We start from the raw sequence: 44,984 nt of genomic DNA, 5'->3' as shown, positions 1-44,984 counted from the left end.
CGCTGCCCCCCGAGGGGGTGCGATCCCCGCTTGGGGCGGCCTGGCGCCGGGATCGTGGCCCCCACGCTCTGCCGCTGCGCAGCAGGGGTTTCTTCAGTCTCTCGCGCCGCATGAGTGCGCGGGCGGCGGACGAACCGGCCTTCGTCCTGCATCGGTACGACTGGAGCGAGTCCAGCCTGGTGCTGGAGGTCTTCACCCGACGCCACGGGCGGATCGCGCTGGTGGCCAAGGGCGTGAAGCGGCCGACCTCGCAGTTCCGTCCGGTGTTGTTGCCGTTGCAGCCCTTGCACATCGGCTGGGGTGGTGATGCCGAGGTCCGGACGCTGAAGTCGGCCCATTGGGTGGGCGGGCACGTCATGCCCACCGGCGACGCGCTGCTGGCCGGCAGCTATCTCAACGAGTTGTTGCTGCGTCTGTTGGCGAGGGACGACCCGCATCCCGCCCTGTTTGACCAGTTCGCGCTGGCGGTGCGCCTGCTGGCCGAGCAGGGTGACACGACCCAGCATCTGGTCGTGCGGGCGGTTGAGTTGCTGCTGTTGCGCGCGGTGGGTTTCCTCCCGGACCTGGCGGTCGAAGGCGCGAGCCTGCAGCCGATCGACCCGGCCGGGCGCTACGTGCTGATTCCCGAGGCGGGCCTGCGAGCCGCGCCCGACGACGAACCGCACGCGCTGCCCGGCGCGCACTGGCAGGCCCTGCAAGCCGCTCTCGACGACCCGGCGCCGCTGGTGTCGGCGCTGCGGGCCATCGACCCGGTGGCGCAGGCCCTGCGCATCCCGTTGCGCCAGCTGCTGCACTACCATGGCGGCGTGCGGGTGTTCCGGACCCGCCAGCTGATGCTCGACGTGCAGGCGCTGCTGCGCCACCGTTCTTCACCTCCCCCCTCGCCATGACCGATTCCGCTCCGCGCACCGCGCTGTCGGTGAACCTCAACAAAGTGGCCCTGGTGCGCAACACCCGCCACCTTGGCATCCCCTCGGTCACGCGCGCGGCCACGCTGTGCCTGCAGGCCGGCGCCGCTGGCATCACCGTGCACCCCCGGCCCGACCAGCGCCACATCCGCACCCACGATGTCCACGACCTCGCCGCGCTGCTGCGCGACTGGCCGGACCGCGAATACAACATCGAGGGCAACCCCTTCCATAACCTCATGGACTTCGTGCGCGCGCTGCGGCCGCACCAGGCCACCTTCGTGCCCGACGCCGAAGGCCAGTTCACCAGCGACCACGGCTGGCGCTTCCCCGACGACGCCGCGCGCCTGCGCCCGTTGATTGACGAGTGCCGGGCGCTGGGCGTGCGCGTGAGCCTGTTCATGGACGCCGAGGCCAGCGCCATGGCCGCGGCCCGGGCGGTGGGGGCCGATCGCGTGGAGCTCTACACCGAGCCCTACGCCGCCGCCTGGAGCGATCCGGCGGCCCGCGCCGCGCAGCTGGCGCGGTTTGCCGCCGCGGCCCAGGCCGCGCTGGATGCGGGGCTGGCCGTCAACGCCGGCCACGACCTCAACCGCGACAACCTCACCGCCTTCGTGCGCGGCGTGCCGCGGGTGAGCGAGGTGTCCATCGGCCACGCGCTCATCGCCGACGCCCTGGAAGTCGGCTACGCCGAGACCGTCCGCGCCTACCGCGCCTGCATCGACCGCGCTTTCATCGACGCCGGGTTCGATGGCACGGACGACCCGACATGAGCATCCACGGCATCGGCACCGACGTCTGTGACGTCCGGCGCATCGCCGCGGTGCTGCAGCGGCAGGGCGACCGCTTCGCCCACAAGGTGCTGGGCGAGGCCGAGCTGGCGGTCTGGCGGCAGCGCTCGGCGCGCTGGCCGGAGCGGGGTGTGCGTTTCCTGGCCACGCGCTTTTCAGCCAAGGAATCCTTTTCCAAGGCGATCGGCCTGGGCATGCGCTTGCCCATGACCTGGCGCCACTGCGAAATCCTCAACCACCCCAGCGGCGCGCCCCGCCTGGTGTTGCACGGCGCCTTGCGCGACTGGTTCGACGCCCAGGGCCTGCGCGCCCACGTCACCGTGACCGACGAGTCCGACTACGCCGCGAGCTTCGTGGTCGTCGAACGCGCCCTGCCAGATCTGCCATGAACCACCCCGCGCCCTTGCTCATCGACGTCGCCGGCCTGACGCTCAGCCCCGCCGACCGCGCCCGTCTCGCCCACCCGCTGGTCGGTGGCGTGATCCTGTTTGGCCGCAACTGGCGCGACCGCGCGCAGCTCACCCGCCTGTGCCGGCAGATCAAGGCGGTGCGGTCCGATCTGCTGATCGCGGTGGACCACGAGGGCGGTCGCGTCCAGCGGTTTCGCACCGACGGCTTCACCCACCTGCCGCCGATGGCGGCGCTGGGCGAGCGCTGGGGGCCGTCGCCCGAGGCAGCCCTGGCCGCCACGCGCGCCGCCACCGCCGCGGGCTATGTGCTCGGCGCCGAGCTGCGCGCCTGTGGCGTGGATCTCAGCTTCACGCCGGTGCTCGACCTCAACCACGGCCACAGCAGCGTCATCGGCGACCGTGCCTTCGGCCGCGATCCCCGCGTGGTCACCGTCCTGGCGCAGTCCCTCCTGCTCGGCCTGCGCACCGCAGGCATGGCCCACTGCGCCAAACACTTCCCCGGCCACGGCTTCGCCCAGGCCGATTCGCACCACGCCATGGCGGTGGACCGCCGCCCGCTGCGCACGCTGCTCGCCGACGACGCAGCCCCCTACGGCTGGCTGGCGCCGGGGCTGGCGGCGGTGATGCCCGCCCACGTGATCTACCCCCGCGTCGACAGCCGGCCGGCCGGTTTTTCCGCGCGCTGGCTGCGCGACATCCTGCGCGGCCAGCTCGGTTTCACCGGCGCCATCGTCAGCGACGACCTCGGCATGGCGGCCGCGCGCCAGATCGATGGCCGCGAGGTGCCGTTTGGTGACGCGGCTCTCGCGGCCCTGGGTGCTGGCGCTGACCTGGTGTTGTTGTGCAACCAGTCGGTGGTCGATGGGGGCGCACCGATTGACGATGCGATTGAAGCGCTGGCGCGGGCCGTGGTGCAGGGCGATTGGGTGCCCGATCCCGAGAGTGACGCGCGCCGCCGTGGCTTGTTGGGCACCGCCGGCGCCCCGGCCTGGGACGACCTGATGCGCAGCGAGCGCTACCAGCAGGCCCTCGCCTGGCTGGCGGCTTGAATCACGGTCTGGAGACGGCCTGAAGACGGCCTGAAGAAGCCGGGGGGCGCCGGGAGGTGTCGCGCCGCCGAAGGCGGATCAGGCGGCGTCCGGGGCGTCCAGACCCAGCCGCTCCAGCAAGTCGGCCACCAGTTCCAGCCGCACCAGGGGATTGTCCAGCGCCATCAGACGCTGCTTGAGCTCCGCGGGCGCCGGCAGCAGTTCGGCCCAGCGGTTGGCCAGCCAGCCGGCGTCGTCCCAGTGGTAAGGCGGCTGCAGCGGCAAACCCGGCAGCGCTTCGGGCTGACGCTCTGTCAGGCTGGCCAGCAGGCGCTGCAAGCCGTCGCGCGCGCCCAGCAGGTGCGCGGGCACCGGCACCACCGGCTCCGCCGCGTCCAGCACCACGTCGGCCACCCACAAGCCGTGCGGCAACTGCTGCCGCCGGGTGATCTGGAAACGCTGCAAGCCACGGCAGCGGATCATGAACAAGCCGGGCTGCGGTTTCTCCAGCGATTCGATCTGCGCCAGCACGCCGGTGCCGTGAAACGCCTCGCGGGCGAATCCCGGCGCGTCGCCGGCCGCCGGACCCGGGCGTCGTACCTCGCTGCCTTCGCTCAGGCAGACCACACCAAACGGCGCCCCCGCCTTGTGACAGCGGCCGATCATGTCGAGGTAACGGACCTCAAAAATCCGCAACGGCAGCCAACCGCCTGGAAACAGGACGGTCTGCAGCGGAAAGAGGGGCAGCTGGGTCAGCGCGAGCGGCTCAGCCGGTGGCGCGGCGGCGGTCAATCGTCGACCACCGCGTCGGCACTTTGCCGCTGCAGCATGGCCAGCACGTGGGCCACGGTGTCACGCAGTTCGCGGCGGTCGCAGATGAAGTCGACCGCGCCCTTGGTCTGCAGGAACTCGGCGCGCTGGAAGCCTTCGGGCAGCTTCACGCGCACGGTGTTTTCAATGACCCGCGGGCCGGCGAAGCCGATCAGCGCCTTCGGTTCGGCAATGACGACGTCGCCCATGAATGCAAAACCCGCGCTGACGCCGCCCATCGTGGGGTCGGTCAGCACGCTGACGTAGGGCAGGCCCTTCTTGGCCAGACGGGTGAGCGCGGCGTTGGTCTTGGCCATCTGCATCAGCGACAGCAGGCCTTCCTGCATGCGGGCGCCGCCCGTGGCGGTGAAGCAGAGGAAGGGCACCTTTTGCGCGATGGCTTCCTCGACGCCGCGCACAAAGCGCTCGCCGACCACCGAACCCATGGAGCCGCCCATGAAATCGAACTCGAAGCAGGCCGCCACCAGGCTCACGCCCTTGACCGCACCGCCCATGACGATCAGCGCGTCGGTTTCCCCGGTGTTGTCCATCGCCTCCTTGAGGCGCTCGGGGTACTTGCGGCTGTCCTTGAACTTCAGCGCGTCGACCGGCAACACCTCTTGCGCGACCTCGTAGCGGCCCTCGGCGTCGAGGAAGGCGTTGAGGCGGGCGCGCGCGCCGATGCGGTGGTGGTGGGCGCAGTGGGGGCAGACGTTCTGGTTCTTTTCCAGATCCGTCTTGTAGAGCACCGCCTCGCAGCTCGGGCACTTGATCCACAGCCCTTCAGGCACGCTGCGGCGCTCGGTCGGGTCGGTCGGGGTGATCTTGGGCGGCAGCAGTTTTTCAAGCCAGGACATGCGCGATCTCCTTCAGCGGCGGGATTAGAACATGGCCGGCGGGGGCTGCCCGCCGGCGCGGCGCCGGACGGCGTTCAGGCGTCGAGCGCGGTGCGGATGCCGCGCAGGAAGTCGGCCGCGGTGGCCGGCGCCTGGGCGGGCGGCACGCCGTCGATCAGCTGGATCAGCCGGCTGCCGATGACCACCGCGTCGGCGCTGCGGCCGATGGCGCGGGCGGTCTCGGCGTCGCGGATGCCGAAGCCCACGCCCACCGGGATCTGCACGTGCTGGCGGATGCGCGGCAGCATGGCCTCGACCTGACCGACGTCGAGCGTGCCCGCGCCGGTCACGCCCTTGAGCGAGACGTAGTACACGTAGCCGCTGGCCACCCGCGCCACCTGCGCCATGCGCTCGTCGGTCGACGTGGGCGCGAGCAGGAAGATCAGGTCCATGTCCCGCGCGCGCAACGCGCGGGCGAAGTCCTCACACTCCTCCGGCGGGTAGTCCACCACCAGCACGCCGTCCACCCCGGCGGCGGCCGCATCGTTCACGAACGCGCCATCGCCGTGCTTCTGGTCGTAGCGCTCGATCGGATTGGCGTAGCCCATCAGCACCACCGGGGTGGTCGTGTTGGCGGCGCGGAAATCGCGCACCATGCCCAGCACCTGCACCAGCCCGACGCCGGCGGCCAGGGCGCGGTCACCCGCGGCCTGGATCACCGGCCCGTCGGCCGATGGGTCGGAGAACGGCACGCCCAGCTCGATCACGTCGGCGCCCGCGTCGGCCATGGCGTGGAGCAGTTCGACGGTGACGCCCGGCGCGGGAAAGCCGGCGGTGACGAACGGAATGAGCGCCTTGCGGCCCTGGGCCTTGAGCGTGGCCAGCGACGCGTCAATCCGGCTCATCGCACCACCTCCACCGGCGCCACGCCGCCTTTGACCGATTGCCCGCGGCAGCTCGGCCGGCAATAAAAATCCGCCTGCGCCAGGTCGGCCACGGTGCCGATGTCCTTGTCGCCGCGGCCGGACAGGTTGACCAGGATGGACTGCGTGGGCGCCATGGTCTTGGCCAGCTTCATCGCGTGGGCGATGGCATGGCTCGACTCCAGCGCCGGGATGATGCCCTCGGTGCGGCACAGGTAGTGGAACGCCGACAGCGCCTCCGTGTCGGTCACGCCGACGTATTCCGCGCGGCCGATGTCCTTCAGGAAGGCGTGTTCCGGCCCGACGCCGGGGTAGTCCAGGCCAGCGCTGACGCTGTGCGTTTCGGTCACCTGACCGTTGTCGTCCTGCAGCACGTAGGTGCGGTTGCCGTGCAGCACGCCCGGCGTGCCCATCTGCAGGGAGGCCGAGTGCTTGCCGCTGTCCAGGCCCTCGCCGGCGGCTTCTACGCCGATCAGCCGCGTGCCGGTGTGGTTGATGTAGGGGTAGAAGATGCCCATGGCGTTGCTCCCGCCGCCCACGCAGGCAACCACCGCATCGGGCTGCTCGCCCAGGCAATGGGCTTCACGCAGCATCTCGGGCATCTGCTTGAGGCATTCCTCGCCGATCACGCTCTGGAAGTCGCGCACCATCATCGGGTACGGGTGCGGGCCGGCCACGGTGCCGATGATGTAGAAGGTGTTGTCGACGTTGGCCACCCAGTCGCGCAGGGCCTCGTTGAGCGCGTCTTTCAGCGTCTTGCTGCCGCTTTCCACCGGCACCACCGTGGCGCCCAGCAGCTTCATGCGGTACACGTTGGGGCTCTGGCGCTTGACGTCCTCGCTGCCCATGTACACCACGCACTCGAGGCCATAGCGCGCGCAGATCGTGGCGGTGGCCACGCCGTGCTGGCCCGCGCCGGTCTCGGCAATGATGCGCGGCTTGCCCATCCGCTTGGCCAGCATGGCCTGGCCGATGGTGTTGTTGACCTTGTGGGCGCCGGTGTGGTTGAGGTCTTCGCGCTTGAGGAAGATCTGAGCACCGCCCTGCTCGCGGCTCATGCGCGCGGCGTGGTACACGGGGCTGGGCCGGCCGACAAAGTGGGCCAGTTCGCGCTTGAACTCGGCCAGAAAGTCGGGGTCGTGCTGGTAGCGCGCGTAGGCGGCCTTGAGTTCGTTGATGGCGTGGGTGAGCGTTTCGCTCACGAAGCTGCCGCCGTAGATGCCGAAACGGCCACGGGCGTCGGGTTGCTGATAGGGCGTCTGCATGGGGAAATCCTGTCGGAGAGCGACGGTCCCGCGGCAGGCGCGGGGGTCCGTCAGGACGGGGGAATGGCGGTTGACGCGTCGGCGGCACGCACGGCGGCCGCAAAGGCCTGCATTTTCTCGGCGCTCTTGATGCCTTTGGACACCTCGATGCCCGAACTCACGTCAACGGCCCAGGGCCGCACGAGCCGGATGCCATCGGTCACGTTTGCAGGCGTGAGTCCACCAGACAAAACGAGGCGAGAGCTGGCGTTTAGTCGCGGGTGTGACCACGGGAATGCTGTCCAGTCGAAGGATTGACCGCCACCGCCGAAACCCTCGACGTGAGCGTCGAGCAGGATGCCTTGGGCGGCGGCAAACAGGTTCGCGAATTGTAGGAGATCGAAGCCATGCCCGGCCGGCCCGGTCGGGATCCGCGCGGCGCGCAGGAATGGCCGGCCCGCGGCGGCACAAGCTGCCGGGGTCTCATCGCCGTGGAACTGAAGCAGCGCGTTCGGCACGGCCCGCAGGCCCGCTTCCACCTCGGCTTCGCTGGCATTGACGAACAGCAGCACCGGCGTGACGAACGCCGGCAGGCGGCGCGCCAGCGCGCCCGCCCGCTCGGGCGACACCGCGCGGGCGCTGGGCGGGTACAACACAAAGCCCACCGCGTCGGCGCCTGCCAACACCGCCGCGTCCACGTCGGCTTCGCGGGTGAACCCGCAGAACTTGATGCGCGTGCGCCCGGGCGCCGGGTGGGTCGGGGGTGGGGCGGAGGGGGTCTTCATGGCAGCCAGTCGAACGCGGGCGTGCGCGCCGGCAAACCCCAGGCGGCATCGTAGACCGGCCCCAGAAAGTACAGGCCATCGGGGGAAAAGGTGGGTGCGGCCGCGTCGCGCGAACGCGCCGCCAGGACCTCGGCCATCCAGTCGGCCGGTCGGTTGCCAGTGCCCACGGCGATCAGGCAGCCCATGATGTTGCGGATCATGTGGTGCAGGAACGCGTTCGCCTCAAACTCAAAACGCCAGTAGGCGCCGCGCCGCGCGATTTCCAGCCGCCGCAGCGTCTTGACGGGTGTATGCGCCTGGCATTGGGCGGCGCGAAACGAGCTGAAGTCGTGTTCGCCAAGCAGGTGTGTGGCCGCCGCCTGCATGGCGGTCTGCGACAGGGGGCGAAAAACCCACCCGACACGCCCGGCGTCCACGCTGGGCCGCACCGGCGACTCCAGCAGCACGTAGGCATAACGCCGCGCCAGCGCGCTGGCGCGCGCATGAAACGCGTCGGGCACCGGTTGGGCCCACTGGACGGCGATGTCAGGGGGCAGAAAGCGGTTGGTGCCGCGCACCCAGGCATTGTCCGGACGCTGCAAAGGGGTGTCGAAATGCACCACCTGCATCAGCCCGTGCACGCCGGCGTCGGTCCGGCCCGCGCACAGGGTGCTCACCGCGGGCAGGTCGCTGAAGGCCGACAGCGCGCGCTCCAGGTGGTCCTGCACCGTGTTGCCGGAGGGCTGACTCTGCCAGCCGTCGTAAGCGGTGCCCGAAAAGCTCACGCCCAGCGCGATCCGCTGACGCGGCGTGGCACTGGGCGTGAAGTCGGGGGTGGGCGTGTCGGGGGGCAAGCGCGGGGCGTCAGGCCAGATCGGCAAGGAAGGCCGACGCTTTGGACTTGAGCGCGCCGTTCGCCTCGGCCATCACCTCTTCGGCCAGCGACCGGGCGCCCTCAAGATCACCGATCGCTCGGAACTCTTCGGCCAGGGACAGCTTGGTTTCCAGCGGGTTTTCCTCGGTCAGCTCACCCGCGCCGGGCATGGCGGTGTCGGCGCCGGCGGCGGGCGCGTCGAGGTCGAGGTTGAGCCCGTTGAGGTCGAAGTTCAGCGGGGCCGCTGCGGCGGCGGTGGCCGGTGCGGGCGCCGGCACATCCAGGTCCAGGTCCGGCAGCGTTGGCACCGGGTCGTTGGCCGGCGCCGGCGCAGACGCCAGCTTCGCCGGCTCGGAGGGAAAGTCGAGGTCGAACTCGAGTCCCAGGTCGGCCGACGGCGCTTCGCTGGCGGGAATCAGCGACTCCGGTGCACCTGGGGTCGTGAGTGACTCGGTGGCGCTGAGGTCGTCCATGGCCGAGGCCGGCGTCTCACCGCGGGGGGCGGTCGGGGCGTCGTCGACCGGCAGGTCGAGGTCCAGGTCCAGGGCGCCCAGGTCGAGCGCCGGCGCGGGGGCCGCGGTGCTGTCGATCAGGCTCGCGTCAAAAGGCATGGTGTTGGCGCCGCCCATGGCCGCGCCGGCCGCCGCCACCGCCGCCTTGCCCACCGGTTTGCCGCCGGGCTGGTACAGGGGGTTGTTGGCGTCGAGCTCGCGGCCCAGCTCGCAGGCACGCTCCCAGTCGGGGCCCTCGCCCTGGGTCAGTCCGTAGGCTTCGGAGGCGACCACCTCGAACGCCCGCGCATCGCGGCGCTTGGCATAGATTTCGAGCAGCTTGACGTGGATCGCCACCCGGGTGGGCGACGTCCGCATGGCTTCCTTGAGGATTTCCTCGGCCTGAAGGTCGCGGCCGTAGGCCAGATACACATCGGCCTCGGCCACCGGATCCACGTCGCCGGCGGCGTCCAGTTGGCTTGGCGAATACACCATCGACGATCCGGACGCCGCAGCTTCCGCCGTGTCGATGCGCTGACCACCGCTGGATCCGAAGAACGAATCCGGTTGCAGTCGGCTCTCGAGGTAGGAGCTGTCGACGCTGGCGCTGGCCTTTCGCTGGCGCAGGCGGTACAGCCCCAGACCGGCCAAGAGCGCCAGCAAGCCCCCCACAGCCGGCAGCACCAGGGGGTTCTCCATCAGCTGGCTGACCAGCGAGGGTTCCTCCATTGGGACCGGGGCGGGCGCTGCCGGCGGCGCGGGCGGCTTCGGGGCCGCCACGGTGGGCGCGGGCGCCGGCGTTGGGGCTGGCGCCGGCGCGGCAGCAGCCGGTGCGGGTGCCGGGGACGCTTCGGCCGCCGGTGCGGCCGCGGCGGGTGGGGTGGCGGCCGGGGATGCCGGTGCGGGTGCGGGTGCGGGTGCGGGCGTTGGGGCCGCGGCAGCGGGCGCAGCGGCTGGCGCGGGCGCCGGTGCGGCGGCGGGCGCCGGCGCTGCCGCGGGCGGCGTCAGCTTGGACAGCTCGGTGATGTTGCGCTTGAGTTCGGCCTCGCGTTGGGCGGCTTCCGCGGCCGCGCGTTGCTTGGCGATCTGCTCTTCCGACGCGCCGCCCGGGGCCACGCTTCCCTTGGACAGGGTCAGCTTGTCGGCGGCCGGCGCCGCGGGTTTGGTTTCCTTGACCTCGGTCTGCACACGACCCGCGGCCTGCCGGTCGGCGGATTCAACCGCCGCCTGCGGGGCGGCGCCCGCGAGCCGGCGACGGAACTCATTGAAATCGCGGCTTTGTGCCGCGATCGTCTGACGCGCTTCCGAGGGCGAGGTCTCACCGGCTTGGGCGGCGTCGGGCAGGGCAATGACGGCCCCGGCCTTGATCCGGTTCACGTTGCCGCCGATGAAGGCATTGGGGTTGTTGCGCAGCATGGCGACCAACATCTGGTCGAGCGACACGCTGGGCGGGCGGTGGGCCTCGGCGATGGCGCCGGCGGTTTGGCCTGGGCGCACCGTCACGGATTTGGCGCCGGCGTCGGCGGGCGCTGCGGCAGGCGCCTGTGCCTTGATCGCCGGGGCCGGCGCGGTCGCGGCAGGGGCGGGCGCTGGCGCCGGAGCGGCGGGTGGGCGCACCGACGGCGCGACGGGTCGTGGTGCGGCGGCCACCGCGGGCGGCAGCGGTGCCGGGGCCGTCGAGCGCAGCGACGGCGGATCGAACAGCAGCGTGTAATCGCGCACGATGCGGCCGGTGGACCAGTTCGCCTCGATGATCAGGTCGACAAAGGGCTCATTGACCGATCGGTTCCCGATCAGGCGGAGGTAGCTGCGGCCGTCAGGCCGTTTTTGCAGGCTGATCTGCAGTCCGTTGAGGGCCGCGCTGGCGTCCACACCGGCCGCGCGGAAGGCCTCGGACGAGGCCAGGCCCACCCGCAGGCTGGCGGCTTCCTCGGCGCTGATGTCCGGCACGTCGATTTCGGCCCGCAAGGGTTCGCCCAGCGCGGACTGGACCGTGACTTTGCCGAGGGCCAGTGCGAGCGCATCGGGCGATTGCCCCAGACCCAGCGCCAGCACGGCCGCCGCGGCCACCGCGTGAAGCCGGGACATGCCGTGACGGGCTGTGGAATTCGACACGGAAGACGCGGACGTGGCGGTGGTGTGGCGGGGGTGGGATGGCACGGGGACCTCGACGTGAAAAACCGAGAATTGACCTTAACATCAACGGATTACGTCCACAAGCTAACAATCCGCTTGAGTTTGTAAGGCCACCGCCTGTCCGAAAAACGCGGGGCGCCGGCGTTGCGTCACGGCAACGCGGGCGCCCCGTTGGCCCGGGAGCCGGTGGTCAGGCGTCGAGCAGGATGCGCAGCATGCGGCGCAGCGGTTCCGCCGCTCCCCAGAGCAGCTGGTCGCCGATGGTGAAGGCGCCGAGGTACTCCGGTCCCATCGCCAGCTTGCGCAGGCGTCCGACCGGGATGGTCATGGTGCCGGTCACGGCCACCGGCGTAAGGTCCTTGATCGTGGCTTCGCGCGTATTCGGGACGACCTTCACCCACGCGTTGTCCGCCGCGATCATGGCTTCGATGTCGGCCAGCGGCACGTCTTTCTTCAGCTTGAAGGTCAGGGCCTGCGAATGGCAGCGCATGGCGCCCACGCGCACGCAAAAGCCGTCGACCGGCACGGCCGGTTGGGCGTTCGGGCCGAAGCCCTCACCCTGGCCGAGGATCTTGTTGGTCTCGGCCATGCCCTTCCATTCTTCTTTGGACATGCCATTGCCCAGGTCCTTGTCGATCCAGGGAATCAGCGAGCCGCCCAGCGGCACGCCAAAGTTGGCGGTTTCGGCCGCGCTCAGGGCGCGCTGCTTGGCGATCACCTTGCGGTCGATTTCCAGGATGGCGCTCTTGGGATCGTCCAGCAGGGCCTTGACCTCGGCGTTGAGCGTGCCGTACTGGGTCAGCAGTTCGCGCATGTGCTGCGCGCCGCCGCCGGATGCCGCCTGATAGGTCTGGGTGGACATCCACTCCACCAGTCCGGCCTTGTAGAGCGCGCCCACGCCCATGAGCATGCAACTCACGGTGCAGTTGCCGCCGATCCAGTTCTTGCCGCCGTGGGCCAGGGCGTTCTGGATCACCGGCAGGTTGACCGGGTCCAGGATGATGACCGCGTCGTCCTTCATGCGCAGGGTCGAGGCGGCATCGATCCAGTGACCGTTCCAGCCCGCGGCGCGCAGCTTGGGAAACACCTCGGTGGTGTAGTCGCCGCCCTGGGCGGTGATCACGATGTCGCAGCGCTTGAGCGCGTCGATGTCGTACGCGTCCTGCAGCCGGGTTTCATTCTTGGCCATCGCCGGGGCAGCGCCGCCGGCGTTGGAGGTGGAGAAGAACAGCGGCTCGATGAGGTCGAAGTCTTTTTCTTCGACCATGCGGTCCATCAGCACGGAGCCGACCATGCCGCGCCAGCCCACGAGTCCCACGAGTTTCGTCATGACAATTGCCCTCAGCGTTAAAAAATCTTCTTTCCCCGGCTCGTCAGGCCGGGGGAGGGCGTGACGAACCGGAGCTGGATCAGCCCTTGATGGTGGTTTTGGTGATGGCCTGGACGACCGCGTCGCCCATCTCGCGGGTGCTTACCCGCCGGGTGCCTTCCGACCAGATGTCCGCCGTGCGCAGGCCCGACGCGAGCACGGACGACACCGCCGCTTCAATGCGGTCGGCGGCGGCGGGCTGGTTGAGCGAGAAACGGAGCATCATGGCGGCAGACAGGATTGTAGCCAGCGGGTTTGCAATTCCCTGACCAGCGATGTCTGGCGCGCTGCCGTGGCTGGGCTCGTAGAGGCCCTGGTTCTTGGTGTTCAGCGAGGCCGAGGGCAGCATGCCGATCGAGCCGGTGAGCATGGACGCCTCGTCGGAGAGGATGTCGCCGAACATGTTGCCCGTGACCACGACGTCGAACTTTTTCGGGGCTTTGACCAGTTGCATCGCCGCGTTGTCGACGTACATGTGCTCCAGTTCCACGTCGGGGTACTGGGCGTGCACCTCGGTGACCACGTCTTTCCAGAACTGAAAGGTTTCCAGCACGTTGGCCTTGTCGACGGACGTGACCTTCTTGTGGCGCTTGCGCGCGGCCTGGAACGCGACGTGGGCGATGCGTTCGATCTCCGGTTTGGAATAACGCATCGTGTCAAACGCTTCCTCGGCCCCGGGAAAGTGGCCGTCGACAGCGGTGCGGCGGCCGCGCGGTTGGCCGAAGTAAATGTCGCCGGTGAGCTCGCGGATGATGAGGATGTCGAGTCCGGCGATGAGTTCGGGCTTCAGGCTCGACGCACCCACCAGCTCGGGGTAGCAGATCGCGGGGCGGAAGTTCGCGAAAAGCCCCAGGTGCTTGCGCAGACCCAGGATGGCCTGTTCGGGGCGCAGCGGTCGGTCGAGTTTGTCGTACTTCCAGTCGCCCACGGCGCCGAACAGCACGGCATCGGCGGCCATCGCCAGTTTCAGCGTCGACTCGGGCAGCGGGTGGCCGTGGACTTCGTAAGCGGCGCCGCCCACCAGGGCGGTCTCCATCTGGAAGCGCAGGTCCAGCGCCTGCAGGACCTTGACCGCTTCGGCCACGATTTCGGTGCCGATGCCGTCACCCGGGAGAACTGCGATTTTCATGAGCGTTGGTGTTGATGCCGGCTCACTGGCCGGCGAAGGTGCGGGCAAGCCAGGGCTTGGTGGTCAGGCGCTCGGCCTCAAAGGCGGCGATCTTGTCCTTGTGGCGCAGGGTCAGGCCGATGTCGTCCAGTCCGTGGAGCAGGCAATAGCGGCGGAAGGCCTGGACCTCAAACGCAATCTCCTGCCCTTGCGGCTCCACGATGACCTGCCGCTCGAGATCGATCGTCAGCTCATAGCCGGGAAACGCGGCGACCGCATCAAACAGGCGTGAGACCGTGGCCTCGGGCAGCACGATGGGCAGCAAGCCGTTTTTGAAGCAGTTGTTGAAGAAGATGTCGGCGAAGCTCGGTGCAATCAGCGCCCGGAAGCCGTATTGCTCGATCGCCCAGGGCGCGTGCTCGCGGCTGGAGCCGCAGCCAAAGTTCTGGCGGGCCAGCAGGATCGACGCACCGGCGTAGCGCGACTGGTTCAGCACGAAGTCGGGGTTCGGCCGGCGGCTGGCCGGATCCTGGCCCGGTTCACCCCGGTCCAGGTAGCGCCACTCATCGAACAGGTTCGGCCCGAAGCCGGTCTTGCGGATCGATTTCAGGAACTGCTTCGGGATGATGGCGTCGGTGTCGACGTTGTCCCGATCCATGGGGGCCACAAGGCCCCGGTGCACGGTGAAGGCTTTCATCACTTTCTCGCGGCGTCTTCCAGCACCTGGCCACCGCGCTGGATGTCCTGACCGATGCCCTTGACCGTGTTGCAACCCGCCAGCGCGAAAACCACGCCCAGCACACCCAGCGTCAGCAGCTTTTTCATGTCCCAGTCCTTTCAGGCGAATTGACGAACGTCCACGAAGTGGCCATGCACGGCCGCGGCGGCCGCCATGGCGGGAGAAACCAAGTGGGTGCGGCCACCGGCGCCCTGGCGCCCTTCGAAATTGCGGTTGCTGGTCGATGCGCAGCGCTCGCCGGGCTCGAGGCGGTCGGCGTTCATGGCCAGACACATGCTGCATCCCGGTTCGCGCCACTCGAACCCGGCGGCCTTGAAGATGTCGTGCAGGCCTTCGCGCTCGGCCTGTTCCTTCACCAGACCGGAGCCGGGCACCACCATCGCCAGCTTGATGTTGCGCGCCACCTTGCGGCCCAGCTTTTTCACCACCGCGGCCGCTTCGCGCATGTCTTCGATGCGGCTGTTGGTGCACGAGCCGATGAACACCTTGTCGACCACGATGTCGTTCAGTGGCTTGCCCGGCTCGAGGCCCATGTAGGTGAGCGCCCGCTCAATGGCGCCGCGTTTGACGGCGTCTTTCTCCTTGTCGGGGTCGGGCACGGCGGCATCGATGCCGAGCACCATCTCCGGGGAGGTGCCCCAGGTGACTTGCGGCACGATGCGGCTGGCATCGAGTTCCACCACGGCGTCGAAGTGGGCGTCGGGGTCGGATTGCAGCGTGCGCCAGTAGGCCACGGCCTGGTCCCATTCCACGCCGGTGGGCGCCATCGGGCGTCCCTTGATGTACTCGATGGTCTTCTCGTCCACGGCGACCAGACCGGCGCGCGCGCCGGCTTCGATGGCCATGTTGCAGACCGTCATGCGGCCCTCCATGCTCAGGGCGCGGATCGCCGAGCCGCCGAACTCGATGGTGTAGCCCGTGCCGCCAGCCGTGCCGATGCGGCCAATGATGGCCAGCACGATGTCCTTGGCGGTCACGCCGCGGGCCACCGTGCCCTCGACCTTGATGAGCAGGTTCTTCGCTTTTTTGGCCAGCAGCGTTTGCGTGGCCAGCACGTGTTCGACTTCGCTGGTGCCGATGCCATGGGCCAGCGCGCCGAAGGCGCCGTGCGTGCTGGTGTGGCTGTCGCCGCACACCACCGTCATGCCGGGCAGCGTCGCCCCGTTTTCGGGGCCAATGACATGGACGATACCCTGGCGCTTGGACATGAACGGGAAGAAGGCCGCCGCACCAAACTCGGCGATGTTCTTGTCCAGGGTGGTGATCTGCTCTTTGCTGATCGGGTCGACGATGCCGTCGTAGCCGCGTTCCCAGCCGGTGGTGGGCGTGTTGTGGTCGGCCGTGGCCACGACCGAACTGACGCGCCAGACCTTGCGACCTTGTTCGCGCAGGCCTTCAAAGGCCTGGGGGCTGGTGACCTCGTGCACCAGATGGCGGTCGATGTAGAGAACGGCGGTGCCGTCTTCTTCGGTGTGGACGACGTGCTCGTCCCAGATCTTGTCGTACAGCGTGCGGGGCATGGCAGGGCTCGGCGGGACCCGGGGCGGGCCGGGTCGTGATTTTACGGTTTGCCGAAAGACAACGCCCGCCGGACCGGGGTCGCGGCGGGCGCGCGCAGGTTCAGGCGGGCCGATCAGGCCTTCTGCGCGGCGGCCGGCACGTCGCGGCGGGCGGCGCCGGTGAACAGCTGCCGCGGGCGGCCGATCTTGTACTCGGGGTCGCCGATCATTTCATTGAGCTGGGCGATCCAGCCGACGGTGCGGGCCAGCGCGAAGATGCCGGTGAACAGGTTCACCGGAATGCCGATGGCGCGCTGCACGATGCCGGAATAGAAGTCGACGTTCGGGTAGAGCTTGCGCTGCACGAAGTAGTCGTCTTCCAGCGCGATCTTTTCCAGTTCCTTGGCCAGCTTGAACAACGGGTCGTTCTCCAGGCCCAGCTCGGCCAGCACCTCGTTGCAGGTTTCCTGCATCAGTTTGGCGCGCGGGTCGTAGTTCTTGTAGACGCGGTGGCCAAAGCCCATGAGCTTGACGCCGCTGTTCTTGTCCTTCACCTGCGCCATGAATTCGCCCACCTTGGCGATGCCGCCGTTGCGCTGGATGTCTTCCAGCATGTTCAGGCAGGCTTCGTTGGCACCGCCGTGGGCGGGGCCCCAGAGGCAGGCCACGCCGGCGGCGATTGCCGCGAACGGGTTGGTGCCGGAGGAGCCGCACAGACGCACGGTGGACGTGGAGGCGTTCTGCTCGTGGTCGGCGTGCAGGATGAAGATGCGGTCCAGCGCGCGCTCCAGCACCGGGTTGACCTTGTACTCCTCGCAGGGCGTGCCGAACATCATGCGCAGGAAGTTGCCGGCGTAGCTCAGGTTGTTCTGCGGGTACATGTACGGCTGACCGATGCCGTACTTGTAGGACATGGCCACCAGCGTGGGCATCTTGGCGATCAGGCGGATCGCGGCGATGCGGCGGTGCTCCGGGTTGTTGATGTCGGTGCTGTCGTGATAGAAGGCCGACAGGGCGCCCACCAGACCGGTCAACACGGCCATCGGGTGGGCGTCACGGCGGAAGCCGCGCAGGAAGAACTGCATCTGCTCGTTGACCATCGTGTGGTTGGTGACGAGCTTGTGGAAGTCGGTGCGCTCCTGCTCATTCGGGAGTTCGCCGTTGAGCAGCAGGAAGCAGGTGTCGAGGTAGTCGCAGTGCGTGGCCAGCTGCTCGATCGGATAGCCGCGGTACAGGAGCTCGCCCTTGTCACCGTCGATGTAGGTGATGCCCGACTGGCACGAAGCCGTCGACAGGAAACCGGGGTCGTAGGTGAACATGCCGGTCTGCGCGTACAGCTTGCGGATGTCGATCACGTCCGGGCCGATGTTGCCGGCGTACACCGGCAGCTCGACGCTGGGTGCGCCGTTGCTGAACGACAGGGTGGCTTTGTTGTCAACGAGTTTCATGCGGTTTCCCTCGGGGTGGCGGTCTTGGAGGTGGTCAGGTTGCGCGCAGCAGGCCCAACACGGCGGTCACGTCATCGCGGTCGAGATCGCCTTGCGGCGCCTTCCGGCCCAGCAGTAGGTCCAGCAGATCGTTGTCTGACAGGTCCATCAGGGCGGACAGCGCCTGCGCCTGACCGACGGTCAGGTGGGTGGCGTATCGGGCGAAGAAGCGCTCGATGAACAGGTCGTTCTCGAGCAGGCCGCGACGGCACCGCCAGCGGAGCTTGCTCAGGGAGCGCTCGTCCAGCAGGTCGTCGGCGGCCGCGTGGTTCATGGCAGGGTGAGGTGGGCGCTCAGACCGAGCGCAGCACCATCATTTCCTTGATCTTGCCGATGGCCTTCGTCGGGTTCAGGCCCTTGGGGCACACGTCCACGCAGTTCATGATCGTGTGGCACCGGAACAGGCGGTACGGGTCCTCGAGGTTGTCGAGGCGCTCGCTGGTGGCCTGGTCGCGGCTGTCGGCGATGAACCGGTAGGCCTGGAGCAGACCGGCCGGACCGACGAATTTGTCGGGGTTCCACCAGAAGCTCGGGCAGCTGGTCGAGCAGCTCGCGCACAGGATGCACTCGTACAGCCCGTTGAGCTCTTCACGCTCTTCGGGGGACTGCAGGCGCTCTTTCTCGGGCGGGATGCTGTCGTTGACCAGGTAGGGTTTGATGCTGTGGTACTGCTTGAAGAACAGCGTCATGTCGACGATCAGGTCGCGGACCACCGGCAGGCCGGGCAGCGGCTTGAGCACGATGTCGCCCTTGAGCGTGTTCATGTTGGTCAGGCAGGCCAGGCCGTTCTTGCCGTTGATGTTCATCGCGTCCGAGCCGCAAACGCCTTCGCGGCAGGAGCGGCGGAAGCTGATCGACGGATCGACCGCCTTGAGCTTCATCAGCGCGTCCAGCAGCATGCGCTCGTGGCCGTCGAGCTCGACCTGGATGGTCTGCATGTACGGCTTGGCGTCTTTCTCGGGGTCGTAACGGTAGATCTTGAAGGTGCGAAGTGCCATGTCGATGCTCCGGGTCGGGATCAGAACGTGCGAACCTTGGGCGGGATGGATTCCACCGTCAGCGGCTTGAGGTTCACCGGCTTGTAGGTCAGGCTGTTGTCGGCGCTGTGCCAGAGGGTGTGCTTCATCCACTCGGCGTCGTTGCGGCCCAGCGGGAACTGGGCGTCGTCGGCCGGACGCTCGTAGTCGTACACCGTGTGCGCACCGCGGCACTCCTTGCGGGCGGCGGCCGAGGTCATGGTGGCCTGCGCGGACTCGATCAGGTTCTCCACCTCCAGCGCCTCGATGCGGGCGGTGTTGAACACCTTGGACTTGTCCTTGAGGTGGATGTGGCCCACGCGATCGCGAATGGCGTTGATCTTCTGGACGCCCTCGTCCATGCCGGCCTGCGTGCGGAACACGCCGGCGTGCTTCTGCATGGTCTGGCGGATGTCGTTGGCCACGTCCTGGGCATATTCGCCGGCCGACGAACCGTCCAGCCGCGCCAGGCGCGACAGGGTGCGATCGGCGGCGTCCTTGGGCAGGGCCTTGTGGGTCTTGTTCTTGTCGTTGTACTGGACGATGTGGTTACCGGCCGCGCGACCAAACACCAGCAGGTCGAGCAGGGAGTTCGTGCCCAGGCGGTTGGCGCCGTGCACGCTCACGCAGGAGCATTCACCCACGGCATACAGACCATTGACGACCTTCTGGCCGCCTGCGCCGTCGGGCACCACGACCTGGCCGTTGATGTTGGTCGGAATGCCGCCCATCTGGTAATGGATGGTCGGCACCACCGGGATCGGCTCCTTGGTGATGTCGACGTTGGCGAAGTTGACGCCGATCTCGTAGACGGACGGCAGGCGCTTGTGGATGGTCTCGGCGCTGAGGTAGCTGAAGTTCAGCAGCACGTAGTCCTTGTTGGGGCCGCAGCCGCGACCTTCCTTGATCTCCTGGTCCATGCAGCGCGAGACGAAGTCGCGCGGCGCCAGGTCTTTCAGGGTCGGGGCGTAACGCTCCATGAAGCGCTCCCCCTCGCTGTTGACGAGGAAGGCGCCTTCGCCACGGCAGCCCTCGGTCAGCAGCACGCCGGCACCGGCCACGCCGGTCGGGTGGAACTGCCAGAACTCCATGTCTTCCAGAGGGATTCCCGCACGGGCGGCCATGCCCAAGCCGTCACCGGTGTTGATGAAGGCGTTGGTGGAGGCGGCATAGATGCGGCCGGCACCGCCGGTGGCCAGCAGCGTGGTCTTGGCTTCCAGCACATAGACCTCGCCGGTTTCCATCTCCAGCGCGGTCACGCCCACCACGTCGCCCTCGGCGTCACGGACCAGGTCGAGCGCCATCCACTCCACGAAGAAGGTGGTGCGGGCGGCCACGTTCTGCTGGTACAGGGTGTGGAGCATGGCGTGGCCGGTGCGGTCGGCTGCAGCGCAGGCGCGCGGCACGGCCTTCTCACCGTAGTTGGCGGTGTGGCCGCCGAAAGGCCGCTGGTAGATCGTGCCGTCCGGGTTGCGGTCGAACGGCATGCCGAAGTGTTCCAGCTCGTACACCACCTTCGGTGCTTCGCGGCACATGAACTCGATGGCGTCCTGGTCACCCAGCCAGTCCGAGCCCTTGATCGTGTCGTAGAAGTGGTAGTGCCAGTTGTCCTCGCTCATGTTGCCCAGCGAAGCACCGATGCCGCCTTGGGCGGCCACGGTGTGCGAGCGCGTGGGGAACACCTTGGACAGGACGGCGACCTTGAGGCCGGCGCGCGCGAGCTGCAGCGAGGCGCGCATGCCGGAACCGCCGGCACCGACGATGACGACGTCGAATTGACGCTTGGGGAGGGAAGCGGATGCAGTCATGACCTCAGATTCTCCAGAGAACTTGGACGGCCCAGCCCAGGCATGCCAGGAGCCAGACCATGGTGAAGACGTGCAGCACCAGGCGCACCGCCGCGGGCTTGACGTAGTCCATCCAGATGTCGCGGATGCCCACCCACACGTGGTAGGTCAGGGCCAGGAAGACGGCGAAGGTGAGGGCCTTCATCCACTGCGGAGCGAAGATGCCGGCCCAGCCTTCGTAGCCCAGCGGGCCGCGGGTGAACAGCACCTGCGCGAGCAGGATCAGGGTGAACAGCGCCATGAGACCGGCGGTGATGCGCTGGGCGAGCCAGTCGCGCAGGCCGTAGTGGGCACCGGTGACGACGCGTTTGGAACCGTAATTGACTGCCATGGTCGGGAACCTCGGTGAAATTCAGTACAGGCCGAACAGCTTGGCGCCCAGCACGACCGTCAGGCCGATGCTCAGGACCAGGGTGGCCACGGCGGAGGATTTGCCGAACTGCTTGGTCACGGCGTGGCTGGCGTCCATCCACAGGTGGCGCACGCCCGCGATCAGGTGGTGCAGGTAGGCCCAGATGATGGCGAGCACCACCAGCTTGAACAGCCAGCCCGGCACGAAGCCGACGCCAGCGCTGAACGCGCTGCTGAAGCGCTCGTAGGAAATCTCGGACGACACGGACGTGTCGAACAGCCAAACGATCAGGGGCAGCAGCACGAACATCAGCGCGCCGCTGACGCGGTGCAGGATCGACACCCAGCCCGCGGCCGGCAGGCGGTAGGTGGTGAGGTCCTTGAAGGCGTTGATGTTGCGGAACTCGGGCCGCTTTCGGGTCAACTCGGTCATGGTGGGGCTTTCTTCCGGGGGGCTCGGGAGGGCTGGGCGGAGAGGGGGAGGGCTGTAACGCGCTGGTAACTTTCACCCAGCGGTGTCAAATTCTATTGCAACGCACCATCGCGGAAACTGACAGGTGTGTGGGGTTTTGCCGGTGAATGCCATCGCGATGGGGTCCGTTCGATTCAGCTCAGGTCGTTCCGGTAGTGACGGCTGTCCGTGCGGTACAGCCCGCGGCGCAGTTCCATCGGCACGTCGTTGTAGGTGAATGCCAGCCGTTCCACGCTGAGCAGCGGCGCACCCGGGGCCACGGCCAGCAGCGCGGCGGCGTCCGCATCGGCGGCCACGGCCTTGAGCTTTTCGCTGGCGCGCACCATGCGCACACCAAACTCGGTCTCAAACAGCGCGTACATCGGCCCCCGCCACGCCGACAGCGTGTCCACGCTCAGGCCTTTGAACGGACCGCCGGGCAGCCACACTTCTTCCACGATCGCCGGAGCCCCGGCGAACGACAGCACCCGGCGCACCTGCAGCACCGGATCGCCGCCGCGCAGGTTGAGTTGGCGCGCCACGTCGGCCGGCGCGCGCAGGCGGCGGCAGTCGATGATGCGCCGCTCGGCCGGGCCCTGATCGTCAAGCGAGCCGGCGTCGGGCAGCAGGCGCAGGAATCGGTACTGGACATGCTGCTCGGCGTGGGTGGCCACAAACGTGCCCTTGCCCTGGCGTCGCACCACCAGGTTCTCGGTGGCGAGCTCGTCGATCGCTTTGCGGACCGTGCCCTGACTCACCTTGAAGCGGGCGGCCAGATCGATCTCGCTGGGGATCATGTCGCCCGGTTTCCACTCGCCGGCCTGCAGGCTGCGCAGGATCAGTGTCTTGATCTGCTGGTACAGGGGGCTGAAGGCCGGTGCCGCGGACTCGGCCGCCGGCGCTGCCTCGGGGGCGGTGCCGGTGTCGGTGGTCGGGGACGTGGGGCTGGCCATGGCGGTGCGGTCAGGGCTCGATCGGACGCCAATCATATCTTATATAAGACATAAGACAAATTGACGTATCAGGGTTTGCGAGGGTACACTCCTGCCCCGTCCCGGCCGCGCTGGCGCCCGCCGGCGCGGACCCCCCGGCCGGCCCGAGCGCCGCGCCCGCCGGGCCCGTTTTCTCTCCCAACGTCCTTTTCTGGAGCCTCCACCATGACCAAAAAGCCCGTTCGCGTCGCCGTCACCGGCGCCGCCGGCCAGATCGGCTACGCCCTGCTGTTCCGCATCGCCTCCGGCGAAATGCTCGGCAAGGACCAGCCGGTGATCCTGCAGCTGCTGGAGATCCCGGACGAGAAGGCCCAGAACGCGCTCAAGGGCGTGATGATGGAACTGGAAGACTGCGCCTTCCCGCTGCTGGCTGGCATGGAAGCGCACAGCGACCCGATGACGGCGTTCAAGGACACCGACTACGCGCTGCTCGTGGGCGCCCGCCCGCGCGGCCCCGGCATGGAGCGTGCTGATCTGCTGGCCGCCAACGCGCAGATCTTCACCGCGCAGGGCAAGGCGCTCAACGCCGTGGCCTCGCGTCAGGTCAAGGTGCTGGTGGTCGGCAACCCGGCCAACACCAACGCCTACATCGCCATGAAGAGCGCGCCCGACCTGCCGCGCGAGAACTTCACCGCCATGCTGCGCCTGGACCACAACCGCGCCGCCTCGCAAATCGCCGCCAAGACGGGCAAGCCGGTTGGCGCCATCAGGAAGCTGGCCGTGTGGGGCAACCACTCGCCGACCATGTACGCCGATTACCGCTTCGCCACCATCGACGGCGCCTCGGTCAAGGACATGATCAACGACCAGGTCTGGAACGCCGAGACCTTCCTGCCGACCGTCGGCAAGCGCGGTGCCGCCATCATCGCGGCGCGCGGCCTGTCGTCGGCCGCCTCGGCCGCCAACGCCGCCATCGACCACATGCGCGACTGGGCGCTGGGCACGAACGGCGAGTGGGTCACCATGGGCGTGCCGTCCAACGGCGAGTACGGCATCCCGAAAGACGTGATGTTCGGCTACCCCGTCACCTGCGAGGGCGGCCGGTACAAGATCGTTGAAGGCCTGCCCATCGACGCGTTCAGCCAGGAATGCATCAACAAGACCCTGGCCGAGCTCCAGGGCGAGCAGGACGGCGTCAAGCACCTGCTCTGAGCTGCCCTGTAACCGCGTGGTAACTCCGGTGAACGCCTCCCCCGCCAGCATCCTTCTGGGCGCCCAGGCGGGGGCATTGGCGCTGCCGGTGGTTGACCACTACAGCGGTGTCGAGGCGCGCATGCGCAAGAGCCTGGCGTTGCAGGCCGAGTTGACCGCGGCGCACGGCTCGCCCGTCATGGATGTGACGCTGGACTGCGAGGATGGCGCGCCCGTGGGTGGCGAGGCCGATCACGCCGCGCTGGTCGCCGAGCTGGCGCTGGGCGCTGCGCCCGGCGCCCGCATGGCCGCCCGCGTCCACCCGGTCGATCACCCCGCCTTCGAGGCCGACGTCGCCACCATCGTCGGCCGAGCCGGACATCGCTTGTGCCACTTGATGCTGCCCAAGGTCGAGTCGCTTGCCGACATCGACCGCGCCGCCGCGGCGCTGGACGCCGCCGGTGCACCCGCCCTGCCATTGCATGCGCTGATTGAGTCGCCGGCGTCGCTGCATCGCGCCTTCGACATCGCCGCCCATCCGCGCGTGCAGAGCCTGAGCTTTGGGCTCATGGACTTCGTGTCGGCCCACGGCGGCGCCATTCCGGCCCAGGCCATGACCGTGGCCGGCCAGTTTGAACACCCGCTGGTGGTGCGCGCCAAGCTGGCGATTGCCAGTGCCTGCCACGCCCACGGCAAGACGCCGTCCCACAACGTCGTCACCGAGTTCCGCGACAGTGCGGCGCTCACCGCCGCCGCGCGCCGCGCCGCGCGTGAGTTCGGTTTCACGCGCATGTGGAGCATCCACCCCGACCAGGTTCGCCCGCTGCTGGCCGCCTTCGCCCCCGGCGCTGGCGAGCTCGACGAGGCGCTGGCCGTCATCACCCGCGCCGCGGCCGCCGACTGGGCGCCGGTGTCCGTGGACGGCCGCCTGCACGACCGCGCCAGCTACCGCTATCACTGGCAAGTGATCGAGCGCGCCCACCGCACTGGCCAGGCTGTGCCGGCCGAGGTGCAGCGCTGGTTCGCCCCGGCCTGACCCGCTCCGGAACGCCCGATCACCGCCCGATCAACGTCCCCCCGATTTCACCCCAGGAGAACGCCATGTCCGACTTCCTCGTTGCCTACCGCGCCCACGCCGCCGAACGCGCCGCGCTGGGCATTCCGCCGCTGCCGCTGGACGCCAAGCAAGTGGCCGCACTGATCGAGCTGATCAAGAACCCGCCGGCCGGCGAAGAGGCGTTTCTGCTGGACCTGCTGACCCACCGCGTGCCGCCGGGTGTGGACGACGCCGCCAAGGTCAAGGCCTCCTTCCTCGCCGCCGTGGCGCATGGCGATGAAAAGGTCGCCCTGGTCTCCAAGGCCAAGGCCACCGAGCTGCTCGGCACCATGGTGGGCGGCTACAACGTGCACCCGCTCATCGAGCTGCTCGAGGACGCCGAGGTCGCCCCCGTGGCCGCCGCGGCGCTCAAGAAGACGCTGCTGATGTTCGACTTCTTCAACGACGTGGCCGAGAAGGCGAAGGCCGGCAACGCCCACGCCCAGGACGTGATGAAGTCGTGGGCTGACGCCGAGTGGTTCACCTCGCGCCCCGAGGTGCCGCGCAAGATCACCGTGACCGTGTTCAAGGTGCCCGGCGAGACCAACACCGACGACCTCTCGCCCGCCCCGGACGCGTGGAGCCGCCCGGACATCCCGCTGCACTACCTCGCCATGCTGAAGAACACCCGCCCCGACGCGGCCTTCAAGCCCGAGGAAGACGGTAAGCGCGGCCCCATGGCCTTCATCGACGAGCTCAAGAAAAAGGGCCACCTGGTGGCCTACGTCGGCGACGTGGTCGGCACGGGCTCCTCGCGCAAGTCGGCCACCAACTCGGTCATCTGGGCGACCGGCGAAGACATTCCCTTCGTGCCGAACAAGCGCTTCGGCGGCGTCACGCTGGGTGGCAAGATCGCGCCGATCTTCTTCAACACGCAGGAAGACTCGGGCTCGCTGCCGATCGAAGTGGATGTCAGCAAGCTCGAGATGGGCGACGTGATCGACGTGCTGCCGTACGACGGCAAGCTGCTCAAGAACGGCGCCGAGGTGGCCTCCTTCGCGCTCAAGAGCGATGTGCTGCTGGACGAAGTGCGCGCCGGCGGCCGGATCAACCTCATCATCGGCCGCAGCCTGACCGGCAAGGCGCGTGAATTCCTGGGCCTGCCGGCGTCCACCGTGTTCCGGCTGCCGCAGGCACCGGCCGACAGCAAGGCCGGCTTCACGCTGGCGCAGAAGATGGTGGGCCGCGCGGTCGGCTTGCCGGAAGGTCAGGGCGTTCGCCCCGGCACCTACTGCGAGCCGAAGATGACCACCGTGGGCAGCCAGGACACCACCGGCCCCATGACGCGCGACGAGCTGAAGGACCTGGCCTGCCTGGGCTTCAGCGCGGATCTCGTGATGCAGAGCTTCTGCCACACCGCGGCCTACCCCAAGGCGGTGGACGTGAAGATGCACCGCGAACTGCCGGCCTTCATCAGCAACCGCGGGGGTGTTGCGCTGCGTCCGGGTGACGGCGTGATTCACTCGTGGCTGAACCGCCTGCTGCTGCCCGACACCGTGGGCACCGGGGGCGACTCGCACACCCGCTTCCCCATCGGCATCAGCTTCCCCGCCGGCTCGGGGCTGGTGGCCTTCGGCGCGGCCACCGGCGTGATGCCGCTGGACATGCCGGAGTCGGTGCTGGTGCGCTTCAAGGGTGAGATGCAGCCCGGCGTGACCCTGCGCGACCTCGTGCACGCGATCCCGCTGTACGCGATCAAGGCCGGCCTGCTGACGGTGGAGAAGAAGGGCAAGAAGAACATCTTCTCCGGCCGCATCCTCGAGATCGAGGGCCTGCCGGACCTGAAGGTCGAGCAAGCCTTTGAGCTGTCCGACGCGTCGGCCGAGCGTTCCGCCGCCGGCTGCACCATCAAGCTCAACCCCGAGCCGATCAAGGAGTACCTCACCAGCAACGTCGTGCTGATGAAGAACATGATCGCCGATGGCTATCAGGACAAGCGCACGCTGGAGCGCCGCATCAAGGCCGTGGAAGCCTGGCTGGCCAACCCGCAGTTGCTCGAAGCCGACAAGGACGCCGAGTACGCGGCTGTGATCGAAATCGATCTGGCCGACATCAAGGAGCCGATCGTCTGCTGCCCCAACGACCCGGACGACGCCAAGTTCATGTCCGAGGTGGCCGGCACGAAGATCGACGAAGCCTTCATCGGCAGCTGCATGACCAACATCGGCCACTTCCGTGCCGCGGCCAAGGTGCTGGGCGGCGCGCGCGACATCCCGGTGAAGCTGTGGGTGGCCCCGCCGACCAAGATGGACGAAAGCGAGCTGATCAAGGAAGGCCACTACGCGACCTTCGGCACCGCCGGCGCGCGCACCGAGATGCCGGGCTGCTCGCTGTGCATGGGCAACCAGGCGCAGGTGAAAGAGGGCGCGACGGTGATGTCCACCTCGACCCGCAACTTCCCGAACCGCCTGGGCAAAAACACGAACGTGTTCCTGGGCTCCGCCGAACTGGCCGCCGTGTGTTCCAAGCTGGGCCGCATTCCCACGCTGGCCGAGTACCAGGAGGCCGTGGGCATCGTCAACAAGGACGCGGCCAGCATCTACCGCTACATGAACTTCGACCAGATCGAGGAATACGCGGAGACCGCCAAGTCGGTCAACGTGTGACCGGCCGGGGCCGAGCGCCCCGCCGCTTCCGACCAAGCCGCTGCACCCGCAGCGGCTTTTTTTTCGCACCGACCGCTGCGTGGGCGTCAATCCATGACGCCAGCGCGGGGACTGCGCTGCCCGGCAGAATGGCCCGCGCAACCCGCCGGAGCCTCCATGGACACGCCCACCACCTTCGCCCATCCCTTCGCCCACACGCTCAAGACTTTCGCGCCCGCGCCGGGCAAGACCGGGCGGCTGTACTCGCTGCCCGCGCTGGCGCGGGAGTTTCCGGGGGTGGCGCGGCTGCCCCACGCCCTGCGGCTGGTGCTGGAAAGCGTGGTGCGGCATTGCGATGGTGAGCGCGTCACGCGCGAGCATGTGCGCCAGCTGGCGACCTGGCAGCCCACCGCAGCGCGCACCGAGGAAATTCCCTTCACCGTGGCGCGCGTGGTGTTGCAGGACTTCACCGGCGTGCCGCTGCTGGCTGATCTGGCCGCGATGCGCAGCACCGCGCAGCGTCTGGGCCACGATCCGCGCAAGATCGAGCCGCTGGTGCCGGTGGACCTGGTCGTGGATCACTCGGTCACGGTCGACCATTACGGCACGCCACGCGCGCTCGACCTGAACATGCGGCTGGAGTTCCAGCGCAACCGCGAGCGCTACCAGTTCATGAAGTGGGGCATGCAGGCCTTCGACACCTTCGGCGTGGTGCCGCCGGGCTTCGGCATCGTGCACCAGGTCAACCTGGAGCACCTGGCGCGCGGCGTGCATCTCAAGGGCGGCCTCTACTACCCGGACACCCTGGTGGGCACCGACAGCCACACCACCATGATCAACGGTCTGGGCGTGGTGGGCTGGGGCGTGGGCGGCATCGAGGCCGAGGCGGCCATGCTGGGCCAGCCGGTGTACTTCCTCACGCCCGACGTGGTTGGCGTGGAGTTGCGCGGGCAGTTGCGCGGCGGCGTGACCGCGACCGACCTGGTCTTGACGGTCACCGAGCTGCTGCGTCGCCACAAGGTGGTCGGCAAGTTCGTCGAGTTCTTCGGCGAGGGCACGGCCTCGCTGTCGCTGCCCGATCGCGCCACGATCGCCAACATGGCGCCGGAATACGGGGCGACGATGGGCTTCTTTCCGGTGGACGAGCGCACGATCGATTACCTGCGCGGCACCGGCCGGGCGCGCGCGGAGGTGCAGGCGGTGGAGGCGTACTTCCGGGCGCAGGGGCTGTTTGGCGTGCCGCGCGCCGGAGAGATCGACTACTCGGCCGTGATCACGCTGGACCTGGGCAGCGTGGCGCCCAGCCTGGCGGGCCCGAAACGCCCGCAAGACCGGATCGAGATCGGACAGGTCGCACGCCGCTTCGACGAGCTGCTCACCGCGCCCACCGACCGCGGCGGTTTCCAGGTCGCCCCGGCGCGGGCGGCGGCTGCCGCGACCGCCGGGCGCGGCGTGCGCGTGCAGCACGGCGACGTGCTGATCGCGGCCATCACCAGCTGCACCAACACCAGCAACCCCAGCGTGATGCTGGCCGCCGGCCTGCTGGCGAAAAAAGCGGTGGCGGCGGGTCTGCGGGTGGCGCCGCACATCAAGACCTCGCTCGCGCCCGGCTCGCGCATCGTGACCGAGTACCTCGGCGCCACCGGCCTGCTGGAGCCGCTGGCGCAGCTGGGTTTTGCGGTGGCCGGATACGGTTGCACGACCTGCATCGGCAATGCCGGCGATCTCAGCCCTGAGCTCAACGCCGCCATCACCGAGCACGACCTCGTGTGCGCGGCGGTGCTCTCGGGCAACCGCAACTTCGAGGCCCGTATCCACCCCAACCTCAAGGCGAATTTCCTGGCCAGCCCGCCGCTGGTGGTGGCCTACGCCATCGCCGGCACGGTGCGCCGCGACCTGATGACCGAACCCGTCGGCACCGGCCACGGCGGCCGGCCGGTGTACCTCGGCGACATCTGGCCCAGCACCGAGGAGGTGCAGGCCCTGCTCAAGCACGCGCTCAACGGGCGCGCCTACCGGGAGAATTACGAACGCGTCAAGGACGAGCCGGGCGCGCTGTGGGAGCGTATCCGCGGCGGCAAGGGTGACACCTACGACTGGCCGGCGAGCAGCTACATCGCCGAGCCGCCGTTCTTCGAGGGCTTCGACACCGCGACCCCGTCCGTGGCCTCGGCGGCGGTCCGCGGCGCGCGCGTGATGGCGCTGCTGGGCGACTCGATCACCACCGACCACATCTCGCCGGCCGGCAGCATCAAGGCCAGTTCGCCGGCGGGGCAGTGGCTGCAGGCGCGTGGCGTTGCGCCGGCGGAATTCAACAGCTACGGCGCGCGCCGGGGTCACCACGAGGTGATGATGCGCGGCACCTTCGCCAACGTGCGCATCCGCAACCTGATGATCCCGCCGCGCGCCGACGGCACGCGGGAAGAGGGCGGTCTTACCCGGCACCAGCCCTCCGGCGACCAGCTGCCGATCTTCGACGCCGCGCAGCGTTATCTGGCCGAAGGGGTGCCGACCGTGGTGCTGGCGGGGGAGGAATACGGCACCGGCTCGAGCCGCGACTGGGCGGCCAAGGGCACGCGCCTGCTGGGCATCCGCGCCGTGGTGGCCAAGAGTTTTGAGCGCATCCACCGCGCTAATCTTGTGGGCATGGGTGTGCTGCCCCTGCAGTTCGCGCCCGGCGAGGGCTGGGACACCCTCGGGCTGCGCGGCGACGAGCGCCTCGACATCGAACCCGACCCGGACCTCACGCCGCAAAGCCCCGCGCGGCTGCGGATCACCCGCGCGGACGGCAGCGTCGTCGAGACCACGGTGCGGCTGCGCATCGACACCCCGGTGGAGGTGGCCTACTTCCGCGCGGGCGGAATCCTGCCCTACGTGCTCAGGCAATTGCTCGGCGCTTGAGCGCGGCCCCGAAGCGCGGCATCATGGGTCCCACCGCCGCCACCGGGGATCGCCATGCGAAAACCTGCCCTGTACAGCCCAGCGCGCCGTCCCACGGCGGCCGCCGGCGCGGCAGCGGCCGATGCCAGCCCGGCAGGCGGTCCACCCAACGCGTCGTTTCCGCCTTCCCCTGCTGACACCGCGGCGGTCCCCGCCCCACCCCCACGCCGCGCCGCGTGGCGCAGCCCGCGGGCGCTCGTGGCCGGCTGGGCGCTGCTGGGCGCGGTAGCGGCCGCGCTGTGGTGGGCCCGTCCGCCCGCCGGCCCGGCGCTCACGCAAAAGGACATCGACGCGGCCGTGCTGCGCACGCTGACCACCCAGACCCTGCCCTCGCCCACGGCGCGCGCGGCCGAGCAGGTGCGCCGCGCGGTGGTGCGGGTGGTGGCCTACGGCCCCGACGAACGCGGCCGGATGGACGAAATCGGCGTGGGCACCGGCGTCGTCATCGTGGACAAGGGCGTCATCCTCACCAACCTGCACGTCGTGGCAGGCGCTCAGCGCGTCAGGCTCACCTACGCCGACGGCAGCGACTCGGCCGCCACGCTGATCGGCGCCCAGCCGGACGACGATCTGGCCGTGCTGCAGGCCCACACCATCCCCGACGACCTGGTGGCCGCCACGCTGCGTTCCACCCACGACCTGCGCCCCGGCGATGGCGTGGTGGCGGTCGGCTTTCCCTTTGGCATCGGCCCGTCGGTGTCGGCCGGCGTGGTCTCCGGGCTCGGGCGCTCGTTCAAGTCCCCCGACGGCGGTCAGGAGATGCGCAACCTCATCCAGTTCGACGCTGCCGCCAACCCCGGCAATTCCGGCGGGCCCCTGGTCACACTCGACGGCGAGGTCGTCGGCATCGTCACCGGCATCCTCAACCCCACCCGCCATCGCACCTTCGCCGGCATCGGCTTTGCCGTGCCGATCGAAAACGCCGCCGCTGCCGCGGGGCTGCCCCCGTTCTGAGCCGATCCGGCGCACCAGGAGACCGCATGAACCCCGACCCCGCCAGCGCGTCCACACCCGCCCTGACCCCCGCTCACACGGCGGACCTCATGGAGCAGATCCTCTACGAGGTCAAGCGCGTCGTGGTCGGGCAGGACCGCTTTCTGGAGCGGGTGATGGTGGCGCTGCTGGCGCAAGGCCACCTGCTGGTCGAAGGGGTACCGGGGCTGGCCAAGACGCTCACCGTCAAGACGCTGGCGGACGTGGTGCAGGGTCGTTTCCGTCGCATCCAGTTCACCCCCGACCTCGTGCCAGCCGACCTGGTGGGCACCCGCATGTACAACCAGAAGACCGGGGAATTCAGCACCGCGCTGGGCCCCGTGTTCGCCAACCTGCTGCTGGCCGACGAGATCAACCGCGCGCCGGCCAAGGTGCAGAGCGCGCTGCTGGAGGTGATGCAGGAGCGCCAGGTCACCATCGCCGGCGAGACCCACGGCGTGCCCGAGCCCTTTCTCGTGATGGCCACGCAGAACCCCATCGAAACCGAAGGCACCTACCCGTTGCCCGAGGCGCAGGTGGACCGTTTCATGATGAAGGTGCTGGTGGACTATCCCACCGACGAGGAAGAGGTGGTGATCGTCGAGCGCGTCACCGGCCCGCGCATCCACGCGCGCCCGGTGGCCACCACCGAGCAGCTCGCGGCGCTGCAGGCGCGCGCGCGGGCCGTGTACGTGGACCCCTCGCTGGTGCAGTACGCGGTGCGTCTGGTGTCGGCCACGCGCCAGCCCGACCGCCACGGCATCGCCGACACCGCGCGCTTCATCACCTACGGCGCCAGCCCCCGCGCCACCATCGGTCTGGTCGAAGGCGCGCGCGCGCTGGCGCTGCTGCGCGGGCGCGACTACGCGCTGCCCGAGGACATGACCGATCTCGTGCCCGACGTGCTGCGCCACCGCGTGGTGCTGTCCTACGAAGGGCTGTCGGAGGGCTTCACCGGTGACGCGCTGGTGGCCCGGCTGATGAAACACATCCCGCCGCCGGCGCGCCCGCTGCAGGCCGCGCCCAAGGCCGCCTGAGATGCTCGCCTGGCTGCGTCGCCGCCCGACCCCGCCGGACGCGCCGGCGCCCCCCGCCGCGCCGGCGCGTGCCGAGGCGGTGCTGCGCCGGCTCGAGTGGACGGTCATCAAGCGGCTCGATGGCCTGCTGCAGGGCGACCACCGCACGCTGCTGCGCGGCACCGGCCTGGACCTGGCCGACCTGCGCGAGTACCAGCTGCACGACGACGTGCGCCACATCGACTGGAACGTCACCGCGCGCCTGCAGCAACCGCATGTGCGCGTGTTCACCGAAGACCGCGAGATGGCGGCCTGGTTTCTGCTCGACCTCAGCCCGTCGGTCGACTTCGGCTCGGGCGAGCGGCGCAAGCGCGAGGTGCTGACGGGCTTCGTGGGCGTGCTGGCCCGCCTGATCAGTCGCCACGGCAACCGCGTGGGCGCCGTGCTGTACGGATCGCGCGGCCCGGCGGTGGACGCGGTGCTGCCCGCCGCCGGGGGGCGTGTGGCGGTGTTGCGTCTGCTGCAGCGGCTGCTGCCCGCACCGGCGTCCTCCCCCGCCGCGCCGGGGGGGGGTACGCGGCTGGCCGCCCTGTTGCACAGCGCCGGCCATGTGGTGCGCGCGCGCAGCACCGTGTTCGTGGTCTCTGATTTCATCAGCGAGCCCGGCTGGGAGAAGCCCCTGGGTGCGCTGGCGCAGCGGCACGACGTGGTGGCCGTGCGGCTGCTGGACCCGCTGGAGCTGTCGCTGCCCGACCTGGGCTTGCTGCCGATCCGCGACGCCGAGACCGGCGAGCAGCTGCTGGTGGACACCGCCGACCGCGGTTTTCGCCAGCGCTTTGCGCGCCTGGCCGCGCAGCGCGAGGCGGCGCTGCGCGAGGCGCTGGCGCGCGCGGGCGTGGACACGCTGGAGCTGTCCACCGACGATGACCTGGTCGAGGCCGTGACGCGCTTCGTGGACCTGCGCCGCCAGCGCCGCGGCCTGGCCCCGCGGCGCCGCGCGGCGGCTGTGATAGGAGGTGCCGCATGAATCCTGCCGCCTGGTGGCCGGCCGCGTTGCCGGTGTCGTTTCTCTGGCCGGTGATGCTGTGGGGCCTGCTGGCGCTGCCGCTGCTCGCCGCGCTGTACGTGTGGCTGTTGCGGCGTCGGCGACGGCAGGTGTTGCCGTACGCCAGCCTCGCCCTCGTGCGCGAGGCCCTGGGCCGTGGCCCCGGCTGGCGCCGCCATGTGCCGCCGGTGCTGCTGTGGCTGGCGCTGGCGGCCCTGTTGATCGCGGCGGCCCGGCCGGTCGCCTCGATCACGCTGCCTTCCACCCAGCAGACCATCATCCTGGCCATGGACGTGTCCGGCAGCATGCGCGCCGAAGACGTGAAGCCCAACCGGCTGGTCGCGTCGCAGCAGGCGGCCAAGGCCTTCCTCGCCGACCTCCCGCGGCACGTGAAGGTCGGCATCGTGGCCTTTGCCGGGTCGGCGCAGGTGGTCCAGCCGGTCACGCTCAGCCGCGACGATCTCAACGCCGCGATCGACCGCTTCCAGCTGCAGCGCGCCACCGCCATCGGCAGTGCCATCGTGGTCTCGCTCGCCGAGTTGTTTCCCGAGCAGCGCATCAACCTCAACGACCTCGGCCAGCAGCGCAACGCCGATCCCTTCGCGCCGCGCGGCCGCGCCATCGACCAGCCCCGGCCCGAGGAAAAGCCCTTTGTGCCGGTCGCGCCCGGCTCCTACGGCTCGGCCGCGATCATCCTGCTCACCGACGGCCAGCGCACCACCGGCGTGGACACCGCCGAGGCCGCGCAGATGGCGGCCGACCGCGGCGTGCGCGTCTACACCGTGGGCGTGGGCACGGTGGATGGCGAGGTGATCGGGTTTGAGGGCTGGTCCATGCGCGTGCGGCTCGACGAAGAAAGCCTCAAGCAGGTGGCCCGCGTCACGCAGGGCGAGTACTTCTACGCCGGCACGGCCGACAACCTGCGCCAGGTGTACCAGTCGCTCAGCGCGCGCCTGACGGTCGAGAAAAAGGAGACGGAGGTCTCGGCGCTGCTGGCCCTGCTCGGCGCGGTGCTGGCCGTGCTGTCGGCCGGGCTGTCGATGCTCTGGTTCCAGCGATCGTTCTGAGCGTCCCGCCCAAAGGGGGTGTGTCGTCCCCCAAACGACCGGCACAATCGCCCGCATGAACGACAACGTGCTCGTCGCCGGGGGCGGCATCGGTGGCTTGGCGTGTGCGCTGGCACTGGGGCGCGCGGGCGTGCCGGTCACGCTGTTTGAGCAGGCAGCCGCCTTCGGCGAGGTGGGGGCGGGCATCCAGTTGGGGCCGAACGCCGTGCGCGTGCTCACCGACTGGGGCCTGGGTCGCGCCCTGCAGGCGGTGGCGGCCTATCCCGATGACCTGCGCATCCGTGACGCGCGTGACGGTCGCGAACTGGGCCACTTGCGCCTGGGCGCCGCTGCCCTGGCGCACTATGGACACCCCTACGCCAGCATCCACCGCGCCGATCTGCATCGCCTGCTGCTGGACGCGGTGCAGTCTCGCGCGCCCGCCACGCTGCGCCTGCAGGCGCGGGTGGCTTCCTTCGAAGTCGACCGCGCGGTCGCCGTTACGCTGGACAGCGGCGAAACCCTGCGCGGCGAAGCGCTGGTCGGCTGCGACGGGCTGTGGAGCCGGGTGCGCGAGGGCTTGCTCGGCGCGCAGCCGGTCCGCCGGACCGGCCATCTCGCGTACCGCGGCCTCATCCCGGCCGATCGACTGCCGCGCGCGCTGCGGCCCAACGCGGTCAGCGCCTGGCTCGGGCCCCGCATGCACGTCGTCAGCTACCCGGTGCGCCGCGGCGAATGCGTCAACCTCGTCGCGGTGGTGCACGGCCGACTGGGCGAGGGCCACGGCGGCGACGACCCGCGCCACTGGACCCAGCAGGCGCGCGCGGCCGACCTGCTCGCCGCCACCGGCCCCCTGGCCGGTGACCTGCGCGCCCTCATCGACGCGGTGCCCGCCTGGACGCTCTGGGCCTTGCACGACCGCCCGCCGCTGACCGGTCCGAGGGAACACGCGCGTGGCGCCGTCGCCCTGCTCGGCGATGCCGCGCACCCGTTGCGTCCGTACCTCGCCCAAGGCGCGGCGCTCGCCCTGGAAGACGCATGGACCCTCGGGCTGCTGGTCGACCGCCACCACGCCGCGATTGACTGGCCGAGGCTGTTCCGCCACTACGCCGAGACCCGCTGGCGCCGCAACGCGCAGGTGCAGCGCCGCTCCCAGCGCAACGGCCGCATCTTCCACGCGCGCGGTCTGGTCCGGCTGGCGCGCAACGCCGCCATGAACCTGCTGGGCGAGCGCCTGCTCGACAACCCGTGGCTCTATAGCGGCCCCCCGCGACCACCGCACACCACACCCGCCTGATATCCGCCGCCTGATGCCCGCGCCCACCCGCCGCGCCTTTGCCTGCTCGCTTGCCACGCTCCCCTGGCTGGCGTCCTCGCCCGCCCGTGCAGACGGCTGGCCTCAACGCCCGCTGCGGTGGCTGGTGGGTTTCCCGCCCGGGTCCTCGCCCGACACCACCGCCCGCTGGCTGGCCGAGCCGTTGGCCGCGGCACTCGGCCACCCGGTGATCGTGGACAACCGACCGGGCGCTGGCGGTAATCTCGCCGCGACCCTCGTCGCCCAGGCCCGCGATGGCCACACCCTGGGGCTGATGATCAATGGCAACCTCACCACCGCGCGCCTGCTCAACCCCGCGACCGCCTACGACCCCGCGCGCGACCTCGCGCCGGTCAGTCTGCTGGTGGTGGCGCCGCTGGTGCTGGTGGTGTCGGCGCCCCTGGCCGCCGGTGGTCCGGACGCTTTCGCCGACGCTGCCCGCCGCGCCGGCGACCGCTGGAACCACGGCTCACCCGGCGTCGGCACGCTCGCCCACCTCGGCGCCGCGCTGCTCCAGCGTGCGGTCGGCGCTTCCTCGGTCCACGTGCCCTACGCCGGCAACCCACAGGTTGTGCAGGCGCTGCTGGGCGGCGAGTTGCAGTGGGCCCTGCTGCCCCCCGGCCTGGCCGCCACCGCGGTGCAGGGCGGGCGATTGACCGCGCTGGGCGTCACCAGCGCCGGCCGCAGCGCGCTCATGCCCGCCGTGCCACCGCTGGCCGCGCTGGGATGGGACGTGCCGCCGCTGGAAGTGTGGAACGCCGTGGCCATGCCGCGCGCCCAGCCCGCCGCCCACACGCAGCGCGTCGCCGCCGCGCTGGCCGACGCCGTCCGCCAGCCCGCGGTGCGCGAGCGCCTGCTCGCCCAGGGCTGGACCGTCGCCGGCACCGCCCCCGAGGCGCTCGCGCGGCGGATGCGCGAAGAGACGGCTCGGCTGGGCGATGTCATCCGCGCCCTGCGTCTCGCGCCCCCGGCGCGCTGAACGCGTCACAGCGCGGTGCGCAGGCGCCAGATCTCGGGGAACAGCACCACGTCGAGCATCTTGCGCAGGTAGCTCACGCCGCCGGTGCCGCCGGTGCCGCGCTTGAAGCCGATCACGCGTTCCACGGTGGTGACGTGGCGGAAGCGCCAGAGGCGGAAGGCGTCTTCGAGGTCGGTGAGCTCTTCGCCGAGCTGGTAGAGGTCCCAATGGGCGTCGGGCTGGCGGTAGACCTGCAGCCACGCGGCCTCGACCGCGTCGCTGGCCTCGTAGGGGCGGGTCCAGTCGCGGGTCGTGTGGCTGGCCGGCACCGGCAGGCCGCGGCGGGCGAGCAGGCGCAGGCTCTCGTCGTACAGCGAGGGCGCTTCGTAGGCCGCCTGCACCGTGGCGGCGCGCGCGGGGTGGTGCGCGTGGGGTTGCAGCATCGCGGCGTTCTTGTTGCCCATGGCGAATTCGATGCAGCGGTACTGGTGGCTCTGGAAGCCGCTGGAGCGCGCGAGGTAGGGCCGCAGCGCGCTGTACTCGGGCGGCGTCATGGTGGCCAGCACGTCCCAGGCGTGGACGAGCTGTTCCATGATCTTGGAGACGCGCGCGAGCATCTTGAAGGCCGGCGGCAGTTCGTCGCGGGCGATGTGGCCGATGGCGGCGTGCAGCTCGTGCAGCATGAGTTTCATCCACAGCTCGCTGGTCTGGTGCTGCACGATGAAGAGCATCTCGTCGTGCGCCGGCGACAGCGGCTTCTGGGCGCCCAGGATCGCGTCGAGCTGCAGGTAGTCGCCGTAGCTCATGTCCTGGCTGAAATCGAGCTGGGCGCGCTCGTCGTGGACGATGGCTTCGGTGGCCGAGGTCGGGGCCGGGGACGTGGACGGGGTGTGGTGGTGCGGACAGGCCATGGGTCGCTCCTCAGGTCACGGCCTGCTGGCGGCTGAATTCAGGGCGCTGCCATTCCCCCGTTTCCAGCACCTGCCGCAGGTGTTCCACCGCGTCCCACACGTCGGCGAATCCGAGGTAGAGCGGCGTGAAGCCGAAGCGCAGGATGTCCTGGTGGCGGCCGCCGTCGCCCGCGCGGTAGTCGCCAATCACCCCGCGCGCGATCAGCGCCTGCACGATGGCGTAGGCGCCCTGGTCGCGGGTCAGGCAGACCTGCGACCCGCGGTGCGCGGTATCGCGCGGTGTGGCCAGGCCCAGGCCATGGCCCGCGCAGCGCGCCTCCACGAGTCCGATGAACAGGTCGGTCAGCGCGAGCGATTTGGCGCGCAGCGCGGCCAGGCCGCCCAGCGGTTCGGCCGCGAGCACGGTGTCCACGCCGCACTCCAGCGCGGCCAGGCTGATCATGGGCTGGGTGCCGCACTGGTAGCGGGCGATGCCGGGCGCGGGGCGGTAGTCGGGGGTGAAGGCGAAGGGCGCGCCATGGCCCCACCAGCCGGCCAGCGGCTGCCAGAAGCGGTCCGCATGGCGCGGGCTGACCCACACGAAGGCCGGCGCGCCGGGCCCGCCGTTGAGGTACTTGTAGCCGCAGCCGACCGCGAAGTCCGCGCCCGCGCCCCGCAGGTCCACCGGCACGGCGCCCGCGCTGTGCGCGAGGTCCCACACCGCGAGGATGCCCGCGGCGTGGGCCGCGGCGGTCACCGTGGCCATGTCGTGCATGGCGCCGGTGCGGTAGTTGACGTGGGTGAGCATGAGGATGGCCACGTCGGCGTGCAGGGCGGCCGTGATCTCCTCGGGCTCGACGAGCACCAGTTCCCAGCCGTGCTGGCGGCACAGTGCCTCGGCGATGTAGAGGTCGGTGGGGAAGTTGCTGCGCTCGCTGACGATGCGCCGGCGCTGCGGTGCGTCGGCGGTGGCGATCGCCATGGCCGCGCTGAGCACCTTGAACAGGTTGACCGAGGTGCTGTCGGTGGCCACCACCTCGCCCGCGCCGGCGCCGATCAGGCGCGCGATCTTGTCGCCCACGCGGCCCGGCATCTCGAACCAGCCGTGTTTGTTCCAGCTCTGGATGAGGTCGGTGCCCCATTCCTGCGTGACCACCGCGGCCACGCGCGCTGGCGTGCTGCGCGGCATCACGCCGAGGGAGTTGCCGTCGAGGTAGATCGTGGCGGCGGGAATGTCGAACTGGTCGCGCAGCGCGCGCAGGGGGTCGGCCGCATCGAGGGCCAGGCAGTCGTCTCGGGTGGTCATGGCGGGTGGTCGTCTCAGGTCGGGGGCAGGGCGCGCAGCACGGCGCGCACCGGGCTGGCGTCGGCGGTGGTCAGCTTCAGCGGCAGGGCGATCAACTCGTAGTCGCCCTCGGGCACCTCGTCGAGCAGCAGGTTTTCCAGCACGCGAAGGCCGTGCTGGCGCAGCACCTGGTGGCTCTCCAGCGACTTGCTGTCGGCCGGATCGACGCTGGCGCTGTCGATGCCGATGAGCACGACGCCGCGCGCGGCCAGCAGCGCCACCGTCTCGGGCGCGAAGGCGGGCAGGGCGTCGTCGAAGCGGTCCGCGGGCTGGCGCTCGTACACGCGCACCAGCACCCGCGGCGGCAGCGGCCGGTTCGCCCAGCCCGCGGGCGCTGCCCGGCCGGGCGCGGCGTTGCCCAGCGCGTGCGCCAGGTGCTCGGGGCGCACCAGCGGGCCGCAGCCGATGGCGTGGACCACGCGGCAAGGGCCGAGGAAGGCGTCGAGGTCGAGCGCGCCCACGGCCGCGCCGGCGGGGTCGTAGTGCAGCGGCGCGTCGGCGTGCGCGCCGGTGTGGGGCGACAGCGTGATGGCGCTGACATTGACCGGGCAACCCGGCCCGATCTGCGCCACCCACTGCTGCGTGTAGGCCGTGTCACCCGGAAACACCGGCGAGGCGGCGTGCACGGGCGGAGAAATGTCCCAGAGCGTTTTCATGAGGCCGGGAAAGTAGCACCGGCCCGCGGGGCGTGGTGTCGGTTAATTCCAACAGGGCCCCAAAAACTTGAGGTGTCAACTATCCCGGCGCGACTGCCGGCGCGTCGAGCCCCGGTGCGCGCACCACCAGCACCTTCAGCGCCCGGTCGGGCGCGGCGTCGGCAAAGGCCGGCGGGTTGGGCAGACGCTGCTCCACCGCGAGGCTCGGTGCCTCGGCCGCGAGCGCGTCGCGCAGGAAGCGCTCGGGCAGTTCGGGGGCGTTGAGGCAGAGCAGGGCGCGGCCGCCGGGCGTCAGCAGGTCGGGCAGGCGACGCAGCAGGCGCGGCCAGTCCTTGGTGGCCACGAAGCTGCCCTTCTGGAAGCTCGGCGGGTCGGCGATCACGAGGTCGTAGGGGCCCAGGCGGTTGAGCTTGCCCCAGGAGTTCCAGAGGTCGTGGGCGAGGAAGCGGGCGCGGCTGCCCAGGCCGTTGAGCTGGTGGTTCTGCTGGCCGGTGGCCAGCGCCCCGTCGGCCATGTCGAGGTTGATGACCTCGCGCGCGCCGCCCTGCAGCGCGGCCACGGAGAAGGCGGCGGTGTAGGCGAACAGGTTGAGGACCTTCGCGCCCGCGGCGTGGGCGCGCACCCAGCGCCGGCCCTCGGCCATGTCGAGGAACAGGCCGTGGTTCTGCCCGCGCGACACGTGCACGCGGTAGCGCGCGCCGTCTTCCGTCACCACGTGCGGCTCTGGCACGGCGCCGGCCATCACGGTGGTGATGGGCCGGCTCACCGGGCCGTCGGGCTGGCGGCGCTGGAACACCCAGTTCAGCGGTTCGCCGGGCGCGATCTGCGCCTGCCGCGCGGCCAGCGCCGCGCCGATGGCCTGGGTGTCGGCCTCCGTGGCTTCGCCGAAGCGGGTCAGCACCCACACCGGCGGATACCAGTCCAGTGCCCAGTCCTCGCAGCCCGGATGCAGCCCGCCGCGGCCGTGGAACAGGCGCTGGGCGTCGGCGCCGGGCGTGGCCCGGGCGATGGCGTCGAGCAGGGCGTTCACGCGTTCAGTCTCCCAGCCACTCGCCCAGTGGCGGCAGGCCGTGGCGCGCGCGGGCCTTGTTGCAGCCGTAGCTGCCTTCCTCCAGTTCGGCACACGGCCGCGGGCGCTGGGGATAGATGCGGCACAGCGCCCGCACGCCCAGCTCCCCCTCCAGCGCCACGCAGCGGATCGGCACCGCGCCCGTGCCGCGCATGCGGCAGGTCGCGCCGTCCACCACCTCGGTCAGGGCCTCGGGCACGCTGCCCCCGAGGCTGTCGAGTTCGTAGACGGAAAACTCCACCCGGTAGCTGTGGCAACAGGCGCCGCAGGTGGTGCAGGCGCTGGGTGTCGGCGCTGCGTCCCGCTCGGCGGCGCTCATGGGCCCTCCAGGGGGGCCAGGCCGTGGCGGCGTCTCGCCTGCGCGCAGGCGTCGCTGCCTTCCTCAAACTCGCGGCAGGGGCCGGGCCGCCATTCGTAGATGCCGCAGGTCGCCCGCTGGCCGATGGCCCCGTGCAGGGCGGCGCAGCGTGGCGGGCTGTGGTCGGTGCCGCGCAGGCGCGCGGTGTGGTCGGTCACCGGCACCCACAGCCCGTCGGGCACGCTGCCGCCCTCGGACTGGGTCTCAAACACCGAGAAGTCCACCCGGAAGCTGGCGCAGCAGGCGCCGCAGGCGGTGCAAGCGCTCATCGTCGGCTCGGGCTGGGCAGGCAGGCGGCGCGCCGCGTCAGGCCAGCTGACCCAGCAGCAGGTATTCCATCAGCGCCTTCTGCACGTGCATGCGGTTCTCGGCCTCGTCCCACACCACGCTCTGCGGCCCGTCGATCACCTCGGCGGTCACCTCTTCGCCGCGGTGGGCGGGCAGGCAGTGCATGAACAGCGCGTCGGGCTTGGCCACGGCCATCATGGCCTCGTCCACGCACCACTGCTTGAACGCGGCCCGCCGCACCTCGTTTTCCGCCTCGTAGCCCATGCTGGTCCACACGTCGGTGGTCACCAGGTCGGCGCCCCGGCAGGCCTCGCGCGGGTCGGCGAACACGCGGTAGCAGCCCGGGTCGGTCACGCCGGCCAGCGCGGCATTGACTTCGTAGCCGCTGGGTGTGCTCACGTGCACGGTGAAGCCCAGCAGCTGCGCCGCCTGCAGCCAGGTGTTGGCCATGTTGTTGCCGTCGCCCACCCAGGCCACCACCTTGCCGCGGATCGCCTCCAGCGGGTCGCCGCCGGGTGCGGGCCGGTATTCGGTCAGCGTGAACAGGTCGGCCAGGATCTGGCAGGGGTGGAACTCGTTCGTCAGGCCGTTGATCACCGGCACGCGCGAGTGCGCGGCAAAGCGCTCGATCTTGGTCTGCTCAAAGGTGCGGATCATCACCAGGTCGACCATGCGGCTGATCACGCGCGCGCTGTCTTCGATGGGCTCGGCGCGGCCGAGCTGGCTGTCGCCGGTGGTGAGGTGCACCACCGAGCCGCCCATCTGGTACATGCCGGCCTCGAAGCTCACGCGGGTGCGCGTGCTGGCCTTCTCAAAGATCATGGCCAGCGTGCGGTCGGGATCGGCGAAGGGCTGGTACTTTTCCACCGCCTTGAAGCGCGCCTTGATGTAGGCGGCGCGGCGCAGCAGGTAGCCATACTCGGCGGCGCTCAGGTCCTTGAATTGCAGGTAATGACGGATGGGTGGGCGGATCGTCGTCGAGGCGGTCGAAGTCATGGTGCGAAGGGATCGGTGTTCGGTCGGGCGGCGGCGGTCGGGCTTATTCGGCGAGGAAAGCGCGCACCAGCGGGAGCAGGATGCGCACCACCTCGTCGGCCTCGTCGGTGGTCAGCACCAGCGGCGGCACCAGCCGGATCACGCTGTCCGCCGTGACCGACAACAGCAGCCCGGCGTCGGCGGCCCGCTGGGTCAGCGCGCCGCACGGGCGATCAAGTTCGACGCCGATCATCAGCCCCTGGCCGCGGATCTCGCGCACGCCCGCCACACCGGCCAGCCCACGCTCCAGCGCGCCCCGCAGGTGCGCGCCCACCCGCTCGGCGTGCGCCAGCAGGCCGTCCTCTTCCATGATGCGGATGGTTTCCACCCCCGCGCGCATGGCCAGCGGGTTGCCGCCAAACGTGGTGCCGTGGTTGCCCGGCTGGAAGATGTGGGCCGCCTTCGGGCCGGCCACCACCGCGCCAATCGGCACGCCCGAGCCCAGACCCTTGGCCAGCGGCATCACGTCGGGCACGATGCCCGCCCACTGGTGGGCAAACCACTTGCCCGTGCGGCCCATGCCGCACTGCACCTCGTCGATCATCAACAGCCAGTCGCGCTCGTCGCACAGCGCCCGCACGTCCCGCAGGTATTGCGCCCGCATCGGGTTCACACCGCCTTCGCCCTGAATGGTTTCGAAGAACACCGCCACCACGTTCGGGTTGTGGGCCGTGGCGGCTTTCAGGGCCTCGATGTCGTTGACCGGCACCCGCACAAAACCTTCCACCAGCGGCCCAAAGCCCGCCTGCACCTTCGGGTTGCCGGTGGCCGACAGCGTCGCGATCGAGCGGCCGTGGAAGGCCTTTTCGTACACCACGATTTCCGGCCGCTCGATGCCCTTGTCGTGGCCGAACTTGCGCGCCAGCTTCAGCGCCGCCTCGTTGGCCTCCAGCCCGCTGTTGCAGAAGAACACGTTGGTCATGCCCGAGCGCTCCACCAGCATCTGGGCCAGCCGCTCCTGGTCGGGCACGTGGTAGTAGTTGCAGCAGTGGATCAGCTTGGCCACCTGATCCTGCAAGGCCGGCACCAGCTTGGGGTGGGCGTGACCGAGCGTGTTCACCGCGATGCCGGCGAGTGCATCCAGGTATTCCTTGCCGTTGACGTCCCACACCCGCGATCCGCGGCCGTGCGACAGCGCGATCGGCAGGCGCCCGTAGGTGTTCATCACGTGGGGCGAGGCGACAGGGTTCAGGGCAGCGTTCATGCGGGCTCCGGGATCGCGGCGGAAAAAGAAGCGGCCCAACACCGAATGCCGCGGGTTGGGCCGTCGAGGCGCGATTTTAGGCGCAGGTGCGCGCAGCATCGATGACGGTCGTGCATCGCTCCGATCGGCTCTGTGGCGCGGTGGACAGGGCCGGGTTAACCCGCGGTTCAGGTCTTATATAAGATAGAATTCCGGGAGACTCCGGCAGCGCGGCGATCCCCGCGGCCGGCACCGCTCCCTCCCGCAGCCCTCCATCCGAAGGCGCCCGTCCTGCATGGCCCCACCCGCCGCCAAACAAGTGTTCATCCTGGGCAAGACCCACGATGGACGCACCTTTCGCCCCAGCGACTGGGCGGAGCGGCTGGCGGGCGTGATGAGCGGTTTCCGCCCCGGCGGCGCGCAGCCCGGCAGCCACCTGAGCTACAGCCCCTGGTGTGTGCCCAACGTGATGCACGGCGTGAAATGCGTGGTCGTCCACACCGACTTGCGCGATGCCGAGCCCATGGCCTGGGACTTCGTCATGAACTTCGCCAAGGACAACGGACTGCAGGTCGCGGAGGGCTGTCTGCTGCCCGAATGAGGGCATGGGCAACGGCTTAGCCCCCGAAGCGCCCTGAGAAATCACCTCGCCACCCGCAAAAAAGCCGTCTTGCGACGGCTTTTTTGCTTTTGCTGGCAGCGCACCCGATTCAAACGGCAGGCCCCTGGGGGCCCGGGCGGCTGTGGGTGGGGCTCAGGCCGCGACGGCCAGCGCCTTCACCTTGGCGGACAGGCGGCTCTTGTCGCGAGCGGCCTTGTTCTTGTGGAAGATGCCCTTGTCGGCGATGGTGTCGACAACGGCTTGCATCTTGGCGAACAGCTCGGTGGCCTTGGCCTTGTCGCCGGCCACGACGGCCTTCTCCACGTTCTTCACCGCGGTGCGGTACTTCGAGCGCAGCGAGCTGTTGGCGGCGTTGAGCTTGACGTCCTGGCGGGCGCGTTTGCGGCCAGACGCCAGACGGGGGTTCTTTTTCTTCGGTTTGGTGGCCATGGTGGTGGTCCTTCGGTGTTTGTGGATGTTGCCAGCAAAGCCGAGCATTATAGCCCGCCGCTCGGTGCGGCAACCCACCCCCGGTCGGCGCCCCGGGCGGCGTGGCTACACTGTGCCGCGTGACACTCCTCAAGTCCGCCTCCCTCGTCTCGCTGCTCACGCTGGCGTCCCGGATCACCGGCCTGGCGCGCGAACTGCTCATGGCCGCGACGTTTGGCGCCAGCGCGCTGACCGACGCGTTCAACGTCGCGTTCCGCATCCCGAACCTCCTGCGCCGTCTGTTCGCGGAGGGCGCCTTCAGCCAGGCCTTTGTGCCGGTGCTGGCGGCGGCGCGGGAAAAGGACGGCGAGGAGGCCACCCGCCAGATGATCGACCAGATCGCCACGGTGCTGGCCTGGGCGCTGACGGCCACCTGCGTCATTGGCGTGGCGGCGGCGCCGGTGCTGGTCTACGCCATGGCCGCCGGGCTGAAGCAGTCGCCGGAAGGGTTTGATGCGGCGGTCGTCATGACGCGCTGGATGTTTCCGTACATCGGATTCATGTCCTTCGTGGCACTGGCCGCTGGTGTGCTCAACACCTGGAAGCGCTTCGCGGTGCCGGCGGCCACGCCGGTGCTGCTCAACGTGGCCATGATCGGCGCAGCCTGGTGGGGGGCGCCCTGGTTAGCCGAGCAGGGGATTGAGCCCATCTACGCCATGGCCGGCGGTGTGCTCGTGGGCGGGATGTTGCAGCTGGGCGTGCAGATTCCGGCGCTGCACGCGCTGGGCCTCCTTCCGCGCGTCGGGCTGACCTGGGGCCGGCTCAAGGCCGCTTGGGCCCACCCGGGCACGCGCCGGGTGACGCAGCTCATGCTGCCGGCCTTGCTCGGGGTGAGCGTGGCGCAGGTGTCGCTGCTGATCAACACGCAGATCGCCTCCCACTTGGCCGTGGG

Annotated in this window: 44 protein-coding genes (1 of these 44 only partly in view); 16 read left to right on the top strand and 28 right to left on the bottom strand. The window is 69.8% G+C overall.

Features of this window, described 5'->3' with window-relative positions:
* Positions 1 to 110 precede the first annotated feature (110 nt).
* From recO to nagZ, 4 genes are read left to right on the top strand one after another with little or no spacing between them, the layout of a single operon-like run.
* Positions 111 to 890, top strand: a complete 780-nt coding sequence (recO, locus tag AC2D80_RS15355) for a DNA repair protein RecO (protein ID WP_484633915.1) — start codon at positions 111 to 113, stop codon at positions 888 to 890.
* Positions 887 to 1,681: a pyridoxine 5'-phosphate synthase gene (locus tag AC2D80_RS15350; protein ID WP_484633910.1), complete on the top strand. Its 795-nt coding sequence runs from the start codon at positions 887 to 889 to the stop codon at positions 1,679 to 1,681. Before recO ends, AC2D80_RS15350 begins: the two co-directional genes overlap by 4 nt.
* Positions 1,678 to 2,088, top strand: coding sequence for a holo-ACP synthase (gene acpS / locus AC2D80_RS15345; RefSeq protein ID WP_484633909.1), 411 nt, complete (start codon positions 1,678 to 1,680; stop codon positions 2,086 to 2,088). The genes AC2D80_RS15350 and acpS overlap by 4 nt, the downstream gene beginning before the upstream one ends.
* Positions 2,085 to 3,158: a beta-N-acetylhexosaminidase gene (nagZ, locus tag AC2D80_RS15340; RefSeq protein ID WP_484633908.1), complete on the top strand. Its 1,074-nt coding sequence runs from the start codon at positions 2,085 to 2,087 to the stop codon at positions 3,156 to 3,158. The genes acpS and nagZ overlap by 4 nt, the downstream gene beginning before the upstream one ends.
* A 78-nt stretch (positions 3,159 to 3,236) precedes the next feature.
* On the opposite strand, the gene AC2D80_RS15335 is transcribed toward nagZ, so the two are convergent.
* From AC2D80_RS15335 to AC2D80_RS15245, 19 genes are all read right to left on the bottom strand, one after another.
* On the bottom strand, positions 3,237 to 3,929 hold the full coding sequence (locus tag AC2D80_RS15335; protein WP_484633907.1) for an LON peptidase substrate-binding domain-containing protein: 693 nt from the start codon (positions 3,927 to 3,929) through the stop codon (positions 3,237 to 3,239).
* Positions 3,926 to 4,804: an acetyl-CoA carboxylase, carboxyltransferase subunit beta gene (gene accD / locus AC2D80_RS15330; protein WP_484633906.1), complete on the bottom strand. Its 879-nt coding sequence runs from the start codon at positions 4,802 to 4,804 to the stop codon at positions 3,926 to 3,928. Before accD ends, AC2D80_RS15335 begins: the two co-directional genes overlap by 4 nt.
* A gap of 74 nt (positions 4,805 to 4,878) precedes the next feature.
* Positions 4,879 to 5,688, bottom strand: coding sequence for a tryptophan synthase subunit alpha (gene trpA, locus AC2D80_RS15325; protein WP_484633905.1), 810 nt, complete (start codon positions 5,686 to 5,688; stop codon positions 4,879 to 4,881).
* Positions 5,685 to 6,971 (bottom strand): tryptophan synthase subunit beta, encoded by a 1,287-nt coding sequence (gene trpB, locus AC2D80_RS15320; RefSeq protein ID WP_484633904.1) that lies wholly within the window; start codon positions 6,969 to 6,971, stop codon positions 5,685 to 5,687. The genes trpA and trpB overlap by 4 nt, the downstream gene beginning before the upstream one ends.
* Positions 6,972 to 7,021: 50 nt before the next feature.
* Positions 7,022 to 7,735, bottom strand: a complete 714-nt coding sequence (locus AC2D80_RS15315) for a phosphoribosylanthranilate isomerase (RefSeq protein ID WP_484633903.1) — start codon at positions 7,733 to 7,735, stop codon at positions 7,022 to 7,024.
* The gene (gene truA, locus AC2D80_RS15310) at positions 7,732 to 8,568 is read right to left on the bottom strand and encodes a tRNA pseudouridine(38-40) synthase TruA (RefSeq protein WP_484633914.1); all 837 of its coding nucleotides are present in this window, start codon (positions 8,566 to 8,568) and stop codon (positions 7,732 to 7,734) included. The genes AC2D80_RS15315 and truA overlap by 4 nt, the downstream gene beginning before the upstream one ends.
* Positions 8,569 to 8,578: 10 nt before the next feature.
* Positions 8,579 to 11,167, bottom strand: a complete 2,589-nt coding sequence (locus AC2D80_RS15305; protein WP_484633902.1) for a FimV/HubP family polar landmark protein — start codon at positions 11,165 to 11,167, stop codon at positions 8,579 to 8,581.
* 238 nt (positions 11,168 to 11,405) lie between these two features.
* A complete protein-coding gene (gene asd / locus AC2D80_RS15300; protein ID WP_484633901.1) occupies positions 11,406 to 12,545 on the bottom strand; it encodes an aspartate-semialdehyde dehydrogenase in 1,140 nt (379 codons plus the stop codon).
* A 79-nt stretch (positions 12,546 to 12,624) separates the two neighbouring features.
* Positions 12,625 to 13,713, bottom strand: a complete 1,089-nt coding sequence (gene leuB, locus AC2D80_RS15295; RefSeq protein ID WP_484633900.1) for a 3-isopropylmalate dehydrogenase — start codon at positions 13,711 to 13,713, stop codon at positions 12,625 to 12,627.
* A 22-nt stretch (positions 13,714 to 13,735) separates the two neighbouring features.
* On the bottom strand, positions 13,736 to 14,389 hold the full coding sequence (gene leuD / locus AC2D80_RS15290) for a 3-isopropylmalate dehydratase small subunit (RefSeq protein WP_484633899.1): 654 nt from the start codon (positions 14,387 to 14,389) through the stop codon (positions 13,736 to 13,738).
* Positions 14,389 to 14,517: an entericidin A/B family lipoprotein gene (locus AC2D80_RS15285; RefSeq protein WP_484633898.1), complete on the bottom strand. Its 129-nt coding sequence runs from the start codon at positions 14,515 to 14,517 to the stop codon at positions 14,389 to 14,391. Before AC2D80_RS15285 ends, leuD begins: the two co-directional genes overlap by 1 nt.
* A 12-nt stretch (positions 14,518 to 14,529) precedes the next feature.
* A complete protein-coding gene (leuC, locus tag AC2D80_RS15280) occupies positions 14,530 to 15,951 on the bottom strand; it encodes a 3-isopropylmalate dehydratase large subunit (RefSeq protein WP_484633897.1) in 1,422 nt (473 codons plus the stop codon).
* A gap of 113 nt (positions 15,952 to 16,064) precedes the next feature.
* Positions 16,065 to 17,378 (bottom strand): citrate synthase, encoded by a 1,314-nt coding sequence (locus AC2D80_RS15275; RefSeq protein ID WP_484633896.1) that lies wholly within the window; start codon positions 17,376 to 17,378, stop codon positions 16,065 to 16,067.
* A 34-nt stretch (positions 17,379 to 17,412) separates the two neighbouring features.
* The gene (locus tag AC2D80_RS15270) at positions 17,413 to 17,691 is read right to left on the bottom strand and encodes an FAD assembly factor SdhE (protein ID WP_484633895.1); all 279 of its coding nucleotides are present in this window, start codon (positions 17,689 to 17,691) and stop codon (positions 17,413 to 17,415) included.
* Between the two features lie 19 nt (positions 17,692 to 17,710).
* Positions 17,711 to 18,415, bottom strand: a complete 705-nt coding sequence (locus tag AC2D80_RS15265) for a succinate dehydrogenase iron-sulfur subunit (RefSeq protein WP_484633894.1) — start codon at positions 18,413 to 18,415, stop codon at positions 17,711 to 17,713.
* Positions 18,416 to 18,435: 20 nt separating this feature from the next.
* On the bottom strand, positions 18,436 to 20,241 hold the full coding sequence (gene sdhA, locus AC2D80_RS15260; protein WP_484633893.1) for a succinate dehydrogenase flavoprotein subunit: 1,806 nt from the start codon (positions 20,239 to 20,241) through the stop codon (positions 18,436 to 18,438).
* Between the two features lie 4 nt (positions 20,242 to 20,245).
* Positions 20,246 to 20,611 (bottom strand): succinate dehydrogenase, hydrophobic membrane anchor protein, encoded by a 366-nt coding sequence (gene sdhD, locus AC2D80_RS15255; RefSeq protein ID WP_484633892.1) that lies wholly within the window; start codon positions 20,609 to 20,611, stop codon positions 20,246 to 20,248.
* Positions 20,612 to 20,632: 21 nt separating this feature from the next.
* Entirely contained in the window at positions 20,633 to 21,064 is a 432-nt protein-coding gene (gene sdhC, locus AC2D80_RS15250) for a succinate dehydrogenase, cytochrome b556 subunit (RefSeq protein ID WP_484633891.1), read from the bottom strand.
* 173 nt (positions 21,065 to 21,237) lie between these two features.
* A complete protein-coding gene (locus tag AC2D80_RS15245) occupies positions 21,238 to 22,035 on the bottom strand; it encodes a GntR family transcriptional regulator (protein WP_484633890.1) in 798 nt (265 codons plus the stop codon).
* Positions 22,036 to 22,239: 204 nt separating this feature from the next.
* Here AC2D80_RS15245 and AC2D80_RS15240 point away from each other — a divergent pair, with 204 nt between their 5' ends.
* The 10 genes from AC2D80_RS15240 to AC2D80_RS15195 all read left to right on the top strand — a co-directional run bounded on the left by AC2D80_RS15240 (position 22,240) and on the right by AC2D80_RS15195 (position 36,199).
* Positions 22,240 to 23,226: a malate dehydrogenase gene (locus AC2D80_RS15240; RefSeq protein ID WP_484633889.1), complete on the top strand. Its 987-nt coding sequence runs from the start codon at positions 22,240 to 22,242 to the stop codon at positions 23,224 to 23,226.
* Positions 23,227 to 23,254: 28 nt separating this feature from the next.
* A complete protein-coding gene (locus tag AC2D80_RS15235) occupies positions 23,255 to 24,241 on the top strand; it encodes an HpcH/HpaI aldolase/citrate lyase family protein (protein ID WP_484633888.1) in 987 nt (328 codons plus the stop codon).
* A 65-nt stretch (positions 24,242 to 24,306) separates the two neighbouring features.
* The gene (gene acnB, locus AC2D80_RS15230; protein WP_484633887.1) at positions 24,307 to 26,907 is read left to right on the top strand and encodes a bifunctional aconitate hydratase 2/2-methylisocitrate dehydratase; all 2,601 of its coding nucleotides are present in this window, start codon (positions 24,307 to 24,309) and stop codon (positions 26,905 to 26,907) included.
* A gap of 156 nt (positions 26,908 to 27,063) precedes the next feature.
* Positions 27,064 to 29,787: an aconitate hydratase AcnA gene (gene acnA, locus AC2D80_RS15225; protein ID WP_484633886.1), complete on the top strand. Its 2,724-nt coding sequence runs from the start codon at positions 27,064 to 27,066 to the stop codon at positions 29,785 to 29,787.
* Positions 29,788 to 29,841: 54 nt separating this feature from the next.
* On the top strand, positions 29,842 to 30,780 hold the full coding sequence (locus AC2D80_RS15220; protein ID WP_484633885.1) for a S1C family serine protease: 939 nt from the start codon (positions 29,842 to 29,844) through the stop codon (positions 30,778 to 30,780).
* Positions 30,781 to 30,806: 26 nt separating this feature from the next.
* Complete coding sequence (locus AC2D80_RS15215; protein ID WP_484633884.1) at positions 30,807 to 31,835, top strand: AAA family ATPase; 1,029 nt, start codon at positions 30,807 to 30,809, stop codon at positions 31,833 to 31,835.
* A 1-nt stretch (position 31,836) separates the two neighbouring features.
* Positions 31,837 to 32,841, top strand: a complete 1,005-nt coding sequence (locus tag AC2D80_RS15210) for a DUF58 domain-containing protein (protein WP_484633883.1) — start codon at positions 31,837 to 31,839, stop codon at positions 32,839 to 32,841.
* Positions 32,842 to 32,873: 32 nt separating this feature from the next.
* Entirely contained in the window at positions 32,874 to 33,926 is a 1,053-nt protein-coding gene (locus AC2D80_RS15205) for a VWA domain-containing protein (protein WP_484633913.1), read from the top strand.
* Positions 33,927 to 33,981: 55 nt separating this feature from the next.
* Entirely contained in the window at positions 33,982 to 35,202 is a 1,221-nt protein-coding gene (locus AC2D80_RS15200) for an FAD-dependent monooxygenase (protein ID WP_484633882.1), read from the top strand.
* Positions 35,203 to 35,215: 13 nt separating this feature from the next.
* Entirely contained in the window at positions 35,216 to 36,199 is a 984-nt protein-coding gene (locus AC2D80_RS15195; RefSeq protein WP_484633881.1) for a Bug family tripartite tricarboxylate transporter substrate binding protein, read from the top strand.
* Between the two features lie 5 nt (positions 36,200 to 36,204).
* Here AC2D80_RS15195 and kynA read toward each other — a convergent pair whose 3' ends face one another.
* From kynA to AC2D80_RS15155, 8 genes are all read right to left on the bottom strand, one after another.
* Complete coding sequence (gene kynA / locus AC2D80_RS15190) at positions 36,205 to 37,089, bottom strand: tryptophan 2,3-dioxygenase (RefSeq protein ID WP_484633880.1); 885 nt, start codon at positions 37,087 to 37,089, stop codon at positions 36,205 to 36,207.
* A 10-nt stretch (positions 37,090 to 37,099) separates the two neighbouring features.
* A complete protein-coding gene (gene kynU / locus AC2D80_RS15185) occupies positions 37,100 to 38,374 on the bottom strand; it encodes a kynureninase (protein WP_484633879.1) in 1,275 nt (424 codons plus the stop codon).
* Between the two features lie 14 nt (positions 38,375 to 38,388).
* Positions 38,389 to 39,069 carry an arylformamidase gene (gene kynB / locus AC2D80_RS15180; RefSeq protein WP_484633878.1) on the bottom strand — a complete coding sequence of 227 codons (681 nt, stop codon included), beginning with the start codon at positions 39,067 to 39,069 and terminating at the stop codon, positions 38,389 to 38,391.
* A gap of 79 nt (positions 39,070 to 39,148) precedes the next feature.
* Entirely contained in the window at positions 39,149 to 40,099 is a 951-nt protein-coding gene (locus AC2D80_RS15175; protein ID WP_484633877.1) for a class I SAM-dependent methyltransferase, read from the bottom strand.
* A 4-nt stretch (positions 40,100 to 40,103) separates the two neighbouring features.
* A complete protein-coding gene (locus AC2D80_RS15170) occupies positions 40,104 to 40,457 on the bottom strand; it encodes a YkgJ family cysteine cluster protein (RefSeq protein ID WP_484633876.1) in 354 nt (117 codons plus the stop codon).
* Positions 40,454 to 40,765, bottom strand: a complete 312-nt coding sequence (locus AC2D80_RS15165; protein ID WP_484633875.1) for a YkgJ family cysteine cluster protein — start codon at positions 40,763 to 40,765, stop codon at positions 40,454 to 40,456. Before AC2D80_RS15165 ends, AC2D80_RS15170 begins: the two co-directional genes overlap by 4 nt.
* A 37-nt stretch (positions 40,766 to 40,802) precedes the next feature.
* Complete coding sequence (argF, locus tag AC2D80_RS15160) at positions 40,803 to 41,780, bottom strand: ornithine carbamoyltransferase (RefSeq protein ID WP_484633874.1); 978 nt, start codon at positions 41,778 to 41,780, stop codon at positions 40,803 to 40,805.
* Between the two features lie 43 nt (positions 41,781 to 41,823).
* Positions 41,824 to 43,023 (bottom strand): acetylornithine/succinylornithine family transaminase, encoded by a 1,200-nt coding sequence (locus AC2D80_RS15155; RefSeq protein WP_484633873.1) that lies wholly within the window; start codon positions 43,021 to 43,023, stop codon positions 41,824 to 41,826.
* Positions 43,024 to 43,297: 274 nt separating this feature from the next.
* Here AC2D80_RS15155 and AC2D80_RS15150 point away from each other — a divergent pair, with 274 nt between their 5' ends.
* Positions 43,298 to 43,603 carry a DUF3579 domain-containing protein gene (locus AC2D80_RS15150; protein ID WP_484633872.1) on the top strand — a complete coding sequence of 102 codons (306 nt, stop codon included), beginning with the start codon at positions 43,298 to 43,300 and terminating at the stop codon, positions 43,601 to 43,603.
* 153 nt (positions 43,604 to 43,756) lie between these two features.
* On the opposite strand, the gene rpsT is transcribed toward AC2D80_RS15150, so the two are convergent.
* Positions 43,757 to 44,053, bottom strand: coding sequence for a 30S ribosomal protein S20 (rpsT, locus tag AC2D80_RS15145; protein ID WP_484633871.1), 297 nt, complete (start codon positions 44,051 to 44,053; stop codon positions 43,757 to 43,759).
* 119 nt (positions 44,054 to 44,172) lie between these two features.
* On the opposite strand from rpsT, the gene murJ reads away from it, so the two are divergent.
* Positions 44,173 to 44,984: the 5' portion of a murein biosynthesis integral membrane protein MurJ gene (gene murJ / locus AC2D80_RS15140; RefSeq protein WP_484633870.1), read on the top strand. The gene runs 754 nt beyond the window's last position; the window shows 812 of its 1,566 coding nt (coding positions 1-812); the start codon lies at positions 44,173 to 44,175; its stop codon lies off the right edge, out of view.

The sequence above is a fragment of the Hydrogenophaga sp. T66 genome (assembly GCF_057219855.1).
This window is presented reverse-complemented; position numbering and strand designations above follow the sequence as displayed.

Bases quoted from the DNA above. Each gene is read 5' to 3' on its own strand.
- asd (WP_484633901.1), bottom strand. From the start codon at position 12,545: ATGACGAAACTCGTGGGACTCGTGGGCTGGCGCGGCATGGTCGGCTCC.
- AC2D80_RS15285 (WP_484633898.1), bottom strand. From the start codon at position 14,517: ATGAAAAAGCTGCTGACGCTGGGTGTGCTGGGCGTGGTTTTCGCGCTG.
- AC2D80_RS15210 (WP_484633883.1), top strand. From the start codon at position 31,837: ATGCTCGCCTGGCTGCGTCGCCGCCCGACCCCGCCGGACGCGCCGGCG.
- AC2D80_RS15315 (WP_484633903.1), bottom strand. From the start codon at position 7,735: ATGAAGACCCCCTCCGCCCCACCCCCGACCCACCCGGCGCCCGGGCGC.
- kynB (WP_484633878.1), bottom strand. From the start codon at position 39,069: ATGAAAACGCTCTGGGACATTTCTCCGCCCGTGCACGCCGCCTCGCCG.
- accD (WP_484633906.1), bottom strand. From the start codon at position 4,804: ATGTCCTGGCTTGAAAAACTGCTGCCGCCCAAGATCACCCCGACCGAC.
- rpsT (WP_484633871.1), bottom strand. From the start codon at position 44,053: ATGGCCACCAAACCGAAGAAAAAGAACCCCCGTCTGGCGTCTGGCCGC.
- acpS (WP_484633909.1), top strand. From the start codon at position 1,678: ATGAGCATCCACGGCATCGGCACCGACGTCTGTGACGTCCGGCGCATC.
- leuC (WP_484633897.1), bottom strand. From the start codon at position 15,951: ATGCCCCGCACGCTGTACGACAAGATCTGGGACGAGCACGTCGTCCAC.
- kynU (WP_484633879.1), bottom strand. From the start codon at position 38,374: ATGACCACCCGAGACGACTGCCTGGCCCTCGATGCGGCCGACCCCCTG.
- AC2D80_RS15220 (WP_484633885.1), top strand. From the start codon at position 29,842: ATGCGAAAACCTGCCCTGTACAGCCCAGCGCGCCGTCCCACGGCGGCC.
- AC2D80_RS15350 (WP_484633910.1), top strand. From the start codon at position 887: ATGACCGATTCCGCTCCGCGCACCGCGCTGTCGGTGAACCTCAACAAA.
- sdhA (WP_484633893.1), bottom strand. From the start codon at position 20,241: ATGACTGCATCCGCTTCCCTCCCCAAGCGTCAATTCGACGTCGTCATC.
- AC2D80_RS15240 (WP_484633889.1), top strand. From the start codon at position 22,240: ATGACCAAAAAGCCCGTTCGCGTCGCCGTCACCGGCGCCGCCGGCCAG.
- argF (WP_484633874.1), bottom strand. From the start codon at position 41,780: ATGACTTCGACCGCCTCGACGACGATCCGCCCACCCATCCGTCATTAC.
- kynA (WP_484633880.1), bottom strand. From the start codon at position 37,089: ATGGCCTGTCCGCACCACCACACCCCGTCCACGTCCCCGGCCCCGACC.
- AC2D80_RS15265 (WP_484633894.1), bottom strand. From the start codon at position 18,415: ATGGCACTTCGCACCTTCAAGATCTACCGTTACGACCCCGAGAAAGAC.
- trpA (WP_484633905.1), bottom strand. From the start codon at position 5,688: ATGAGCCGGATTGACGCGTCGCTGGCCACGCTCAAGGCCCAGGGCCGC.
- sdhC (WP_484633891.1), bottom strand. From the start codon at position 21,064: ATGACCGAGTTGACCCGAAAGCGGCCCGAGTTCCGCAACATCAACGCC.
- AC2D80_RS15305 (WP_484633902.1), bottom strand. From the start codon at position 11,167: ATGTCCCGGCTTCACGCGGTGGCCGCGGCGGCCGTGCTGGCGCTGGGT.
- AC2D80_RS15270 (WP_484633895.1), bottom strand. From the start codon at position 17,691: ATGAACCACGCGGCCGCCGACGACCTGCTGGACGAGCGCTCCCTGAGC.
- nagZ (WP_484633908.1), top strand. From the start codon at position 2,085: ATGAACCACCCCGCGCCCTTGCTCATCGACGTCGCCGGCCTGACGCTC.
- AC2D80_RS15165 (WP_484633875.1), bottom strand. From the start codon at position 40,765: ATGAGCGCTTGCACCGCCTGCGGCGCCTGCTGCGCCAGCTTCCGGGTG.
- leuD (WP_484633899.1), bottom strand. From the start codon at position 14,389: ATGAAAGCCTTCACCGTGCACCGGGGCCTTGTGGCCCCCATGGATCGG.
- AC2D80_RS15245 (WP_484633890.1), bottom strand. From the start codon at position 22,035: ATGGCCAGCCCCACGTCCCCGACCACCGACACCGGCACCGCCCCCGAG.
- acnA (WP_484633886.1), top strand. From the start codon at position 27,064: ATGGACACGCCCACCACCTTCGCCCATCCCTTCGCCCACACGCTCAAG.
- recO (WP_484633915.1), top strand. From the start codon at position 111: ATGAGTGCGCGGGCGGCGGACGAACCGGCCTTCGTCCTGCATCGGTAC.
- AC2D80_RS15170 (WP_484633876.1), bottom strand. From the start codon at position 40,457: ATGAGCGCCGCCGAGCGGGACGCAGCGCCGACACCCAGCGCCTGCACC.
- sdhD (WP_484633892.1), bottom strand. From the start codon at position 20,611: ATGGCAGTCAATTACGGTTCCAAACGCGTCGTCACCGGTGCCCACTAC.
- AC2D80_RS15200 (WP_484633882.1), top strand. From the start codon at position 33,982: ATGAACGACAACGTGCTCGTCGCCGGGGGCGGCATCGGTGGCTTGGCG.
- leuB (WP_484633900.1), bottom strand. From the start codon at position 13,713: ATGAAAATCGCAGTTCTCCCGGGTGACGGCATCGGCACCGAAATCGTG.
- AC2D80_RS15195 (WP_484633881.1), top strand. From the start codon at position 35,216: ATGCCCGCGCCCACCCGCCGCGCCTTTGCCTGCTCGCTTGCCACGCTC.
- acnB (WP_484633887.1), top strand. From the start codon at position 24,307: ATGTCCGACTTCCTCGTTGCCTACCGCGCCCACGCCGCCGAACGCGCC.
- trpB (WP_484633904.1), bottom strand. From the start codon at position 6,971: ATGCAGACGCCCTATCAGCAACCCGACGCCCGTGGCCGTTTCGGCATC.
- AC2D80_RS15150 (WP_484633872.1), top strand. From the start codon at position 43,298: ATGGCCCCACCCGCCGCCAAACAAGTGTTCATCCTGGGCAAGACCCAC.
- AC2D80_RS15155 (WP_484633873.1), bottom strand. From the start codon at position 43,023: ATGAACGCTGCCCTGAACCCTGTCGCCTCGCCCCACGTGATGAACACC.
- AC2D80_RS15215 (WP_484633884.1), top strand. From the start codon at position 30,807: ATGAACCCCGACCCCGCCAGCGCGTCCACACCCGCCCTGACCCCCGCT.
- AC2D80_RS15275 (WP_484633896.1), bottom strand. From the start codon at position 17,378: ATGAAACTCGTTGACAACAAAGCCACCCTGTCGTTCAGCAACGGCGCA.